A 57671-nucleotide genomic window follows, 5' to 3' on the forward strand; every position below is an offset into this window, starting at 1 on the left:
CATGCACGATTACCCAGGGCAGCGACTACTCGTGCCAGACGACCGGGTCGCCCTGGGCGCTGCGCAAGAACGCGGACGGTTCGGCCGACAACGTGTTCGTGAGCAACGCGGTCCCGGACCAGTTCGGCACGCTCGTGTATCCGGTCGCGGGGCAGGGCGCATCGCTCGTGATTGCGCCGAGTCAGGCGAAGGGCATCATGATCGTCGGCAAGCTGAACGGCGTACGCGTGCCGATCGTGATTCGTGTCGGCTACACGCACGTCGATCCGACCAACCTGCTCGCGTCGGTCGCGGATGCCGAGGTCGGGATCTCGATGCTGTCGTCGGCCAGCGCGATCGCGGCGAATTCGCTGAAGGGCGGCTACATCGGCGCGACCAGCGCATCGGCATGCGGCATCGTGACCTCCAACGGGCAGCCGAACGCGATCGCGCTGGCGCGGCCGAGCTTCGATCCGTCCATCCCGCACCCGGACCTTCCTGGTGCGTTCGTCAACGGCGTGTTCATGTCGGAAGCCGGAAGCTGCAACGACGGTACCGCCGTGTCGACGCTGGCCGCGAACTATACGTCCACGCTGTTCCAGGGCAATACCGCGGCGTTCATCGATCCGCAGACGTCGTCGGTCACCTCGCAGTTCGCGCTGGACTATGCGCAGGCCACGCCCGGCAAGATCAAGGTGACCGCCACGCAGGACTTCAACGCGAAGGGCGCGAACGGCAACGTGGCGATCTTCAGCAAGGGCGACACGGGCTGGCTCGTGACGGCCGGCAACGTCTACGCGATGGTCGTCAACAACAACAAGGTCAATCCGTTCTTCACGGTCGGCGCGTTCGTCCAGTAACCCCGCATTGAACACGTAGCACCGGCGGCGCACGCGTCGCCGCCGGCGAACCGAATTTCAAGAGGATTCCTATGAATGTGAAACAGTGGATGGCCGCGGCGTCGCTCGCGCCCGTGCTGGCCGCATGCGGCGGCGACGGCGACCCGCCGCCCGCGCCGGTGGTCCGGCTGTGCCCGCAGACGATCGACTACAACACGGTGTTCGTCGGCGGCTCCGGGTCGGGCGAGCTCGTGAAAGTACAGCTCGACACGACGAAGATGACGTACCGGATGACCTACCTCGCATCGCCGGTGCCGACCACCACGGGTACCGTGCAGCCGACGCGGGACACCGCACCGGCGAACGTGGTCGACGGCACGCTGGCCGACGAGACGGGGCTGCCGACGGTGAAGCTGAACCAGTGCACGTTCCGGATGCAGAACGCGAGCCTCGACCCGAGCCGGCCCGCGCGGCTGTTCCTCGGCGAAGGCGTGCTGGGCGGCGCGATCCCCGGCGCGACGATCCAGTTCGACGGCGTGATCGGCGTCGGCAAGATTCCGAAGACGACGTTCCCGTACTACCCGTTCATCAGCTTCTCGTCGCTGGAAACCGACCTGACGAAGATCGCCGGCACGTACAACCAGCTCGGCTATCACCAGGTGCCGTCGCAGAACTTCCAGCCGGTGGCGCTCGACCAGACGGTGACGATCGACGCGGACGGCAGCTATACGGAAACCGACAACTTCGGCAAGAAGAACGGCGGGCAGCCGCTTGCGTCGAGCGCGACCGTGAACCAGCCGTTCACGCTGCGCCCCGATGCGCCGGCGTTCCAGTCGTTGAACTACCAGCCGCAGATTCCGCCGACGCTCGCCGCGCTCGATCCGGCGAAGGCCGGCAAGGGGATCCTGATCGTCGGCAAGCTGCGCAACCAGCTCGTGCCGATCTTCATCCGCACCGGCGCCGCGAACGCGGACCTCACGCAGGGCCCGCCGAGCGCGGACGACGAATCGGGCATCTCGTTCCTGAGCCCGCGGACGGCGATCGCGCAGGGTTCGCAGGACGGCGAGTACACGGGCGTGGACAGCGCGTTCAACTACCGCGCGACCGCGCTCGTCGGTGCGCAGGCGACGCTGCTCGATCCGTTCAACGCGTCGCAGGCCGCGCTCACGCGCGCGCTGAACCTCGACTACACGCAGAAGGTGCCGGGCGTCGTGACGACCGTGCATGCGGACGCGGCGTCGGGGCCGGCGACCGGCAAGTTCGTGTTCACCGGCGGCGTGTTCGGGTTCCTCGACATGGCCGATACGCGCAACCCGTACTTCACGGTCGGCGCGTTCGTGCAGTGACCGCGTGTGGATGGAGACATGGCGGCGCCGCGCGCGACTACGCGGCGCCCCGACGGAACGAGGGGGAGACTTCATGAAGAAGCTGATTGTCGCGGGTGTCGTCGCAGGCGCGTCGACGCTCGCATCGGCCCAGCAGGCGGGCGACAACGTCGCGACGCTGGGCTGGCTGCACATCATGCCGCAGGATTCGACCAACGGGCTCACGACGAATCTCGCGAACATGCCGATCAACGGGCCGCTGCGTCTGCCCGGTTCGTTCACGTCGCCGGGCACGAGCCTGACGGTCAACAACGCCGATACGGTCGGCCTCACGCTCACGCACTTCTTCACCGACCACATCGCGGTGACGTCGGTGCTCGGCGTGCCGCCCGAGTTCACGCTGACGGGCCACGGCGTGATCAAGCCGCCGGGCCCGGCCGGCGCGCTCGGCAACGTCGACATGGACAAGTCGGCGAACCAGCCGGCCGTGAAGAATGCGCGGCAGTGGAGCCCGACGATCATCCTGCAGTACTACTTCAATTCGCCGACGGCGAGGTTCCGCCCGTTCGTCGGGATCGGCGTGGCCTACAGCTGGTTCAGCAACATCGAACTGAACGGCAACTTCGCGAAGGACATCAACGAGAACCTCGGCAGCGTGCTCGCGGCCGGCGCCGGCAAGCCGGGCGCGACGTCGGTGGAGGGCAAGGCGTCGTCGTCGTTCACGCCGGTCTACAACGTCGGCGCGAGCTACGCGATCGACAAGCACTGGGGACTCACGGCGACGCTGACGTACATGCCGCTGAAGACCTACTCGTCGCTCGTGATCAAGGCGGCCGACGGCTCGACGCTCGCGACCACGCGCACGCGGTTGAAGGCCGACCCGTTGATCACGTTCGTCGGGATTTCCTACAAGTTCTGAGCCGACCGGCGCGCATGACGCGTGCCGGCGGCTTCCTGTGACCAACCGGCCGGATCGTTCCGGCCGGAAGGTCGCGTTCCTGGCGGCGTGCCGCCATTTGTGAAGAGAGGGGGCAGTTCAAATGAGCATTCGCAAAATCGTATCGCTTGTTGCTGCAGTGGCTTTCACCGCGGTTTCGGCCGCGCCTGCTTTCGCCGTCACCGTGTCGCGCGCCGACGGCCAACCGATGAATCCGAACGGCGAGCCGTTCTCGGCGACGGGGCTCACGAACCTCAGCAAGGGATCGATTACCGCATCCTGCAATGCGACGTTCAACGGCACCATCACGTCGACCGGTATCGTCAACATCACCTCGACGACGTTCACGGGCGGCGCGACGTGCGGCCTGATCAGCGGCAGCGCGAGCAGCACGTCGCCGTGGACGGGGCAGGCCGACAGCACGACGCAACTGTCGATCAACAACGTGAAGGTGAACGTCACGCTGCTCGGCACGTGCGGGCCGAGCAAGGTCGTGATGGCGTGGAGCGATGCGAACTCGTCGCTGACGTTCAACAACGCCACGCTGACGCCGGACTGCACGGTGGGCGGCACGATCCTGACGTCGCCGAAGTTCCACGTGCAGTAAGCGGCGCGCGACCGAAGCGGGGACCCGCCGCGCGGGAGGGCCGTGCGTGAGGATCGGGCGGTTCGCACGCGGGTTGTCGCTTTCGCTTCCTCGATGTATTCGCGTCGTCGCGCTTATCCGCGTGACGACCGGTTGGCCGCCCGTGTCGAGATCCGGCACGGGCGGACCTGCAGGGCAGGCGTGACGCACCGCGCCTCCCGATTCGATTGAAACGAGACTATTCCAATTGGCCGGAACCATGCTTACCGATCCAGCAAAGTATGGCGATGCCCACGGCGCGACGCCCGACCGGCTGCGCACGGCCGCGTGGCTGCAGTACCTGATCGACCATCTCGACACGGCGGCCTGCGCGATGACCGCGAGCGACGCCGGCGACCCGCCCGTCGTCGCGTCGCACGCGCGACGTGCGGGAACTGGCGCGAGCCTCTCCCGCGAAGCGACCGCGGTCCTGCACCGGCTCGTCCCGTGGATCGCGACCGATGGCGGCGGCTGCGCATGCGACCCGGCCGATCCGCTCGGCGCGTGCTCGCACGTGCCTTCCGTCCGGCAACTCGCCGAAGCCGAACGTCGCTGCCCGGGCTCGCGTGCCGTATTCGACACCGCGCACGGCCTGATCGATGCCTGCGCATTCGACGATCCGGACGTCGGCTGGGCCGCGCTCGAACGGATTGCCGATGGCGTCGAATGCAGCGGCGAAGACGCGGGCGCACGCCTCGCGAGCGAACCCGACGGGCAGCGCGACACACCCAATGCGAAGAACCTGAGAGACAGGCTCGCCGCGGTCGTGGCAACGAGCACGGAAGCACCGACTCGTCCCGGCGCCGTCATCGACGCGATCGTGCTGCGCGCATGCGGCCCGCGCGACGACGCGGCGCGCATCGACGAGATGGCCGCATTCGCGATGTTTTCGGCAGAACTAGCCGCGGGCAACGGCGTTTCGGTTCAGGCGTACGGCGGCCGGCACAACCTCGTCGCGCGGGCGATCCGCACGCACCGCGCCGATCTTGCGTCGGTGGACGGGCTGTTCGCCGCGCTATCCGTGTGCCGGCTCGATCGACTGACAGGCGCCGGCAGTTTCTGGGCCTACTACCTGCTGGCGGGCGTCATGATCGCCGCGCCGGATACGGTGCGGGAAATCGGCCGCGGCTTCCATGGCGACACCTGGCCGGAATGGCTTGATCACGTCCTCGCGTGGCCGGCGGTCAGCCGCTTCGGGCCGAAGGAGGATGCGGCGTTCGAGCGCTTGCGCGATGCGATGAGCCTGACGTCGCGCAGGAACCCGATCGTGCGTGCGAAACGGATGCGGGGCGTTTCCGTACCCCGGGCAGGCGGCGCAAGCGGGAAGACGCAATGAAACGCGGCTCGGGGCGAGAACGCCGCGAGCCGCGGGGGAGGGTATCGCGGCGCCCGGTGCGGGCGCTGGATCGATCAGACGGTCTCGGGTTGCCGCACGGCCTTCGCGACATTGCGCGCCGGTGCGCCGTTCGCGACGAAGTACGGCACGTCGACCCGCGCGAGCGGCGTGCGGCCGCGGATCTTGTCGGCGATCTTCTCGGCGATCATGATCGTCGGGGCGTTCAGGTTGCCGGTCGTGATGATCGGCATGATCGACGCATCGACGACGCGCAGCCCGTCGAGCCCGTGCACGCGGCCTTCTTCATCGACCACCGCCATGTCGTCGTAACCCATCTTGCACGAGCACGACGGATGGAACGCGGTTTCCGCGCGGGCGCGCACGAATGCGTCGAGTTCCTTGTCGCTCTTGCAGTCGGCGCCCGGGTTCAGCTCGCGGCCGCGATAGCGGTCGAGCGCGGGCTGCCGCATGATCTCGCGCGTCGCGCGGATCGCATCGCGGAACTCGCGCCAGTCGAGCGCTTCGGCCATGTAGTTGAACAGGATGCTCGGGTGATCGTTCGGGTCGCGCGAGCGCAGCTTCACGCGGCCGCGGCTCGGCGAGCGCATCGAGCCGACGTGCGCCTGGAAGCCGTGCATCTCGATCGCGTTCGAGCCGTTGTAGTTGATCGCCACCGGCAGGAAGTGATACTGGATGTTCGGCCACGGGTCGTCGTCGCGCGTGCGGATGAAGCCGCCCGCCTCGAAGTGGTTGCTCGCGCCGAGGCCCGTGCCGTTCAGCATCCATTCGAGGCCGATCTTCGGCTGGTTCCACCACTTGAGCGCCGGGTACAGCGAGACCGGCTCCTTGCACTCGTACTGGATGTACATCTCCAGGTGGTCCTGCAGATTCTGGCCGACGCCGGGCAGATCGAGCACGACGGGAATGTCGAGTTCCTTCAGCCATGCGCCGGGGCCGACGCCCGAGCGCTGCAGCAGTTGCGGCGACGCGATCGCGCCGCTGCACACGAGCACTTCGCGGCGCGCATGCACGGTCGCGCGCTCGGTGCCGCGCAGGTACGTGACGCCCGACGCGCGCTTGCCGTCGAACAGGATGCGGTCGGCGAGCGCATGCGTGACGATCTCGAGGTTCGGCCGCATCTTCGCCTGGTCGAGGTAGCCGCGCGCGGTGCTCGCACGGCGGCCCTTCGGCGTGACGGTGCGGTCCATCGGCCCGAAGCCTTCCTGCTGATAGCCGTTCAGGTCGTCGGTGCGCGGATAGCCGGCCTGAACGCCCGCGTCGACCATCGCTTCGAACAGCGGGTTCACGCCCGGCTTGCTGGTCGTGACCGACACGGGGCCGCTGCCGCCGTGATAGTCGTTCGGGCCGACGTCGCGCGTCTCGGCTTTCTTGAAGTACGGCAGGCAGTCGAGATACGTCCAGTTCTCGAGGCCCTTGTGCGTCGACCAGTTGTCGTAGTCGAGCGCGTTGCCGCGGATGTAGCACATCCCGTTGATCAGCGACGAGCCGCCGAGCCCCTTGCCGCGGCCGCATTCCATCCGGCGGTTGTCCATGTGCGGCTCGGGATCGGTCTCGTATGCCCAGTTGTAGCGGCGGCCCTGCAGCGGGTAGGCGAGGGCGGCCGGCATCTGCGTGCGGAAGTCGAAGCGGTAGTCGGGGCCGCCCGCTTCGAGCAGCAGCACCGTGACGTTCGGATCTTCCGTCAGGCGCGTCGCGAGCACGTTGCCCGCGGAACCTGCGCCGCAGATGATGTAGTCGTATTCGCGTGTCGTCATGACGGCTCTCCTTGTATTAGAACACCGGGTTGTAGCGGCCGAGCTCGACCTGCACCGACTTGATTCGAGTGTAGTGCTCGAGCGTCGTGATGCCGTTCTCGCGTCCGACACCCGATTGCTTGTATCCGCCAACCGGCATCTCGGCCGGCGATTCGCCCCACGTGTTGATCCAGCAGATGCCCGCTTCGAGGCGATGGATCGTGCGGTGCGCGCGTGACAGGTTCTCGGTCACGACACCGGCCGCGAGGCCATAGTGCGTGTCGTTCGCACGGGCGATCACTTCGTCCTCCGATTCGAAATCGAGGATGCTCATCACCGGCCCGAAGATTTCCTCGCGCACGATCTTCATGTCGTCGCGGCAATCGCCGAACACGGTCGGGGCGACGTACTGGCCGTTCGCGAAGTGGCCGTCGGTCAGCCGCGTGCCGCCCGCGAGCAGCTTCGCGCCTTCGGCCTTGCCGCTTTCGATGAAGCCGAGCACCTTGTCGAGCTGCGCGGCCGACACGAGCGGGCCGAAGTTGGTGTCGGCGTCGGTCGGCTTGCCGACGCGGATGCGCTTCACGCGTTCGAGCACCTTCTGCGTGAACGCGTCCTTGATCGAGCGGTGCACGAACACGCGCGTGCCGTTCGTGCAGACCTGGCCCGAGCTGAAGAAGTTGGCGGTTACCGCGATGTCGGCCGCGCGGTCGAGGTCCGCATCGTCGAACACGATCAGCGGCGACTTGCCGCCGAGCTCCATCGTCACTTCCTTCAGCGACGATGCGCCGGCGAGCGACATCACCTTCTTGCCGGTTTCGACGCCGCCGGTGAACGACACCTTCGCGATGTCCGGATGGCCGGTGAGCAGCGCGCCGACCGAGCCGTCGCCCTGCACGACGTTGAACACGCCGGCCGGCACGCCGGCTTCCGTATAGATTTCCGCGAGCTTCAGCGCGGTCAGCGGCGTGACTTCGCTCGGCTTGAACACCATCGCGTTGCCGGCCGCGAGCGCGGGCGCCGTCTTCCAGCAGGCGATCTGGATCGGGTAGTTCCATGCGCCGATGCCCGCGCACACGCCGAGCGGTTCGCGGCGCGTGTACACGAACGACTCGGCGCGCAGCGGTACCTGCAGCCCTTCGATCGCGGTCGCGAGGCCCGCGTAGTACTCGATCACGTCGGCGCCGGTGACGATGTCGACCGCGAGCGTCTCGCCGATCGGCTTGCCGGTGTCGCGCGTTTCGATCGCCGCGAGCTCGTCGTTGCGCTCGCGCAGCAGGTCGACCGCGCGGCGCAGGATGCGCGAGCGCTGCATCGCGGTCATCGCCGCCCATTCGCGCTGGCCTTCCCGCGCGGACGCAACGGCGCGGTCGACGTCGGCCGCGCTCGCCTGCTGCACCTGCGCGAGCAACTCGCCGGTGGCCGGGTCGAAGGTGTCGAAAGTCTTGCCGCTGGTGGCGTCGACGTAACCGCCGCCGATGTAGAGGCGCTGCAAACCGTATACGGACATGAGGATCTCCTGGTAGGCGACTGCGTGGCGCGTCAGTTGGACGCGAGCAGCAGGTCGATGTAATCGTGGGCGAGCTTCAATGTGGCTCGGGTGTCGATCGGGCCGCCGGCAAGCGCGCCGCGCAGCCACAGGCCGTCGATCAGCGCGGCGAGGCCGCTGGCGGCTTCGCGCGCTTTCGTGCGCGGCAATGCCTTGGCGAATTCGGCGCACAGGTTCGAATGGAGGCGCCGCGTGTTGACGTGCTGCAGCCGCTTGAGCATCGGGTCGTGCATGCTCTGCGACCAGAACGCGAGCCATGTCTTCATCACAGGCGCGCTGACCTGCGTGTCGTCGAAGTTCGCGGCGACGACGGCACGCAACCGGGAACGCGGGTCCTTGCGTGCGGCGGCGCGGCGGCGCGTGGTGGCCGACCACAGGTCGCGCAGCACGTGCCGCATCGTCGCTTCGAGCAGGCCGTCCTTGTCGCCGAAGTAATGGCTGACGATGCCCGTCGAGATGTTCGCGCGTTGCGCGACCGATGCGAGCGTCGTGCCGGGCAGGCCCGCTTCGTCGATCGAGCGCAGCGTGGCATCGATCAACTGGGCGCGGCGTATCTCCCGCATTCCGACTTTCGGCATCGCGACTCCCCTTCGCCCGGACGGGCCGTTCATGGAAGTCGAGAGCTTAGCGGTTTTTTATTGATTGTTCAATCAACAAAAAATCGGGGCTGAACGGCGGGCCGTGTTCCAAACGGAACGACGCGTCACGCCCGGAGCCATGTGCGAGTGCGGAAAAACGCATTGAAAGAAGGTTAATTAAGTTTGAATCTGTTTAAAACGGGACGTGTAAAAATGATGCAATGCGGAGGACCGTTTCTGCGCTCGATTTCATTACAAGGCGAAAGAATGTCGAGGTCTGTAATATTATTCACGATGTGAAATTGACAAATCGGATTGCGAATGTTTGCGGTTTTGTGAAAGCCGTTTTAATTCGGCGATTTAAACTCAATAAGTAATTGAAAAGTAAGTACAAATGTCAATTTTTCTGCGCTATGGAGCGTTACGCGCAAACGATTGCGAATCGTCCTCGGATGGATTCCGCATACCATAGAAATCGATAAATCAATTTGAATTCCGCGTATTTCATGGTCGAGTAGAGGGATTTTTGGAATGACTTGAGTGGGCAATGTCGACCGTATTAGTATGGCGCCGCACCACGAGGAATGAATGGCGCCGCGCGCGATTGCCGCGGTGCGTCGGCAATCGCGCGCGTCGATATCGATCGCGCACGGACCCGGCGCCGGCCATTGTGCACCTGCAGCATGCCGCGACGTCGAGACGCCGCACTCACCGGAGAACGACGATGCCGACCGAAAAACACGTGGTCCCGCTGCCGAATGGTCTGAAGGTCTACGTCGAACGGAACGTGTTCGACCCGGCCTTCGACACGGCGATGCTCGTCAACGGCGCGCTCGCGACGACCGCGTCGTTCGGCCAGACCGTCCAGTATCTCGGCGAGCGGATGAACACGATCTGCTTCGATTTGCCGTATGCGGGGCAGTCGCGGCAGCACAACCCCGGCTGCTCCATCCTGACCAAGGACGACGAAGCCGCGATCCTTCAGTACCTGGTCGAGCGCTTCGCGCCGGCGTTCCTCGTGTCGGTGTCGTGGGGCGGCGTCGCGTCGCTGTTCGCGCTCGCGCGCGGCTGCCCGAGCGTGCGGCGCGCGGCGATCTGTTCGTTCTCGCCGTTCCTGAACGACGCGATGGTGGACTACGTGACGCGCGCCCGCGACCACATCGCGGCCGGCGAGAACCTGAAGGCCGCGCAGTTGCTGAACGACACCGTCGGCCGCTATCTGCCGCGCATCATGAAGCTGTACAACTACCGGTATCTCACGCGCCTGCCGCGCGACGAGCAGGACCAGGTCGCGTTCCACGTCGACCAGATCCTGTCGCTGCAGCCCGAGCGCTATTTCAGCGAGTTCGCGAACATCGGCTGCGAGCTGCTGTTCCTGAACGGCGAGCGCGACGAATACACGACGCCGGCCGACGTGCGGCAACTCGGCGCGCACGTGGCGCGCGCGCGGTTCGCGACGGTGCCGGACGCGGGCCACTTCCTCGACATCGAAGGCCGGGCGCAGCGCGAGTCCACCCGTACCGCGCTGCTCGATTTCTTCTGCGGCGAGGCATCTGCCGCGGCCGGCGTCGCACGTGCCGCCGCGCACGCGTGCGTGCCCGCGCCGATGCATGCGCTTTCGTCGTGACGCCATCCGTCGTGCAGCGGGCGCGTCCCGCGCATCCGAATTCCCATCCCAACGAGGCAGGCCAGCCGTGAATATCGTTCAGACCATCGCCATCGTCGTTCCGTGGGCCGCGTGGCTCGCGTACTGGATCGCCACGTCGCAGGGCGTCAAGACCACCGTGCGCAAGGAGGCGTCGCGCTCGCGCACGCTGCAGTCGATTCCGCTGATCGTCGGTGGCGCGTTGATCATCCTGCCCGATCCGTCGTGGCACGCGCTCGCGCCCGACTGGCAGCGCTTCGGGCTGCAGGCGCAGTGCGGGCTCGCGGTGCTGGTGGCCGGCCTGCTGTTTTCGGTATGGGCGCGGCTGCACCTCGGCACGAACTGGAGCGTGTCGGTCACGCTGAAGGAAAACCACGAACTCGTCCGTACGGGGCCGTATGCGCTCGTGCGTCACCCGATCTACACCGGCTGCCTGATCGCGCTGGTCGGCGCCGCGTTGATCGGCGGCGAATGGCGCGGCGCGATCGGCGTGCTGCTGGTGTTCGCGTCGCTCGCGTACAAGGTGCGCGTCGAGGAGAGCTGGCTGACCGGGCATTTCGGGCCGGCCTATACGCAGTACCGCCGCGAGGTCGCGGCGCTGATCCCCGGCTTCTACTGACCCCGCGAGGCGCGCGATGGCGAAGATGATCGTGACCGCGATCGGTTCGGCGGGCGACGTGCATCCGCTGCTCGGCATCGCGCGCACGCTCGCCGCGCGCGGCCACGAGGTCGTGTTCTGCACGCATGCGCCGTTCGAGGCGGCCGTGCGCCGCTGCGGCTTCGCGTTCGTGCCGGTCGGCACCGCGGCCGACTACGACGCGGCGATGGCGAACCCGGCGCTGTGGGATCCGCGGACGTCGTTCCGCACGCTGTGGCAGGTGATCGCGCCGACGCTGCGCCCGCATTACGACACGCTGCGCGCGCTGACCGATGCCGACACGGTGCTGGTCGGCACGCTGTGGGCGTTCTCCGCGCGCTTCATGCAGGAGCTGCACGGCACGCCGTACGTGTCGGTGCAGGTGTCGCCGTCGACGCTGCTGTCCGCGCATGCACCGCCGACCCACCCGCGCCTGACAATACCCGCGCGCTGGCCGTTGCCGGTGAAGTCGGCGCTGATGACGCTGATCGAGCGCCAGGTGCTGGACCGCGTGTGCGGCCCGGCGCTCGACGCGGTGCGCCGCGGGCTCGGGCTGGCGCCCGCGCGGCGCGTGCTCGGCCGCTGGCTGCATTCGACCGACGGCGTGCTGTGTCTGTTTCCCGGCTGGTTCGCGCCGCCGCAGCCCGACTGGCCGTCGAATCATCTGCAAAGCGGTTTTCCGCTGTTCAACGATATCGCGACACCCGACGACGATGTGGCACTCGATGCGTTTCTCGCGGCCGGCGAAGCCCCGGTCGTGTTCACGGCCGGTTCGACGCTCGTCGATCATGCGGCCTATGCGCGCGCGGTGGCGCAGGCGCTGCGCGCGACCGGCGCGCGCGGGATCCTGCTGACGCCGCACGATGCGGCGCAGGACGGCGACCGGCTGCTCGCGCGCCGCTTCGTGCCGATGCGCACGCTGCTGCCGCGTTGCCGCGCGCTCGTGCATCACGGCGGGATCGGCACGGCGGCGCTCGCGTGCGAAGCCGGCATCGTGCAGGTCGTCACGCCGTTCGCGCACGATCAGTTCGACAACGCGCAACGCGTCGTCGCGAACGGCTGCGGCGTGCGTGTCGACGGCCCGCTCGACGGCGCGCGGCTCGGCGCGGCGCTCGCGCGCGTGCTCGACGAACCCGCGTTCGCGGTGCATGCGGAGCGCACGCGTGCGCTGCTCGCGGCCGCGCCGGACGGCTGCGGCGCGGCCGCCGATTTCATCGAACGGTTCGTGCCGAAGCGCGGACGAGCGGCCGCGCGGGCCGATGTCGCGGTGGCCGGCGCATGAGCGCCGCGTCGCCGCTTCACGACGGGGCCGCCGCGCCGCCGGCGTTCGACGTGCCGCCCGCGCCGGCCGCGCAGCCGGTGCGCGGCATCCGGCTCGCGCTGCTGACGTTCGCGCTGTCGCTCGCGACGTTCATCGAAGTGCTCGACTCGACCGTGACGAACGTCGCGGTGCCGGCGATCTCCGGCAGTCTCGGCGTATCGAACAGCCAGGGCACGTGGGTGATCAGCTCGTATTCGGTCGCGGCCGCGATCGCCGTGCCGCTCACCGGCTGGCTCGCACGCCGCGTCGGCGAACTGCGGCTGTTCGTCGGCGCGGTGCTGCTGTTCACGCTGACGTCGCTGATGTGCGGGCTCGCGCGCGACCTGCACGTGCTCGTGATCTGCCGCGCGCTGCAGGGGCTGTGTTCGGGGCCGATGGTGCCGCTGTCGCAGACGATCCTGCTGCGCACCTTTCCTCCGGCCAAACGTACGATCGCGCTCGCGCTGTGGGCGATGACGGTGCTGCTCGCGCCGATCTTCGGGCCGGTGGTCGGCGGCTGGATCGTCGACAACTTTTCGTGGCCGTGGATCTTCCTGATCAACTTGCCGATCGGGTTGTTCTCGTTCGCTGTGTGCACCGCGATGCTGCGCCCCGACGCGCAGCGCGGCGCGGCCGGCCCGATCGACGTGCCGGGCATCGTGCTGCTCGTGATCGGCGTCGGCTCGCTGCAGGCGATGCTCGATCTCGGCCACGACCGCGGCTGGTTCGATTCGCCGCTGATCGTCACGCTCGCGGTGGTGGCGGCGCTCGCGATCGTGTCGCTGCTGATCTGGGAAGCGGGCGAAGCGCATCCGGTGGTCGACCTGAGCCTGTTTCGCGACCGCACGTTCTCGTTCTGCGTGCTGATCATCTCGCTCGGCATGATGAGCTTCTCCGTGGTCGGCGTGGTGTTTCCGCTGTGGATGCAGGCCGTGATGGGCTACAACGCGTTTCATGCGGGGCTCGCGACCGCGTCGCTCGGCGTGCTCGCGCTCGTGTTCTCGATCCTCGTCGGGCTGCATGCGCACCGTTTCGACGCTCGCGTGCTCGCGACGTTCGGCTTTCTCGTGTTCGCGGCCGTGCTCGCGTGGGACGCGCATTTCACGCTGAAGATGACGTTCGCGCAGATCGCAGCACCCGGGCTGATCCAGGGGATCGGGCTGCCGTGCTTCTTCATTCCGCTGACCGCCGCGACGCTGTCGCGCATTCCGGACGACCGGCTCGCCGCCGCGTCGAGCCTGTCGAATTTCCTGCGCACGCTGTCGGCCGCGTTCGGCACCGCGATGAGCGTGACGCTGTGGGACAACCGCGCGACCTATCACTACGACGTCGTGTCGCAATCGGTCACGCACGCGTCGGCGAACACGCAACGCTTCGTGCATGCGCTGAACGCGATGGGCGTGGACGGCGTGCGCGAGCTGACGACGCTGCATCACGTCGTGATGCAGCAGGCCTACATGATGGCGACCAACGACATGTTCTGGATGGCGAGCATGACGTGTCTCGCGCTCGCCGCGATGATGTGGCTGACGCGGCCGAAACGCGGCGCGGCCGCATCGTTCGGACATTGAGGAGAGACCATGACGACACTCGGCGCACTCGTGATCCTGTATCACCCCAGCGACGCACAGCTCGACGCGCTGCGCGCGTGGCGGCACGCGTGCGATGCGCTGCTCGTCGTCGACAACACGCCGCAGGCCGATGCACGGGTGCGCGACCTGTGCGCGCGTGAAGGGATCGCGCTGCTGCATCACGGCAATCGTGGCGGCATCGCGGGCGCGTACAACGCAGGGCTCGCGGTGCTGTTTCGCGACCGCGTCGATGCGGTCGCGCTGTTCGACCAGGATTCGTCGGTGCCGGCCGCGTATTTCCCGACGATGCGCGAGGTCTGCGCGGGGCTTGGCGAGCGCGCGTTCCTCGCCGGCCCGCGCATCTTCGACGAGAACGCGCGCAGCTTCCTGCCGGAACTCGCGACGAACGGCATCGGCCTGCGCCGCCTGCGCATCGAGCCGGGCGCGCCGATGCAGCGCTGCGCGTTCCTGATTTCGTCGGGCTGCGTCGTGTCGCGCGATGCGTTCGACGTGCTTGGCCGCTTCGACGAGACGCTGTTCATCGATCACGTCGATACCGAATACAGCTTCCGCGCGCTGTCGCGCAACGTGCCGCTCTATGTCGTGCCGTCGCTGGTGCTGTCGCACCGGATCGGCGCGAAACGGCGGCATGCGATCGGCCCTTTTGAAATGACGTCGATGAACCATTCGTGGCAACGGCGCTACTACAGCGCGCGCAATGCGGTGCAGCTCGGGATGCAGTACGGGCTGCGTTTTCCGGTGGCGCTCGTGCCGAACCTGCTGACCGCGTGGCAGGTCGTGCAGATCGCGCTCGTCGAGCGCGACAAGCGCGCGAAGCTGGCCGGCATCCTGTTCGGCGTCGCGGACGGCCTGTTCGGCCGGCTCGGCCCGCTCGAGCGCACGCGGCCGCGTCTGGCCGCGCGGGCGCAGCGCGTTCGGCAGGGGTGACGATGCGTCGGATGAAGCAAGCGGCGGGTTCGCCGCGTGGCGTGAAGGGCGGCGCGATGATCGCGGCCGCCGCGGCATTGCTCGCGTTGGGCGGATGCGTGCCGTCGGGCTTCCTGCCGTCGCTGTCGCTGCGCGCGCCGGCCGACGATGCGCTCGTGCATACCGCCGGCCCCGGCCCAAACGGCGCGTGGCCGGCGCCCGACTGGGTGAAGCAGCTACAGGATCCGCAGCTCGACGACCTGGTGGCCGAGGCGTCGCGGAACAGTCCCGATGTGCAGGTTGCACAGGCGCGGTTGCGCATCGCGCAGGCGCAGCTTCAGCAGTTCGATTCGCTGACCGGGCTGACGGGCACGGCCGGCGCGACGATCAGCCGCGCGCGGATGCCGAAGCCCGGCGACATCGCCGACGTGACGGCCGGCGGCTATCGCGTGCCGGTGCAGATTTTCGGCGATCCGAACGTGTCGCCGTCGTCGATCTTCGTCGGACTGAACTACCAGCTCGACCTGTGGGGCAAGAACCGCGCGGCGACGAAGAGCCTGATGTCGTTGCGCGACGCCGCCGGCGTCGAGGCCGAACAGGTGCGGCTCACGCTCGCCGTCGCGATCGTCACCGTGTATTGCCAGCTCGATCAGGCGTATGCGGTGCGCGACCTGTTGCAGCAGAAGCTGAAGATCAGCCAGCGCGTGACGGCCGTGCTGCGCGAGCGCACCGCGCGTGGCCTCGACAATGCGTACGACGCGAGCGATGCGGCGATCAAGCGCAGCCGCCTGCTCGAACAGATCGCGCTGAACGACGAGCAGATCAAGCTCGCGCAACTGCAACTCGGCGTGCTGTCGGGCCGCGGCCCGGAGCGCGGGCTCGCGCTGCAGCGGCCGCGCGTGGGCGCTGCAGCGGGCGGCGCGCTGCCCGCCCGGCTGCCGGCCGATCTGCTCGGCCGCCGGCCCGACATCGTCGCCGCGCGGCTGCGGGTCGAGGCTGCGTTCGCGAACGCCGATTCGACGCGCGCGCAGTTCTATCCGGATGTGAACCTCGTCGCGCTCGGCGGCGTGTTCGCGCTGACGCCCGCGTCGCTGTTCTCGCGCGATTCGCTTGCCGGCTCCGTCGGCCCCGCGATCTCGCTGCCGATCTTCGATCGCGGCCGGCTGAAGGCCAAGCTCGGCGCGGACGTCGCGCAGGCGGACGTCGCGATCGGGCTGTACAACAAGACCGTCGACGACGCGCTCGGGCAGGTCGCGCAACTCGTCACGTCGCTGCAGACGTCGCAGACGCTCGTCGCGCAGCAGCAGGACGCGGTCGCGGCCGCGCAGAAGATCGTGCAGATCGCGGCGGACCGGCATCGGCGCGGCGTGCTGATGCAGAAGGACGTCGATGTCGCGGATCTCACGCTGATCGACGAGCGCGCGCAGATGATCGCGTTGCTCGGCAAGCAGCGGACGCTGCGCGTCGGGTTGATCGGCGCGCTGGGCGGCGGGTTCGATGCGGGCGCAACGGTCGCGCAGGCGCAAGCGCCGGCCGTGCAGCGGGCGCGCAGCGGGGCGGCGGCCAGACGCGGCGCGCCGGCCGCCGTGGCCGCGAACCGGGTAGCGGTAGCCGGCCCGTCGAACGACTCGCCCGCACGGAGCGCCACGGTTTCACCAGCCGCCGCCACGACGAGGGCCGTGTCCACGCCTGAATCCGCACGACGCGACGACACCACGCGCCCGTCCACGGTCGGTGCGACCCACTCCGACGCGACGCCGCGTGGCACCCCCGTTCTCGCACGTACGGCCTCGGCGAGCCCGATGCCGGGCCCGGCGCCGATGCCCGCGATTCCCGTGTTCCAGCACGATCGTCTGATCGTCACGCAAAGCGACTGATGAACTGATGCACCACGACAACCTTCATTCCGCCGCGCCGCCGGCCGCGCTGAACGACCCGGCCCTCGACGCACGCCGCGCGACGCGCCGCAAGCGCTTCACCGTGTTCCTCGCGATCGTGCTGCTGGCCGCGATCGCGTGGGTCGCGTACTGGCTGTCGAGCGCCCGCTATGACGAAGACACCGACGACGCGTACGTCGCGGGCAGCATCGTGCAGGTCGCCGCGCAGATTCCGGGCACCGTGACCGACGTGCAGGTCGCCGATACGCAGGCCGTGCGCGCGGGGCAGACGCTCGTGAAGCTCGACGACACCGAGGCGTCTGTCGCGTTCGCGCAGGCGAAGGCGCAGCTCGCACAGGCGGTGCGGCAGGTCGCGAACGCGAAGATCTCGAACACGATGTACGTCGAGGCCGTGAATGCGCGCCGCGCCGACCTGTCGCTGGCGCAGCGCGCGCTGGCCGCGCGCTCGGGCGCATCGGTCGAAATCGTCGCGCCGGAAGAACTGGCGCGGGCCCGCGCGGCGGTGGCCGGCGCGCAGGCGAACCTCGCGGCCGCGCAGGCGCAGCTCGACGCGGCGCGCGCGCTCGGCAGCAAGCTTCCCGTCGACGAAAGCCCGGCCGTCGTGCAGGCCGCCGCGCAATTCAAGCTCGCGTACCGGAACCTGAAGCGCACGACGATCGTCGCGCCCGTCGATGGCACGATCGGGCAGCGCTCGGTGCAGGTCGGCCAGCAGGTCGGGCCCGGCGTCCCGCTGATGTCGATCGTGCAGCTCGACCGCCTGTGGGTCGAGGCGAATTTCAAGGAAGGGCAGATTCGCCACATGCGCGTCGGACAGCCGGTCGAGGTCGTGTCGGATCTCTACGGCTCGCGCATCGCCTATCGCGGCCGCGTGCAGGGCTTCTCGGCGGGCACGGGCAGCGCGTTCTCGATGCTGCCGTCGCAGAACGCGGCCGGCAACTGGATCAAGGTCGTGCAGCGCGTGCCGGTCGTGATCGCGCTCGATCCGCGCGACCTCGCCGCGCATCCGCTGCGCGTCGGGCTGTCGATGCGCGCGACGGTCGACACGCACGACCGCAACGGCCACGCGCTCGACAGCGAGCCGCCGACGCCGGCCGTCAGCACGCGCGTGCACGACGGCGTCGCGAGCGATGCGGAGGCCGCCGCCGCCGCGATCATCCGCGAGAATCAGCGCGGGTAGCGCCCGCCGTCGCGGCGGCAGCCGGCCGCGAGGGCTGGTCCGACCCCGGTGCGTTTCGCACCCGGAGCGTCCCCGTCGTTTCCCGCCCGACTTTCGTATTTCCGCCATCGATGTCGGCGCCGATCAAACGCGTGTCGCGTTTGAGACATCGGCGCCCCTGCCTCCCGGACTACTCTCGAACAGCACGTTGCGTGTGCGCCGCATGAGCCGGCGCGCCGCCGCGCCATCCAACGAGACATGGAGACAATACGATGAGCAGCAATCGAGGTGTCGTCTATCTTGGGCCGGGCAAGGTCGAAGTCCAGAAAATCGATTATCCGAAGATGGTCGACCCGACCGGCCGCGCGATCGGCCACGGCGTGATCCTGAAGGTGGTCAGCACGAACATCTGCGGCTCCGACCAGCACATGGTGCGCGGCCGCACGACCGCGCCGATCGGCCTCGTGCTCGGTCACGAGATCACCGGCGAAGTGGTCGAAGTGGGCCGCGACGTCGAGACGCTGAAGATCGGCGATCTCGTGTCGGTGCCGTTCAACGTCGCGTGCGGCCGCTGCGCGATGTGCAAGGACACGCATACGGGCGTGTGCCTGAACGTGAACCCGTCGCGTGCGGGCGGCGCGTACGGCTACGTCGATATGGGCGGCTGGATCGGCGGCCAGGCCGAATACGTGCTCGTGCCGTATGCCGATTTCAACCTGCTGAAATTCCCGGATCGCGATCAGGCGATGGCGAAGATCCGCGATCTGACCTGCCTGTCCGACATTCTGCCGACCGGTTATCACGGTGCGGTGAGCGCGGGCGTGAAGCCCGGTTCGACGGTCTATATCGCGGGCGCGGGCCCGGTCGGGATGGCGGCGGCCGCATCGGCGCGCCTGCTCGGCGCGGCCGTGACGATCGTCGGCGACATGAATGCGGAACGCCTCGCGCACGCACGGGCGATGGGGTTCGAGACGGTCGACCTGTCGAAGGACGCGTCGCTCGGCGAGCAGATCGAGCAGATCCTCGGCGTGCCCGAGATCGACTGCGCGGTCGATTGCGTCGGCTTCGAGGCGCACGGCCACGGTTCGTCGGGCCATTCGGAGGAAGCACCCGCGACGGTGCTGAACTCGCTGATGGAGATCACGCGCCCGGCCGGCGCGATCGGCATCCCGGGCCTGTACGTGACGGACGATCCGGGCGCGAAGGACAAGGCTGCGCAGCATGGCAGCCTGAGCATCCGCTTCGGCCTCGGCTGGGCGAAGTCGCATTCGTTCTTCACGGGCCAGACGCCGGTGCTCAAGTACAACCGCAACCTGATGCAGGCGATCCTGTTCGACCGGCTGCCGATCGCGAAGATCGTCAACGTCGAAGTGATTTCGCTCGACCAGGCGCCGGAAGGCTACAAGAAGTTCGACGGCGGCGCGCCGCGCAAATTCGTGATCGATCCGCACGGGTTGCTGGCGGCGTGATGCGCTGGCGTTCGACACGCGACGCGTGACGCGTGACGCGAGAACGGGCGGCTCCGGAAACGGGCCGCCCGTTTTTCGTTGCGGGAGCGAAGGGCTGGGCAACGCGGTGACCGGCGACCCGGATCGCGCGGCGTCGCGGCGATAGTCGTCGCCCGCTGACGAACCGTTCATTACCGTGCGGCCGGATCCGCGCGCACACATTCAGGTCACGAACGCCGTTGTATGAAGAGCGGCCGGGAAAAGCGAATCGTCGCGCGCGGGCCCGGGGCACGCTCAGTGGCCGCGATAGAGCTTCGCGATTTCGGCGTGGCTGGCCGCGGCGCGACGTGCACGCCCGGTGTGCGCGCTGACGCGGCGGATCGCGCGCGCGCGATGGGCGGTGTCGCGGTTGCCTTTCCAGTCGGCTCCGCGGATTGCGCCGGCGCGCGTCCGGTCAGGTACGCGCAACGACGGCGCGGCTTGCGCAACCGCCATCGGGCGAGCGGGTTTGACGGCGACCGGGGCACCCTGTTGCGGATCGGCCGCCACTTGCGTTGCATCAGGCGAATGGAACGGGTAGACGGGTGCGGGCAAGACCGGCAGGAACGGATCGTTCGACGCGGGCAACCCGGTTTCGGTCGCGACGGCGGCCGGCGCACCGGACCCGCGACAAACGGGATCGGCCTTGCAGGTCTGGTCGACCGTCACGTAGCCGCCGACGAGCAGTACGAGCGTGAGGATGCTCAGGATCGGCGCGCTCGACGCGCGCGGCCGCTGGAAAGCCGCGTTGCGCAGCGCGCGGGCGACGCGCGACGACCATGTGTGGAACGACCGCGGCGCATGCGCGGCGTGTGCGTCGGCCGGTCGGCGATCGATCGGCTCGAACGGCCCGTTCCATTGACCGCAGACGGGGCAGTGCTCCAGTGCGCGGAACGCGACGAAGCCGCATTCGCGGCAGCGGCAGCACGTCGCGTGCCGCGATTCGGCGCGCACATTCAGCACGGCACGCCACGCATCGCGCGCGCGGACGCTTCGATTGGGCAGGACGCGCATCGTCAGCAACCGATGAACGCTATCGTCGGGCTGCACATCGACGGTCGTTCGCATGCGGCGTTCATGAGATTCTCCATAACATCGGACGCTTGGAACCGTTCGTCCGCGGCTGCCTTCCGCTTCATTGTTTGTCGCTCGCGCGCGAAACGCAAGGCGCTTCTCGCGCGTCGCGTGCCGCTCGTTTCGTGCTAACCGCCGTGCCGCTGCCGCGCCGCGAGCGTGCCGAGCGTCTCCAGTGCGCGCTCGACGGCCGGCGTCCACGGTCGTCCGTAGTTGAGTCGTACATAGCGGCGAAAGCCGCCGGTCGCGGAGAAAAGCGGCCCGGGCGCGATGCTGACGCCGCTTTCCATCGCATCGCCGAACAGGTGCATCGCATCCACGTGCGGCGGCAACTCGATCCACAGGAAATACCCGCCGCGCGGCGCGAACACTTCGGTGTCCGCCGGAAAATACGCGCGCACGGCCGACAGCATCTGCGCTTGGTGCGCGGCGAGATTGCGTCGCAGCTTGCGCAGGAACCGGTCGTATGCGCCGTCGCGCAGGTAGCTCGAAATCGCCATCTGCGCCGGGACGTCGGCGGCCGGCGCGCTCGCGCCTTTGGCCTGCCGGATCTGCCCCACGAAGCGACCGGCCGCGACCCAGCCGATCCGGAAGCCGGGCGCGAGGCACTTCGAGAATGACCCGCAATGCAGGACGAGCCCGCTATCGTCGTACAGTTTCGCGGGGCGTGTGGGCGCCGTGCCGAACTGCAGCTCGCCATACACGTCGTCCTCGATCAGCGGCACGCCGCGCGACGCGAGCAGGTCGATCAGCGCGCGCTTGCGCTCGTCGGTCAGCGTCGCGCCGGTGGGATTGTGGAGCGACGTCATGAACCAGCACGCGCGCACCGGATGCGTATCGAGCGCCTCGGCGAGCGCGTCGAGGTCGAGACCCGTGCGCGGGTCGACCGGAATCTCGACGGCCTTCAGGTGCAGGCACTGGACGGCCTGCAACACCGCGTGGAATGCCGGCCGCTCGATCGCGACGATGTCGCCCGGACGTGTCAGCGCCTGCAGACTGAGCGTCAGCGCTTCGATCGCCCCCGTCGTGATGACGATTTCCTCCAGCGGCAGCGACGCACCCGCGTTCAGGTAGCGCAACGCGATCTGGCGGCGCAGCGGGTCGTAGCCGGGCGGCAGGCCCTCCAGCAGTTTCGTGCGATCCATGTGGCGGGCGGCCGACGCCACGTGACGCCACAGGCTGCTCATCGGGAACAGCGAATAGCTCGCGAATGCCGAGCCGAGCGGCACGATGTCGTCGCACTTGAGCGAATCGAGCAGGCGGGGCAGCGCGTCATCGTCGTCGGCTTGCACGGCGGCCGGCCTGCGCGGCGGATCGCGGCCGAACCGTACGTGCTTGTCCGCGAGATTCGCGACGAAATAACCGGAGCGCGCCCGCGCGACGATCAGGCCCTCGCTTTCGAGCGCGTAGTACGCACGAAACACCGTGGACGGGCTCACGCGATACGCGCGGCATGCCGCGCGCACGGTAGGGATGCGCGCGCCGGCCGCCAGGTCGCCGCGCCGGATGGCGTCGGCGATCGTCTTTGCCAGCACCGCATAGCGCTTCATGCGTGCCCTCCGGCCGTTGAACCTCGATGACAAAGAGTAGTACGGCAGCCGTCACGTGCAAGCGCGCCCCATATCGCTGATCCGCATGTTTTGTGAGCGCTCTGATCCTGTTCTTTCGTCTGACAAGCGGGCATCCTCTCGCAAGCTTTGTTCCCGCTGTCCGACCGATACGGAATTCACGCTGCCCGACCGCGAATCCGTGACGCCCGCGCGTGTCGCGCGAGTCATTTGTTGCGGCGTCCTTACCTTACCCGAAAGCATCCAGCGTGAAACTGAAGACCCCCGTCGCCGGCCTCGTGGCCGGCATCGCCCTCAACCTGTTCGGCGGCGTCGCAGCCGCAGCCTGCGTCAACAATCCCGCCGCCCAGCCGAACGCGACGTTCCCCGCCGCGCTCACCGGAAAGCTCGTCTATCACAGCTACGTCAAGTACGGCGACGGCACGAGCCAGCTTTTCCTCTACGACTTCTCGGCCCATACGCTGACGCAGCTCAGCAAGAGCGCGTGGGGCATCACCGATCCGATGAACGGCGTGTTCAGCCCTGACGGCAAGTGGCTCGCGTTCATGGGCATCAGCAACGGCGCATGGAACGTGTTCATGCTGCAGCTCGGCGCGGGCACGCCGCCCGTCAACATGACGCACAGCACGGGCGCCACGCGCAACGAGGATCCGAAGTTCAGCACGGACGGCAAGACGCTCGTGTTCAAGCAGAACGGCGACGTCAAGCAGGCGACGCTGTCGTACACGAGCGCGGGCCCGGTGTTCACGTCGGTGGTGAGCCTGACGAACGCACCGGCCGGCGCCGAGTACTCGATGCCGTTCCTCGCGCCGGACGCGAGCGCCGTGTACTACGCGACCGGCACCGGCGCGAACATGGGGCTGATGAAGCGCACGCTCGCGACCGGCGCGACCGCCGTGTTCGATCGTCCGGCGGGGCTGCAGACGTACTACCCGACCGTGCGTGCGGACGGCATGGTGTACTACGCACGCTGGAAGGACAGCGGCGGGGCCGACCAGATCTATGCGAAGACGGCCGACCCGGCCTCGACGCCGAGCGCGCTCGCGCTCAACGACTGCATGAGCAACAACTCGGATCCGGCGCCGGTCAGCGGTACGAACTACCTGTTCTTCTCGTCGACGACGGCGGGCGGCTATCAGCTGTACGTCGGCGACGTGACGACCGGGCAGCGCTGGAGCCTGTCGCAGTTCGGCGTGAATGCCGACGCGACGAAGGCGAAGCTCGGCGCGAACTACTACGGCGGCCCGGCCGTCGCACGCACGCTGCTGTCGCAGGGGCGGCCGGCCGCGGCGTCGGCGAGCTACAACGCGTCGCTCACGCCGGACAAGGCCTTCGACGGCAACACGACGAGCACCCGCTGGGATTCACCCGAAGGCGCCGGCGTCGATCCGCAATGGATCTCGGTCGATCTCGGCGCGACGAAGGCGATCAGCAGCATCGATCTGTACTGGGATGCGGGTGCGCTCGTCTACCAGATCCAGACGTCGAACGACAACGCGAGCTGGACGACGATCTACTCGACGAGCAACGGCGTGTCGTACGGGCATGTGACGCTGCCGAACCTGAAGGGGCAGGGCCGCTACGTGCGGATGCTTGGCACGAAGCGGGCGACGCAGTGGGGGTATTCGCTCGACGAAATGCAGGTGTGGGGATCGTAAGCACCGGGCGAAGCGAAAGAGAAAGCGGACCGCATGCCGTCGAACCGGTTCGCCGAGCCGGACGGCGGCCTGCGCAGCACATGCAGGTGCGGGGCCGCCAACGAGACGGTACGGCGTCGACACATCAGCCGGGCGGCGACTCGTCGGCCGCGTCCGACGCGGCCCGTCCGTTGTAAAGCGCGTCGAGCTGTCGGAAAAATCGCGCGTCGCCGAACCGCACGCGGGCCGCGCGGCGAGCGGAGGCGCCGATCGCTTCGCGCGCGCGCGGATCACCGGCAAGCCGTGCGAGCAGCGAGATGGCTTCGTCGGCAGTATCGAATAGTTCGCCCGTGCGGGCCGGATCGACGACGTCGACATTGCCGGCACAGCGCGTCGCGACGACTGGAAGACCGCATGCCATGGCCTCGATCACCGCGATTGGCATGCCTTCCCACGACGACGTCGACAGATAGATGTCGGCGCCGGCGAGCTGCGTCGCGACGGCGTCGTGCGCGAGCCAGCCGGTGACGCGCACGCCGGCCGCCGCGAGCCGAAGCCTGAGCGCCGGCTCACCGTCGCCGATCCACGTGAAATGGACGCGCGAGCCCCGCATGCGCTCCGCGATGTCGGCGAACAGGCCCGGATTTTTTTGTGGGCGGATGCCGCCGACCGTCACGATCTCGCACGCGTCGGTCGCGGCGCGGCGATGTAACGGTGCCGCCCGATAGTCGGTTGCGTTCTCCAGCAGTTCGACCGGCTGCATGAGGCACGACCGGATCGCGCGTTGCTCGCTGGCCGAGCACGCAACGTACAGGCAGCGCCTGACCGACGCGATGCGCTCGAGCATCACGAAAAGATGCCGCGTTGCCACCGACAGATCGCGGCGCATGAACGCGATGCAATGGGGGCTGTAAAGCAATCGCGTCTCGCCAAGCGCGCCCAGTGCGGCGATACGGCCGAGAAATCCCGCGCGGGACGAGTGCAGATGGACGACGTCCGGTTGCAGTCGGATGAGCATGCGGCGCAACGTCACGATCGACGTCAGGTCGCGCATGCTCGTCATTTGCACGCGGTGCAGCGCCACGCGCCGGTCGAACAGCGCGTCCAGTGCGGCGGGCGTCTCCGCGCGGCGCGAGTAGATGACATGCACGTCGTGCCCTTGCGAGGCGAAGCGGTTCGCGATCAGCCGGACGATCGATAGCGTGCCGGTCGCGCTCGACTCGACGATCTGGACGATTTTCATTCGAATTCCATCAGGAGATCGTGGTACAGATTGAACAGGCTCGATGTGAGGTACGCGTGGACGTTCCCCCGAAACAGCAACGGCTGGTTGTCGAGATTCTTTGCGAAGCCGTATGCACCATAGCCGAGCGCGCCGCACAGCACGAACGCCTTGTACGGTCCACGGCGGATCTGCGACACGATGAGCGACAGCGTCATCAGCGCGATCACGAAGAAATAGATATAGACGCGCTCATAGACCTTCGTCATGTGCCGGGTGGCGACGAGCGCGACCGCCGCAACCGTGAGTGCGAGCAGGTAACGCTGCGTGGTGTCGATCGTTCGACGATCCGCCGCCGCCGGCCGCGGGCGGTTGCATTGCCACAATGCCCAGCACAGCGCGTAGAGCATGCATGCGAAAAGCGTCACGTTGAGCGTGTTGCCGCTTTCCCACGACGTGTACAGGCCGACCTTGCCGGACAAATACGAATCCGCCTTGTCGGGCGAGACAAGCGCGCTCCAGTCGCGGCCCGACGCGACTATCGCGAGCACGCCCGCCGCCACCCCGACAGGTGCTGTCGGGCGCCCGACGCGGCACAGCAGCACGTATGGCACGGCGACCGCCAGCGCGGGAAGATGTGCGAGGCCGGCCAACGTCGCGTGGCAGGCGGCCTCCAACCGGCCACGCGACGATATCATCAGAAAAATGAACGGCAGCGCCATCGCCTGTCGAATCAGGTTCGCGTACGTACCGAAAAACGACGAAGCCGACAGGAACAGCAGCACGAAGAGCGGCAGCGCCCGATATCCGGCTTGCCACACGGCGATCAGAAGCAGCCCGAAGTAAACGTCGAACAGTACGAGAAATGCGCGGTCGTTGATGCCGAACAGCGTCGCCGCGGCATGAAGCGACGCGAACGACAGCAGCTCTGGCTGTTTGGCGAGGAACAGGTCGACGCCGAATGCGCGCATGTCGGCCATGAAGCCGAGATATTGCGGCTTGTCGTTGCCGAGCGTCGGTATCGGCAGCTTCAGCGCCACGAGCGGGCCGAGAACGACGAGCGCCGCGACGCACAGTACGGCGACCGCCGGCCGGGCCGGGTCCCGATCGCAGCCGACGAGCGTCAGAATCAGCAAGTAGCCGGCGAACGCCCAGAACGGCAACCACAGCACCGCGATACATGCGCCGGCCGTCCATGCGAGTACGACGGCGTTGAACGTCGACGCCGTACCATGCCTCATTGCCTGCTCCGGCGCGCGGCGGATGATTGGAGCCATTCGGCGACGCCGGACGCATCGATGACCGTGGGCCACGCCATATGCCGAAGACGCGCGGGGTCGTTCGGCTGAATCGAAGGGAGAGAGGCGGGCAGATCGTCGAATATCGCATTGCCTGCCATATGGCAGCGGATGCCGAGCAGCCGCGACAGCGTGGCGTGGGTCGCCGAACCGTTGCAGAGAATGCGCTTGCCGAGCGCCGCGTACTCGAGCAGTTTGGTCGGCGTCTGATAGCAGTGCGGGCGATGCGTCGGGAAATAGCACACCGCGTAGTCAGAGCGCGCGACCACACACAGCGCGTCGCGCTGGGGCAAGCGGCCGGCGAACGTAATGCCCGAAACGTTCGCGAACCGGGCGCGGATGCGCGGATCCGGTTCGCCGACGAGCACGAGCGTGTCCGCGGGCGAGCGGCGGTACTGTTGATACGCGCGCAGGACGTCGTCGAAGCGGCGCTCGACGCTCATCTCGCCGATATAGCAGAAGCGGCCGGCAGGTCCGGCGGGAATCGGTTCGTTCGCGAGCGCGAAGATCCAGTCCGGGACGCCCATCGGCAACAGACATGCCGGCGCGCCATCGCGAAACGCGAGCGTGTCGCGGAGTCGTTCGTTCTGAAAGATGCGCAGATCGGGCGTGGGCTGCCGATGGCGCTTGATCCAGTCCTTCACCGGCGCCAGCCGCCCGATCGACAACGATCGGTAATCGTGAATCACGAGGCGGGCGCGCAGCGCGCGCGGATAGAAGCCCATGATGCACCAGAGGATCCAGTCGCCCGGCGCGGCGAGCCGCGCGTGATCGTCGGGACATCCGGATGCGACCTCGAAGCCGCGTGCGGTGAAGTACATGGTGTACGCATCGATTTCCGGGTAGTGCGCACGGCCCGGATGCAGGATGTAGATTTTCATCGTGCCGATTCCCGATGCACGATCACGCGTGCGGGTACGCCGATCGCGACGCCGCCGTCCGGAACGTCACGAACGACCACCGCGCCGGCGCCGATTCTCGCGCCGCTGCCGATCCGGACATGGCCGAGCACAATGCTGTTCGCGCCGAATTCGACGTCGTCGCCGACGATCGGCACACCGCTCGTCGACCCGTCCGCGCGCAGCGTGTTGCCGATCGTGACGCCGTGCCTGAGCACACAGCGCTCGCCGATCACGCAGAATCCGTTGACGACGAGCCCCGTGCCGTGAAAGAGCGTGAGCCCGCGGCCGATGCGGGTCTTGACCGGGATCTCGACGCCCATCAGCCAGTCGCACAGCACGACGTAAAGCGCGATGAGTGGTGCACCGGCAATACGTGTCGCGGTGTTGCGGCATGCAAGATAATGCGCGACCCGGAAGAACAGGACGATGCAGCGCGTCTTGACGAAGCGATTCCGGCGGTACTCGTCGATCATGGTGCCGACGGTGGTGCGAAGCGTGGTCGACATGGCATCAATCCAGCGAAAGAATGCGGCGTGCGGCCTGTGCCGGAATGGCGCGGGCGCCGAAATAATCGACGCCGTCGATCAGGAACGCGTGGATGTAGCGCAGCAGCCGATCGCGATCGAACGATCGGTAGAAGCAGCGCCCGAGCGGCACGACGCGCTTGCCGTACAACATCGCTTCGAGTCCGACGGTCGAGTTGATCGTGACGACGAGGCGGGCGTGTTTCACGAGGTCGACGGTTTTCGAGGTCGCGACATAAAAACCGTGACGTCGTTTCAGGTCGAGCACGGCATCGACCAGGGCTGCATTGCGTTCGGCCGGATGCACCTTGACGATCAGCGCCGCATCCGCTTGGGCGGCGTAACGCAGCGCAATGTCGATTGCCTCCAGATTGTCCACTTCCGAATGCAGTTTCAGCTGCGTATCGTCCGACACCTGAAGCGGGAGGAACACGTAGCGCCGCGCGGCGAGCTCGTCGGCGTCCGGCGCGATGGTATGTCTGACGTCGACCGTTGCCGGGCGCGTGACGATCGCGTCCCGGGCGTTGCGCCCGACGCCGCGCGTGGCCAGTTTCATGCCGTAGTTCACCGTGGATTGGAGGATTGCGTGCAGTGAGGTGCCCGCTTGCGGCAGCGGGCGAGCCTTGTCACGCTCGTAGCGCGCGAGCCAGTCGCGATGCTGGTGTTCGTCCGGAAGCGGGAGATGGTCGAGTGCTGACGGGCAGCGTGCGATCGACGAACGGGCGTTGACGCCAAGCGTATCGGCGAACAGCTTGTCGGGCAAGTTCGAGATCTCCAGGAATTTCATCGGCACGCGGCGTTCGGCACAGACGTGGGCGATCGCCCGGCACACGAGCTGCTGACCATTCCACATCACGCATTGCGCGATACGTTCGGTCGCGAGCAGCGTGGCGATGGTTCTGACGATGCCGGCCGATTCGCGCCCCGCCCGTTCGGAAGAAACCCGGCCATTGAGTACTTCGATCGCGTCGTCGCAGCGCCAGTCCGAGTCGTCGGCGAGTGCGGCGGTCCGGCGATCCGAACGCAGGTAAACGGAACGGAAACCGGCTCGCAGAATCAGAAAATGCGCGAGCGGTTCGCTGGTGGCGAACGCGATCGGGAATTCGTCGCGCGCCGCCGCGGCAAGCCGGATCATGAAGCGATAGCGCTGCATCGAATCCACTACGAGCAGTCTCATTGTTGTCCTCCGTCAGGAATCGTTGCGTATCGGTGCGTCAGTGCGATGCCGAGCGCCATCATCGCGGTGCCGGAAAGGGCGAACAGGCTCAGGCTCGAGGCGAGCGACAACGCATGCCGGTGGGCGACCAGCAGCGTGCAGATCAACACGGCGCCGCACGAAAGCTGAAACAGAAAATCCGCGCGCTGTGCGCGAACGGCGAGAAATATTTGCGATAACGGCACGTAGACGATCTGCAGCGCGAATAGGGGAATGAGGCGGAACTGAAGATCCGCCGCGGGCAGCCATGCTTCTCCGATGCACAGCAGGACGAGCGGGCGGAACAGGGTGGCTGCGCCCAGCGCATAGAACAGCGCGATCGCGAACAGCACGCGTGCGTGGCGCGCGTAGGCCATGCGCAACGTGCGACCGGCATCGGCGCACGCGATCGCGGCAAGCGCGTCGCGGCGAAAGACCTGGCCGAGTGCGGCGCCGATCAATGAAACGGGAAAGAAACCGAACCGCCAGGCCGCGGCGAATTGGCCGGCTTCCTCCGCGGAAAACCACAGCGGAACCGTGATCGACAGTACATGGGTCAGCACGGCCGCGCACAGCGTAGCGGGCAGGATATAGGCGGGGAAGCGGCGATGCATGCGGAAGAATCCCGTGTCGATACGAAGCGGATAACCGCAGCGCCGGCCATGCCGGAAAATCGCCGCCAGCATGACGAATGCGACCGGAATGCCCGTCAGCACGTAGAGGTCGAACGGATCGGGCCGTGTATCAAGGCCAGCTTTCGGCAGTGCGAACAACGCGACGACAGCCAGCGCATTGACGGCGATCTTCGCCGCGGCTATCCACGCATAACCGCGCAGGCTGCCGAGATATCCGTTCGCCGCGAGCTGCAGGTTGACTGTCAGTGCGAACGCGATCAGCGCCGCGGATGCGGGATATCCGGCAACGTACGACATCGCGAACCAGCAGCCCGCGACGCAGGCGGCGAATGCGACGAGGGTCACGAGCGCTTCGAACGAGCGCCGCGGATCGTGGCTCAGGCATGCAAGATCGTAGCGTAGCGTCAGCAACGTACCGGCGAGCGTGCCGGTTGCCAGCTGGAAGTTGAATACTCCGAGGACGTCCGGGCCATAATTGCGCGCGACGTACGTGAGGTACGCGAAAAACGCGGCCTGTGCGACGACCGTGCCTGCGATGGAAGTCGCCGATTCCCGGAACTGCGATCCGGTTGCCGTGGTGGCGGCCGATACCACGGCGCCGATGCGGGAAGGGGCGCGAGATGTCATGACTTCGATTCGCGGTATCGGGCGCGTCCGGCGCGAACGTGCGGGGCGGGCGTGACGTCGGGCCGCTTGTGCGGCATGCGCGGGTGGACGCCGTTCAGGACGATGCCGCCGATGTTCGCCCCGCTCGACGTCAATCGGTCGACCGCGTCTTCCAGTTGATTCAGCGTCGTGCGCCCGGCGTGCGCGACGAGCAGCGTGGTATCCGCGACGCTGGCGAGTGCCGCGGCATCCGGTGCGGTGAGCGCCGGGCCGCACGCGATCAGCACGGCGTCGTAGTCGCGTGCGAATGCCGCGATGCGCTGCCAGACCGGCCGGCTCGTCAACCGGTCGGCCGCATGACCGCCGGTCGTGCCTGCCGTCAGCAAGTCGATGCCGTTCACGACGTCGCGAATCACGAGATCCGCCGGCATGCGGCCATCGGCGGCGATCTCCGACAGTCCGGGCGCACGGCCATGACCGCACGCGCGGCTCAGGCCGCCGCTGCGCATGTCGCCGTCGAGCACCAGCACACGGGCCGCCGCCGCCGCGTAGATCCGTGCGAGACGCATGACGACGAAGCGCGCGCCGGCGCGTTCGGCGGCGTCGGTCACGGCGACGATGCGATGCCCCGGCCCAGGGCGGAGATGCTCGAGCATCACGCGCAACGCGCGCAGGCTGTCGATCGCCGGATCGTCGTCGCGCCCGATCGCACGGCATGCCGGTGCATGTCCGGCGGCGCCCGCGAACGCTGGCGCGCACGCACTGAACGGCACGCTGACCAGCACGCGGACACCGACGCGATGCTCGATCGCCCGCGGGTCGGTCACACCGCGGCGCAGCAGCGCGCCGGCGATCGTGCCCACGCAGCCCGCGACGAGGCCAAACAGCGTCGATGCGATGACGATCAGCTTCTTTCTCGGACCGATCGGCTCCTCGGGTACGTCCGCGACATCGACGAGGCGTACGTTGCCGATTTTGCCCGCGCGCACCAGCTGGAGCTGCTGAATATTGTTCAGCAGCGCGGTGTAGAGGTCGGTATTGACCTTGACGTCGAGCATGCGGCGCAGCACCTGCTGCTGAAGATCGGGCAGGCGCCGGATTTTTTCCTCGGCCCGCCTTCGATCGCGATCGAGAACCGAGAGTTGGCGATCGATGGCGAGCACGTCAGCATGACCGGGCGCGTAGCGCGACAACAGCGTTTCGCGGCGTTGCCGGAGCTCGATCAGGCGCGACGCGTCGTCGGCCGCATGGATCAGCGCGATCCTCGCTTCCTCGGCGAGATCGACGCTTCCCTGCTGGTTGCGCAGCGCGGTAAGGCGCGCTTCGGATTCGGTCAGTTGTGCTTTCAGGAACGGCTCCTGCCGCTCGAGGAACGACAGCGAGCGGGCCGCCTCGAGCGCCCGTTGCTCGGTGTTCAGCGCGACATACTGGCGACCGATCTCGTTCAATACTCGCGTGACGAGCACCGGATCGGTGCCGCGCAGCGTCGCGAAGATGACATCCGATTGCTTGACCTTTTCCCAGGCGTTCAAATCGGCGCGCAGCCGTTCGATGGTGCGGGTGCGCGAATGGCGCGCCAGCATGAAGCGGGCACCGGCGCGCGCATCGAGCGAGGCGACGTGCAGCACGATCTCGCCGCCCTGAACCGGAAATCGTTCAGGTCGCCCGATCCGCCCGTGGACGGGTGCGGGCAGCCCGGGTCCGGCGACCCGATAGCGGTCCGCGCCGAGCCGCGTCAGGGTGAAGCGCTGGTCGAGATACGCGTGCGGTATGTCGAACCCGGCGACGTCGATGCGTTCCTGCGCCCATGTGTAGCCGCCGTAACCGAACATGCCCGGCTCGGACAGGCCGGCAGTCTGTCGCGCGATCCATTCGCCGACGAGCGGGAAGCGTTCCGGCCGCGCGTCGATGAACAGGTTCAGCGCATCCACCGTGCGGGACAGGACGAGGCGGGAGGCCAGAATCTGGGTTTCGGCCGCCGCGGTCGATTTGACGTCGAACAGTGTGTAGATTTCGCCCAGCAGGCCGCGCGCGGCCCCCGCCTCGCTGCTGTCGACGATCTGGACGAGAATTTCCGCCTGATAGACCGACGGTGCGGCGACGATGTAGGCCGCGCCGGCCAATAGCGACGCGCATAGCGTGGCCGCGATCGTCCGTCTGTGGTCGAACAGCATTTCGAGTGTCGCGACGAATCGCGTGCCATCGGAAAAGCGCTCCCGGGCGCCACGGCCGTCGCGCGTTTCGGTCATCGTCGCGCTCCCGGTTGGGCGACCGGCCGGCGCGTCGTGCGATACGAATCGGGTAAGCGCTTCATTTGGTTGCGATCGCTGCCGTCAATCCTGCGTTGATCGCTGGCATCAACAGGCTCAGCACGCGATTGATCCGGACGAGGCCGCCGCCGTCGACGTAGACGATGTCCTGCGGTTCGAGCTCGAACTGATTCGCGAGTACCAGTGCGACCGGCGACGTCGCGTCGAGTCGATAGATGTCCGGCGTCGTGCGCGACGAGCCGCGGATGACGTACAACTGCGCGGCATCCGCGGTCGACTGGTTCATGCTGCCGGCCTGAGCGAGCGCATCGCTGAGCGTGAGCCGGCCGTTGCGGGACGGCACGGCCCGCCCCGGCTTGTTGACCTCGCCCAATACAAATACCGCGGCATCGTCGCGCGACGCAATGCGCAGCCGATCGCCGTCCTGCATCGCGATGCGAGCCGGATCGAGGTCGGGGCGCGCCGCGCCGGACAAATCGAGCCGCACCTCATTGCCGCCGCGGACGATGAAGATGCGGCTCTGATCGGCCTGCGCGGAAAAGCCGCCGGCGCGGCCGATCGCATCGTGCAGCGTCGTGCGCGTATCGTTCAGCGCATACGAGCCGGGCTCGCGAACTTCGCCTTCGACATAGATGCGCTTTGACCGGAACGACGCGACGCGCACCGTGACTTGCGGATTGCGGAACCATTGCGCGAGCCGTCCGGCGAGCAGCGCGCGAATGTCGCCGACCGTTCGTCCCGCCACGTGCAGTGTGCCGGCATAAGGAAACTGCAGCGTGCCGTCGGGGTCGACGACGAAGCCGCCGGGCGCGTCGGCGGGGCGTGCCGGCGCCGACGAGTGGGGGCCGAATGCCTGCGCGAGTTCCGGATGATCCCATACGACGATTTGCAGCACGTCGCCGTCGCCGACCCGGTAGCCGGCGTCCGAGTCGGCCAGCAGGCGCGCGGCGTCCGACGCGGCGCGCCGGCTGTCGCGCCGCGTGGCGCGAATCAGTTCCGCGCCGATGTCATGAACGGCAACGGGAACCGGCATGGGCGCGTTCGCCGGCACGTGATCGCGCGATGTGGCCGAAGTGTCCGGGGCGGCGGCGTTCGCCGCGATCGTCGGCGGCAACTGCATGCGCATGCCCGGCGCGGCGATACATCCCGCCAGCACCGCGCTCGCGACCGACAGCGCGATCGAGCGGTACGGCAGTCGGTTCTTGCTTGCGGGCGACGCCATCAATATGCACCCGTGCCGCGAACGACCACACCTACGGTCTTGAACAGAATGTGCAGATCGCCGCCCATCGACCACGTGCGCACGTAGCGCACGTCGAGCGCGACGCGCGATGCGTAGCCGATGTCGTTGCGACCGCTGATTTGCCACAGGCCCGTCATGCCCGGCCGCACGGCGAGGTAGTACGCAATGTCCGAACCGTAGCGCGACAGCTCCGCGCTGACGACCGGGCGCGGGCCGACGAGGCTCATGTCGCCGCGTATGACGTTGATGAGTTGCGGCAGCTCGTCGAGACTCGTGCGTCGCGGAATGCGTCCGGCCGTCGTGATGCGGGTGTCGCGTTTCAGCTTGAATTCGCGCGCCCATTCGGCGCGTGCCTGCGGATCGGTTTCCAGCAGCCTTTTAAGGTGCCGCTCCGCATCCGGCCTCATCGTGCGAAATTTCAGGCACCGGAAGGGGCGCCCGCGAAGCCCGATCCGCACGTGAGCGTACAGACACGGGCCGCCATCGAGCCGGACCGCAATCGCAATGACGGCAAGCACGGGCGAGAGCAATACGACGAGGACGGTCGCGGCGATCAGGTCGAATACGCGTTTTGCGATGCCGCCCACGTGCGACGCGCGCTGGACGCGCGCCGCGTTCGTCGCGATGGCGCGGCCGCGATTCGTCGGCGATGTGATCGGCGTGCGGTGCTGACCGGTGTCGAAGCCGGCGAGCGCGAGCGCACGTATGGTAAGCAGGCCGATACAGGTGGCCAGTGTCCAGCACGCGAACCACGCCGACGGCAGCGTACGTTCGTGATTCAGCGCGAGCAGCAGCGCGACGCAGCAGCCTTGCACGACGCCCCATGCGACGACGGTGCTGCTTAGCAGTCGCGCGGCGGACCGTCGCCGATCGTGCGTGTAAAGTCCGAACGCGGGAAAGACCGACAGCGAGAATGCGGCCGCGAGCGCGACTGGCATGCCGTCGACCCACGCGTCGGTTTCCGCGTCGATGCCGACGGCGACGGGCGCGACGGCGCCGGAAACGATCATCGACAGATCGACGATGCGTGGCATGACGGAAGGGCGAGAACGGATCGGGTCCATCGGTTGTGCTCCTGCAGAAAGCGCGCTCCGATCACCGGGTGACCGCGACCCTGTCTGCTGCGTGAAGCGACGTCGAGCATGGCGGGTCGCGGCAATCGCGTTGGAGATCGATACGGCGCGGGCCGGCGCCGGCAAACGGCGCCGGGCATTCGCGAATCGGCCGGACAGCGATCGATCGCGATCGACGCGGAACCGGACCGATCGGCGTTTCGGCGCTTACCGGACGGCGGAATCGACGGGCGCGCGCGTCGTGTGCCGATACTCGGTTGGTGACATCTCGAGGTACTGGCGAAAGATCCTTGCCATCTGGTTTCCGCGGCTGAAGCCGGTGCGCCGGGCGATCTTGTCTGCCGGAAGGTCGCTATGCGTGAGCATCTGGCAGGCTTCGTCGAGGCGGACGCGTCGGACGAATTCCGACGGCACGACGCCAATTTCCTGCTTGAAGCGCCGCACGAAATTCCGCTCGCTCATCCGGGCGACCGCCGCGGCCTCGGCGATCGAGATGCGCCTGGTGTGGTTTTCTCGCAGCCAGCTCGCGGACCGATGGATCCGGCGGCTGACGTTCGCATCGCGCGTTGCCGCGCTGCCGCGGTCCATGATCGTGGGCAGTGTGCCGATGCACGCGTCGCGTTTTCCGCTGTCGGCATCGCGGGCGGCCGGCGCGTTGCCTGCCGCATGGAAAGCCGGGCCGGTTGCGGGCGCGACGTCGCATGTATTGTCGGCGGCGTCGGGCGAACCGAGCAGGGTGACGGGCGGACGCGGCCGGCCCGGCATGCAGGCGTCGTCCACGGGTTCGAACGCGACGATGCACGTGAGGTGCTTGGCCTGAGTCGACAGCCGTTGTGTCCATACCGGTATGCCGGACGATGAGCGTACCGGGCCGCCCGTCGTCGAGAGCATCACGAATTCATATTCCGTCGGCCGGCTGGCCGACGCAGGGTCCTCGGCGTCGAGCCGCAACAGTGTCAGACAGAACCCCTCGACCTGTGTCAGCGAAAAGCCTTCGCGCAAAAACGCACCAACCCCGGCGCGCTGTCCGGTCATGTCCGCCTCGCTTGGACTGCCGTCCGGAACGTAGTGATGGCCGGCAACGACATCGTCGATCATGTCGCCATTCCTCTCTAGTTAGAATTCGAGCCGATCATATTCGGCGTGCATGGAAACGCAATGGCTGCTTATCGTTTTGTCGGTTTCGGGTACGAAGATGGCGGATTTCGTTTTGTAACGGGCGTATTTTTGTTTGCGATCCTATATAACTTAATCGTCGCATATACTTAATAGGTGAATTATCTCGAAATTGACGCGAGCCAATTTTCATTTCATGAGCGGGGTCGCGTTGAAATGCCGGATAAAGTCATTGCGGGATGAATAGGGGGCATGGCGGAATTTGTCGCGTGCACGGCTGCTCGTCGTTGGCCGACGGGCCGTGTGCCAGAAATTCGGGCGTCGGGCAATGATCCGGCTCGCATTTGCGTCAATCTGGTAATCGAGAGAGCCGGCGAACGATTCGACAGCAGCACGGCATTCGCTCGCCACGTATTTTTCTCCGGGCGGGCCGAACGATGAGTGGACGGGCGTTCGGCCCGGTTGCGCCAATCTTGTGGCCGTTAACGGTGGATGACTTTAATTTTGGCGGAAACCCAATATCGATTTCGAACTTGTCTCATATTGTCCGATGGATCGAATCGGTAATCTTCATGTGGCGTGGAATTATCGTCGGTGCGTCGCTTGATTGGCGGCGTGAATTTGGGCCACTACGGGGATAGTCGAACGATCATGAACCAGCATCCATGTCGTCGGGCACGCCGCGCCGTGTGCGTGACCATCGTCGCGGCAACGTCGTTTTTCGTTTCGTCCATTCCGGCCGCCGCGCCGCGCGGGCCGCTCCCGGGCGGATGCGAGCCCGCGCTCCGCCAGTACGGCGATCCCGCCGAACTGCAGCGCGGACAACGGCGCGCGTTTCTGACGAGCCCGGTGCAGTCAACGGGTTTCTGGGCGCCGCGAGATGCCGCGTTGACAATTCAGGTTACGTATTGCGGGCCGCCACCCGAACGGCCGCCGGAAGTCTGGATCGAGTCGGTCGCGAGCCACGATCACCCGGCCGTCACGAGACAGCGGTACGTGCTTCGTACCGGGCTGAATACCGTTACCGTCGAGCGCGGCGGCGTGATTTACTTCGTCGCGCGCAGTTGGCCCGGCGCGGGCCACGTCGCGGTCCGGCTGGTTGGCGGCGGGCGTCCGATCGCCCGATTCGTGCTCGGACGGGATCGGGTGATCGACTGGCCGGCGATACTGAACCGCGCGTCGGGCGAAGCCTACGCGGAACTCGTGGGAAGGAGCATGATCGTGACGATGCCGTTCGCGCTGGTGCGGGATCATGTCGCCGATCCGGAGCGCTTGCTCAACCGCTGGGATCAGATCGTTTCGCTCGCGGAGCAGCAATACGGTCTGTTACGCGGCAACGTGTACCCGGGAAGCGCTACGCCGTTTCGTCATCACTTCGTCACGCTGCCGGACGCGGCGACAGGCAACGCGTCGGCGGTGGATTACTGGCTCGGCGTGCGTACGCGCGATGCACGGGCCGCGTTGAACGTCGACGAGCTGGTGCGCGATGGCTGGACACCATGGTTGCAACTGGGCGTCCATTACCGGATGCCGGCAATGTCGTGGAGCGGCCAGCAGGACGCGGCGAGCCTGCTGACGCCGCTGTATGTGCAGCGCGCGCTCGGCCAGCCGTCGAAGCTCGTGGTCGAACGCGTGTGGGACAAGGTGCGCGCGCATCTGGACGGTTCGCAGGGCGATTACGATGCGCTGCGCGATCCGCTCGTGCGCGCGGCGATGCTGTGGCAACTCGATCTTGCGTTCGGGCAGGATTTTCACGCGCGGCTGGCGCAGCGTTACCGGTTGTTCGCCGCGGCTGAATTGCCGGTGAGCGACCAGCAGAAGCGTCGGACGTTCGTCGTCGAAGCGAGCCGCGTGGCGGGACGCGACCTGTTGCCGTTCTTCGACAAATGGCGTTTGCGCGTCGATGCGAAGACACGCGCGGACGTCGCGGCGTTGCAGCTCGCTTTCCTCGACAAGCCCGTCTGGGACAACCGGGACGATGCCGTGTCGCACACCTACACGCTTGCCGAACAGGCGCCGGCGGGACGCATCGTGATGCCGCGGGCCGTGATCGGCGGCCGCGGTTTTACCGTCGATGCGGAAGTCTCCAACGCGAACGGCCGTCCGCTTCAATATAAGTGGGATATTCCGCCCGGCTTTCGCGCATCGGCGGCGGCGGGCCCGCGCGTCATGCTGACCGCGCCCGTCGATGCGCTGCCCGGCGCGCTCGCGCCGATTCGCGTGACCGTCACCGACGGCCGTGCCGCGACGACGCTGGGCGGCTCGATCCAGATCATCGGCGACGGCGGTCCGCTGTATGACGCGATGATGATCGGTGCATTCGGCAATGGCGTGCTACGGCAGTGGAGCGGCAATCGGCGCGGCACGGCAGGCGACCTGTACGTGTATTCGAATCCGTACCGGGTCACGCGCGACTACTTTCGGTTGATTGCTCCGGAATACGGCTATTTCCCGATCGATGCGACGAGCAACGCAGCGTGGCGCTACCTCGGCAGCTATAACGGAGAATCGTATTCGCCGTCGCGTGCGTTCGATCTGACGGTGCTCGCGAAGCAGCGCAAGGCGGCAATGCGCACATGGAGCGACTCGCGAGCCGGCGTGATCGGCGACATATACGGCTACGACAATCCGTATCGCAGTACCCGCGATTACTTCAGGCTCCTGAATGCCCGTTTCGGCTATTTCCCGGTCGACTGGACGAGCAACGCGGACTGGCAATATCTTGGCAGCTACGACGGCAGCCGGTATCGCCGGTAGATCGGGCGGGCAGGCGCAGCACGCGTTCGTATTGCGCGGGGCTCGTTCACGCAGGAGCGTGAAGCGGGCCCGCGTGCGACGCCAGCCGCGGCGAGCTTGCCGACTGCCCCTGCGCGAGCGGCGCCACCTGCTTGCGGCGCTCACGCGTCGGCGCGACGCCGAACGCGTCACGGTAGCTCTTGCTGAAGTGGCATGCCGACTGGAAGCCGCACGCCATCGTGATGTGCATGATCGACATGTCGGTCTGCAGCAGCAACTCGCGCGCCCGGCGCAGCCGCAGCGTCAGGTAATAGTGCGTCGGCGTCATCCCGAGGTGCTCGCGGAAGAGGCGCTGCAACTGCCGCTGCGACATGTTCGCGAGCCGCGCGAGCTCCTCGCGCGACAGCGGTTCCTCGATGTTGTTCTCCATCAGCGAGATCACTTCGAACAGCGACTTGTTCGCCGAGCCCAGGCGCGCGACGAGCGGCATGCGCTGTTGTGCGCTCGTATCGCGCACGTGTTCGACGATGAACTGCTCGGCGATCTGCGTGACGCGTGCGGTGCCCACGCGCGCGGCGATCAGGTTCAGCATCATGTCGAGCGGCGCGACGCCGCCCGTGCACGTGATGCGGTCGCGGTCGATCACGAACAGTTCCTTCAGGAAGCGCGTGTCCGGAAACTCTTCCTTCAGCGCCGACATGTTCTCCCAGTGGATCGCGCACGCGTAGCCCGCGAGCAGCCCCGATTTCGCGAGCGCATAGGTGCCCGTGCACAGGCTGCCGAGCGGGATGCCCGAGCGCGCGAAGCGGCGCAGTGTCGACAGATGGGCGGGCGTGGTCGCGCGCTGCACGTCGACGCCGCCGCACACGAACACGATGTCGGGTTGTCCCACGCACTCGGCCGGGCCCGTATCGACCGTCAGGCCGTTGCTCGCCGTGACCGGGCCGCCGTCCGGGCTGATCACCGACCAGCGATAGAGCGGCTGGCCGCTCAGGTAGTTCGCCATCCGAAGCACCTCGATCGCATTGGTGAACGCGATCATCGTGAAGTTCGGTAAAGGCATGAACGCGAAGTGGGACAGCGACGCTGTGCGGTCGGGCGACATGGGGAGCGTTCCTTGAATCTCTAATAGCTTTTGGCCCGGGGCACGAATCGGGCTGCGGTATTGTGTGAGCGAGTGCAACAAGCGTGCCATACGGCTAAACCCTAGCCCCATACGTCGTCTGGGCATCGGCGCGTTGCTGCACTGCACCGTATCCGGGAGACGGCGCACTCGAACGTGCGGCAAACGCACTGCCGGTGTGCGTGTCCATAGGTGAACGTCCAATGCCGTTTCGGGCGGCCGTACCGAAAAGCACGACCGGTCACTTGTATAAAACGGACGCGCATGGCGGAAAAGGCAAAGAACGCGTCTAAATTCATCAATCCGCCGAAAATCCGAACGACAAGAATAGAGCCGTCGGCAGCCTTGCACTGGACGAGCGGGAAACCCAGGCACGGCGGGCCCTGAGCTTCGGTTGCAGCCCTTTATTCTTCGTCACGGACGCACTATGTCGAACACCCAGCCTTTCTTCTCGCAGCCCCTTGCCGAGCGCGACGCGCCGGTGCGCAGCGCCATCCTGAAGGAACTCGAGCGTCAGCAGTCGCAGGTCGAGCTGATCGCGTCGGAAAACATCGTGTCGCGCGCCGTGCTCGAGGCGCAGGGCTCGGTACTGACCAACAAGTACGCGGAAGGCTATCCCGGCAAGCGCTACTACGGCGGCTGCGAATTCGCCGATGAGGTCGAGGCGCTCGCGATCGAACGCGTGAAGCAGATCTTCAACGCCGGCTACGCGAACGTGCAGCCGCACTCGGGCGCGCAGGCGAACGGCTCGGTGATGCTCGCGCTGGCCAAGCCGGGCGACACGGTGCTCGGCATGTCGCTGGATGCCGGCGGCCACCTGACGCACGGCGCGAAGCCGGCACTGTCGGGCAAGTGGTTCAACGCGGTTCAGTACGGCGTGAACCGCGACACGCTGCGCATCGACTACGATCAGGTCGAGGCGCTTGCCCACGAGCACAAGCCGAACCTCATCATCGCCGGCTTCTCGGCGTACCCGCGCGCGCTCGACTTCGCACGCTTTCGGGCGATCGCCGACAGCGTCGGCGCGAAGCTGATGGTCGACATGGCGCACATCGCGGGCGTGATCGCCGCGGGTCGCCACGCGAACCCGGTCGAGCACGCGCACGTCGTCACGTCGACCACGCACAAGACGCTGCGCGGCCCGCGCGGCGGCTTCGTGCTGACCAACGACGAGGAGATCGCGAAGAAGATCAACTCGGCCGTGTTCCCCGGCCTGCAGGGCGGCCCGCTGATGCACGTGATCGCCGGCAAGGCCGTCGCGTTCGGCGAAGTGCTGCATGCGGATTTCAAGACCTACATCGACAACGTGCTCGCGAACGCGCAGGCGCTCGGCGAAGTGCTGAAGGCCGGCGGCGTCGATCTCGTCACGGGCGGCACCGACAACCATCTGCTGCTGGTGGACCTGCGCCCGAAGGGCCTGAAGGGTGCGCCGGTCGAGCAGGCGCTGGAACGCGCGGGCATCACCTGCAACAAGAACGGCATCCCGTTCGACACCGAGAAGCCGACCGTCACGTCGGGCATTCGCCTCGGCACGCCGGCCGGCACGACGCGCGGTTTCGGCGTCGCGGAGTTCCGCGAGATCGGCCGCCTGATCCTCGAAGTGTTCGACGCGCTGCGGGCGAACCCGGAGGGTGACCCGGCAACCGAGCAGCGCGTGCGCCGCGAGATCTTCGCGCTCTGCGAGCGCTTCCCGATCTACTGATCGACCCCACAAGAACAGTCACACGAGCGAGAGCAGATATGAGCACGCTGCATCAGGACAGCATCATCATCGACGGACTGAACATCTCGAAGTTCGAGAAGCCGGTGTTCGAGGACATGCGCAAGGGTGGTATCACGGCCGCAAACTGCACGGTGTCGGTGTGGGAGAACTTCACCAAGACCGTCGACAACATCGGCGTGATGAAGAAGAAGATCCGCGACAACGGCGAGCTGCTGACGCTCGTACGCACGACGGACGACATCTTCCGCGCGAAGAAGGAAGGCAAGACCGGGATCATCCTCGGCTTCCAGAACGCGCATGCGTTCGAGGACAACCTCGGCTACATCGAGGCGTTCGCCGACATGGGCGTGCGCGTCGTGCAGCTTTGCTACAACACGCAGAACCTCGTCGGCACCGGCTGCTACGAGCGCGACGGCGGGCTGTCGGATTTCGGCCGCGAAGTGATCACCGAGATGAACCGCGTCGGCATCATGGTCGACCTGTCGCATGTGGGCGGCAATACGTCGTCGGAAGCGATCGCGTTCTCGAAGAAGCCGGTGTGCTACTCGCACTGCCTGCCGTCGGGCCTGAAGGAGCATCCGCGCAACAAGAGCGACGCGCAACTGAAGGAGATCGCCGATGCGGGCGGCTTCGTCGGCGTGACGATGTTCGCGCCGTTCCTGAAGCGCGGCATCGAAGCGAACATCGACGACTACATCGAGGCGATCGACTACGTCGTGAACCTGATCGGCGAGGACGCGGTCGGCATCGGCACGGACTTCACGCAGGATTTCGCGAAGGAATTCTTCGACATGCTCACGCATGACAAGGGCCGCTATCGCCAGCTGACGAACTTCGGCAAGGTGATCAACCCGGACGGCATCCGCACGATCGGCGAATTCCCGAACCTGACCGCCGCGATGGAACGTCACGGCTGGAAGGAGTCGCGCATCCGCAAGATCATGGGCGAGAACTGGGTACGCGTGTTCAAGGACGTGTGGGGCGCGTAAGCGCCCGCCGAGCCGAACCGCTCCCTTCGTTTCAACATAAAAAAATCGGGACGTGCCAGCGCTTGCCGCGCGGGCACGCGGACGATGTCGCGCCTGCGCGCCGAGCCGCGCGGCCACTTTCCTCACGGAGTCACCACGATGCAACCGCAACTGCCGATCAACGTCGATCCCGATACCGGCGTCTGGACCACCGACGCGCTGCCGATGCTGTACGTGCCGCGCCACTTCTTCACGAACAACCACGTCGCCGTCGAGGAAGCGCTCGGCGTCGAAGCGTATGCCGAGATCCTCTACAAGGCCGGCTACAAGTCGGCTTACCACTGGTGCGACAAGGAAGCCAAGCAGCACGGCATCACCGGCATGGCCGTGTTCGAGCATTACCTGAAGCGCCTGTCGCAACGCGGCTGGGGGCTGTTCTCGATCATCGAGGCAGAACCGGCGAGCGCACGCGCGAAGATCGAGCTGCGCCACTCGTCGTTCGTGCTCCAGCAGCCGGGCAAGGAAGGCAAGCTCTGCTACATGTTCGCGGGCTGGTTCGCGGGCGCGATGGACTGGGTCAACGACACGACGCCGGAAGGCAAGCATGCGCCGCGCGCGCAATCGAAGGAAGTGCAGTGCGCGGCCGAGCATCACGACCACTGCGTCTTCGAAGTGTCGCCGATCGCGCACTGATGCATTGATTCACTGAAGCAGAACAACACCCGCAACACGAGACATTCGAACGCCAGAGGTCGCCAGCGATGCGTTATCCCCACCTGTTCAAACCCATGCAGCTGAACCAGCTGACGCTGCGCAACCGGATCGTCAGCACCGCGCACGCGGAGGTGTATGCCGAGCCGGGCGGCCTGCCGGGCGACCGCTATATCCGCTACTACGAAGAAAAGGCGAAGGGTGGTGTCGGTCTGGCCATCTGCGGCGGCTCGAGCCCGGTGTCGATCGACAGCCCGCAAGGCTGGTGGAAATCGGTGAACCTGTCGACCGACAAGATCATCGATCCGCTCACGCGCCTGGCCGACACGATGCACAAGCACGGCGCGAAGATCATGATCCAGGCGACGCACATGGGCCGCCGCTCGTCGTTCCACGGCGAGCACTGGCCGCACCTGATGTCGCCGTCGGGCGTGCGCGAACCCGTGCACCGCGGCAACGCGAAGATCATCGAGATCGAGGAAATCCGCCGCATCATCGGCGATTTCGCGGCGGCCGCGAAGCGCGTGAAGGCGGCCGGCATGGACGGCATCGAAATCTCCGCCGCGCACCAGCACCTGATCGACCAGTTCTGGAGCAAGCGTTCGAACCATCGCACCGACGAATGGGGCGGCAGCCTCGAAAACCGCCTGCGCTTCGGTATCGAAGTGCTGACGGCCGTGCGCGAGGCGGTCGGCAAGGATTTCTGCGTCGGCCTGCGCATGTGCGGCGACGAATTTCACGAGGACGGTCTCGATCACGAAGCGCTGAAGGAAATCGCGCAGGCGATGTCCGAGACGGGCCTGATCGACTACCTGAGCGTGGTCGGGTCGGGCGGCGATACGCACAACACCATCGCCAACTGCATGCCGCCGATGGCGCTGCCGCCGGAGCCGTTCGTGCATCTCGCGGCCGGCATCAAGTCGGTCGTGAAGATTCCGGTGATGCACGCGCAGAGCATTCGCGACGCGGGGCAGGCCGAGCGCCTGCTCGCGAACGGCATGATCGACCTGGTCGGCATGACGCGCGCGCAGATCGCCGATCCGCACATGGTGATCAAGATCCGCGACGGCCGCGAGGACGAAATCAAGCAGTGCGTCGGCGCGAACTATTGCATCGACCGCCAGTACAACGGGCTCGACGTGCTGTGCATCCAGAACGCGGCGACGTCGCGCGAAGCGACGATGCCGCACATCATCGAGAAGTCGCGCGGCCCGAAGCGCAAGGTCGTGGTGGTCGGCGCGGGCCCGGCGGGCCTCGAGGCCGCGCGTGTCGCGAAGCTGCGCGGCCATGACGTCGTGCTGTTCGAGAAGAACGCGGAAGTGGGCGGCCAGGTGATGATCGCCGCGAAGGCGCCGCAGCGCGAGCAGATGTCGGGGATCATCCGCTGGTTCGACATGGAAACGAAGCGCCTGGGCGTCGACCGGCGTCTCGGCGTGGCCGCCGACGAGAAGATGATCATGGCCGAGAAGCCGGACATCGTCGTGCTTGCCACCGGCGGTTCGAGCTTCACGTGGCAGGTGCCGGCGTGGGGCGTGGCCGAAGGCCTCGCCGTCAGCTCGTGGGACATCCTGACCGGCAAGGTCGAGCCGAAGCAGAACGTGCTGCTGTTCGACGGCGTGAGCACGCATGCGGGCGCCGGCGTGGCCGACTTCATGGCGAGCCGCGGCTCGAAGGTCGAGGTGGTGACGCCGGACGTGAAGGTCGCTGACGATTGCGGCGGCACGACGTTCCCGATCTTCTATCGCCGCCTGTACGCGTTCGGCGTGATCCCGACGCCGAACACGATGCTCGATCGCGTCTATGAAGAGAACGGCAAGATGATCGCCGTGCTGCGCAACGAGTACACCGAGGAACTTGAAGAGCGCGCGGTCGACCAGGTGGTGATCGAGAACGGCTCGTCGCCGAACGACGAGCTGTACTGGAAGCTCAAGCCGGAATCGGTGAACCGCGGCCAGATCGATCCGCACACGCTGTTCGCGGCCGAGCCGCAGCCGTGCCTGTCGGAAGAACTCGGCAACGGCCGTTTCCTGCTGTTCCGTGTCGGCGACTGCATCTCGATGCACAACGTCCACGGTGCGATCTACGACTCGCTGCGTCTCGTGAAGGATTTCTAAAAGATGAATCCGTCCTTCCTCATTACCGCCTTGTTGTGGCTGTCGGTGGCGGGGCTCGCGTTCGCGGTCGCGAAGCGCTCGTCCTACTGGCGTCTGGGCCGCGCCACCGCGCCCGGCGCGTTTGGCGTCGCGAACCTGTTCGCGATTCCGAAGCGTTATTTCGTCGACCTGCACCACGTGGTCGCCCGCGATCCGTACATCGCGAAGACCCACGTCGCGACCGCCGGCGGCGCGATCGGCGCGCTCGCGCTGGTGTTCGTCAACTACGGCCTCGCGATCTACTCGCCGTGGCTCGACAAGCTGATCTTCCTCGCGGCGCTCGCGATGCTGGTCGGCGCGGTGTTCGTGTGGCGTCGCCGCACGGCGAAGAACGTGCCGGCGCGCCTGTCGCGCGGCCCGTGGAATACGCTGCCCTGGCTGCTCGGTTCGTTCGCGCTCGGCCTCGTGCTGTTCATGCTGGTGCCGACCGGCGCGATGTCGGGTGCGTTCGCGGTGCTCTGCGCGCTGCTGATCGGCATCGGGGCGTTCACGATGACGGTCGGCGCGGCGAAAGGCGGCCCGATGAAGCATGCGATCGCCGGCCTGCTGCACCTCGCGTTCCACCCGCGCCAGGAGCGTTTCGCGGCCACCCGCGAATCGTTCACCGGCAACGGCACGGCCACGCCGCCGACCGCGCTGAAGCTGCCGGACATCGACCATCAGGAGTACGGCGTCGCGAAGCCGGTCGAATTCCGCTGGAACCAGTTGCTGAGCTTCGACGCATGCGTGCAGTGCGGCAAGTGCGAAGCCGCATGCCCCGCGTTCGCGTCGGGCCAGCCGCTGAACCCGAAGAAGCTGATCCAGGATCTCGTCGTCGGGATGGCCGGCGGTACCGATGCGGCGTACGCGGGCAGCCCCACGCCGGGCCTGCCTGTCGGCCAGCATCGCGGCGAGCCGAACGGCCCGATCGTGTCGGGCCTGATCGAGGAACAGACGCTGTGGTCGTGCACCACCTGCCGCGCGTGCGTGCAGGAATGCCCGATGCTGATCGAACACGTCGACGCGATCGTCGACATGCGCCGCAACCGCACGCTCGTGCACGGCACGGTCCCGGGCAAGGGCCAGGAAGTACTCGCGAACCTGCGCGAGACGGGCACGATGGGCGGCTACGACACGGCCGCACGCTACGACTGGTCGGTCGACCTGAGCGCACCCGTCGCGCAGCCCGGCAAGCCGGTCGACGTGCTGTTCGTCGCGGGCGAAGGCGCGTTCGACATGCGCTACCAGCGCACGCTGCGTGCGTTCGTGAAGGTGCTGAACAAGGCGGGCGTCGACTATGCGGTGCTCGGCCCGACCGAGACCGACACGGGCGACGTCGCGCGCCGGCTCGGCGACGAAGCGACGTTCCAGCAGATGGCGAAGCGCCTGATCGGCACGCTCGGCACGCTGTCGTACAAGCAGATCGTGACGGCCGACCCGCACGTGATGCACAGCCTGCGCAACGAATACCGTGCGCTCGGGCTGCGCGTGACGGTCAAGCATCACACGACGTATCTGGCCGAACTGGCCGACAGCGGCAAGATCGCGCCGAAGGCGGTCGAGGCGCTGCAGGAGAAGCGCACCACGTATCACGACCCGTGCTACCTCGGCCGCTACAACGGCGAGACGGAAGCACCGCGCAAGCTGCTGAAGACGATCGGCATCCAGGTCGTCGAGATGGAGCGCAACGGCATGCGCGGCCGCTGCTGCGGCGGTGGCGGCGGCGCGCCGCTCACCGACATCCCCGGCAAGCAGCGCATCCCGGACATCCGCATCGCCGACGCACGCACGATCGGCGCGGACGTGGTCGCGGTTGCGTGCCCGAACTGCACGGCCATGCTCGAAGGCGTCGTGGGCCCGCGCCCCGACGTGCTCGACGTCGCCGAACTCGTCGCCGCCTCGCTGGAGTGAATCGATGAATACGACCAAACGAATCGATCCGCGCCGGCCGTTCATCATCACGGCCGCCGGCCTGAAGCGCATCACGCTCGGCGAGGAAGGCAGCGCCGATGCGAACGCCGCGCAGTGGTCCGCGCACGGTCATGGCGCCGCGGCGGCGAAGCCGCGCCGCGCGCTGCAGGATCCGAAGCACGTGATGCTGGTGGTCGCCCATGCCGAACGCGGCGCGCTCGACGACCATTCGCGGCAGGCGATCGCCGCCGCGGCCGTGCTCGCCGATGCGCAGACCGAAGTCGCGCTGCTCGCGTTCGGCGAACTCAAGGACGACGTGGCCGAACTGGGTGTCGACAAGCTGCTCGAGCTGACCGGCTTCGATCGCCGCGCGTTCGACCCCGAAAGCGAACTGCAAGCATTGCAGGCCTGTGTGGCCGCGCTCGCCCCGAAGCATGTGTTCGTGCCCGACAACGCGACCGGCGACGGCGATCTCGGCCGCCGTTACGCGGCGGCGGTCGGCGCGAGCGTCGCGACCCACGTCGTCGAGATCGACGCGAAGCACGTGGGCGCGTACGCGCAGGCCGGGCGCGCGTTCGCGACCCGTGCGCTGCCCGACGTGATCCTGCTCGCGCAGAACGCGGTGGAGGCGAAGCTGCCGTTCGTCGGTGCCGGCGAACGCGTGGCTGCCGATTTCATCCGCCCGGCGCATGACGCCGCGCAGCCGTACCGCGATCTCGGCCTCGACGAAATCGATGCGGCCCAGGTCGCGCTCGAGGAAGCCGACTTCATCGTGTCGGCCGGCAATGGCGTGTCCGACATCGCTGCGTTCGAGCGGCTGGCCGGCGTGTTCGGCGCGGCGATCGGCGCGAGCCGCGTCGCGGTCGACAACGGCCACTTCACGCGCGACAAGCAGGTCGGTGCGACCGGCAAGACGGTCGAGGCGAGCGTGTACATCGCGTTCGGCATCTCGGGCGCGGTGCAGCATTTGCAGGGGATCAAGGATTGCCGCCACGTGATCGCGGTGAACCTCGACGGCAGTGCGCCGATCGCCAAGCGCGCGAACCTGACGGTGGTCGGCGACGCGCAGGCGACGATCGCCGCGCTGATCGAGCAGGTCCAGGCCGCGCGGGCCGCGCGCGGCGAATCGCCGGCCGCGGTCGGTACCCGTGAACCCGAAGGAGTCGCCGCATGAATGCCCCTCGCCCCTTGCAACGCATCGCGGTGCTCGTGTCCGTCGGCCGGCATCCGGTCAGCGGCGTCGCGCGCTACAGCCGCAACGATGCGGCCGCGCTCGAAACCGGCCGCCAGCTCGCGGAAAAACATCGCGCGACGCTCGACGTGATCCACGCGGGCGACCCCGCCAACGCCGCGCTCGCCGAGTATCTGGCGCTCGGCGCGCGGGAGGTCGAAGTGCTGGCCTGCCGCGACGGCGACGATGCCGTGCACGCGCTCGCCGCGCGCATCGAAGGCTACGACCTCGTGCTGACCGGCACGCGCGCCGAGGGCGCGTACGACACCGGGATGCTGCCGTATCGCGTCGCCGCGGCGCTCGGCTATCCGCTCGTCGGCTCGGCCGTCGACGTGACGGTCGATGGCGGTCGCGTGGCAGTCCGGCAATTTTTGCCGAAAGGACTGCGGCGGCGTGTCGACGCGGCGCTGCCGGCCGTCGTGGCCGTCCATCCGCTTGCCGGTGTCGAGCCGCGCTATGCCTATGCGCGGCTGCGCGCCGGCGCGATCCGGCCGGCGCTCGCGGCGAGCGGCGCGGACGCCGACGCCACCGCGTGGACGGTCGGCCCGGTCGAGCGTAAACCCGTAAAACTGGTCGCCGCCGAGAAGCGCTCCGGGCATGCCCGGATGCTGTCCGCGACGACGACCGAAAGCCGTGGCGGCAACGTCGTAAATGAAGGGAGTTCGGTCGAAAAAGCACAAGTGATCCTTGCGTATTTGCGCGAGCATCAGCTCATCGACTACTGATTTTGATGCCTGTCGGCAAGAACCCAGGGATGCAAGGAATCCGGAGCAAACGATGAAAGTATCGGCAGACATTCGTGCATTGATCGAACGCCGCAAGGCAGGCTACAGCCTCGAAGCGCCGTTCTACACGAGCGAGGACATTTTCGCGCTCGACATGGAGGCGATTTTCCGCCAGCACTGGATCCAGGTGGCGATCGAACCGGACATTCCCGAGCCGGGCGATTACGTGACCGTGCAGTTGGGCAACGATTCGATCCTGATCGTGCGCGACGACGACATGGCGATCCGCGCGTTCCACAACGTGTGCCGTCACCGCGGCGCGCGCCTGTGCAACGAAGATAAAGGCTCGGTCGGCAACATCGTGTGCCCGTACCACAGCTGGACCTACAACCTGACGGGCCAACTGATGTTCGCCGAGCACATGGGCGAGAAGTTCGACCGTTGCAAGCACAGCCTGAAGTCGGTGCACGTCGAGAACCTCGCGGGCCTGATCTTCATCTGCCTCGCCGACGAGCCACCCGTCGATTTCGCGCAGATGCGCGCCGAGATGGAACCGTACCTGCTGCCGCACGATCTGCCGAACACGAAGATCGCCGCGCAGATCGACATCATCGAGGAAGGCAACTGGAAGCTCACGATGGAGAACAACCGCGAGTGCTATCACTGCGTCGCGAACCATCCGGAGCTGACGATCTCGCTGTACGAATACGGCTTCGGCTACCAGCGTTCCGACGCGAACGCCGAAGGCATGGACGCTTTCGCCGAGACCTGCGTGCGCCGCGGCAAGGAGTGGGCGGAGATGGGCCTGCCGTCCGCCGAAATCGAAAAGCTGCTCGACGTGACGGGTTTCCGCACGCAGCGCCTGCCGCTCGACCGCCACGGCGAATCGCAGACGCTCGACGCGAAGGTCGCGTCGAAGAAGCTGCTCGGCGGCTTCGACAAGGCCGACCTCGGCGGGCTGTCGTTCTGGACGCAGCCGAACTCGTGGCACCACTTCATGAGCGATCACATCGTGACGTTCTCGGTGATCCCGCTGTCGGCCGGCAAGACGCTCGTGCGCACGAAGTGGCTCGTGCACAAGGACGCGAAGGAAGGCATCGACTACGACGTGAAGAACCTCACGGCCGTGTGGAACGCGACCAACGACCAGGATCGCGCGCTCGTCGAATTCTCGCAGCGCGGCGCGACCAGCAGCGCGTACGAGCCGGGCCCGTATTCGCCGTACACGGAAGGTCTCGTCGAAAAATTCTCGGCCTGGTACATCGGCCGGCTCGCCGAACAAACCGGCGCGTAGTCGTCAGCGGAACAGCAAGCGGAGCAACTGATGAAACGACCCTCACGTTCACTTCGTTCACTGCCCCCCGCGGGGGCGGTCAGCCTCCTTGGGGCGGCCCTGCGGAGGCTGACATGATGCGAGATGCGGCCAATTTCGAGCCGGCGGACAGCCGGGTGACGCGCCCGGCGTTCTGGAACGCGCTGCCCGAGCGCTGGACGAGCGACGTCGAGGAAACGCTGGTGTGCTGCCACGTGCGGCAGGAAACGCACGACGTGAAGAGTTTCTTCTTCCGTTCGCCGCAGGGCCGCACGTTTTCGTTCGAGCCCGGGCAGTTCCTCACGCTCGAGCTCGACATCGACGGCGAAACGATCAACCGCTGCTACACGATCTCGTCGTCGCCGGCGCGGCCGCACACGGTGTCGATCACGGTGAAGCGCGTGCCGGGCGGCAAGGTGTCGAACTGGCTGCACGACAACCTGCAGCCGGGCGTGTCGGTGCGCGTGCTCGGCCCGGCCGGCGAATTCACGTGTGCAAGGCATCCGGCACGCAAGTACCTGTTCCTGTCGGCCGGCTCGGGCATCACGCCGCTGATGTCGATGAGCCGTGCACACCATGATCTCGCGGAAGATCGCGACATCCTGTTCGTGCACAGCGCACGCACGCCGGACGACATCATCTTCGCGCGCGAGCTCGACCTGATCGCGTCGAACCACACGAATTTCCGCACGTCGTTCGTCGTCGAGCGCGTCGGCGCACGCACCAACTGGCCGGGCGTCACCGGCTTCCTGACGCTGCCGCTGCTGAAGCTGATCGCGCCGGATTTCATGGAACGCGAAATCTTCACGTGCGGCCCCGCACCGTACATGAAGGCGGTGCGCGACCTGCTCGACGAAGCCGGCTTCGATCGCAAGCAGTATCACGAGGAAAGCTTCTCGTTCGAGACGCTCGCGCAGACCGCGAGCGACGAGCTGCTGGCCGATCTCGCGCCGCCGGCCGAAGGCGGCGACGCCGGCACGAAGCAGTACACGGTCAGCTTCGCGAAGAGCAATCGCGAGATTTCGTGCGGCTCGGAGCAGCACGTGCTCGACGCGGCGCGCCAGTCGGGCGTGCGGCTGCCGGCATCGTGCACGCAGGGCATGTGCGGTACGTGCAAGGTGAAGCTCGTGTCGGGGCAGGTCGAGATGAAACACAACGGCGGCATCCGCCAGCGCGAGATCGATCAGGGGATGGTGCTGCTGTGCTGCAGCAAGCCGCTGTCGGATCTCGTGATCGACAAGTAGTCGAAGGCGCCATCGGCTGTCCGGGCGCGTCGCGTCCGGACAAGCATCTGTCGGAAAACAACGATACCGCGGATTTGTGGTTGAAGAACCTAGAGAGACAACGCGCACGGTGCGCAGACCAAGGAGATCGACCATGAAATTGTTCGGAAAACTGTTTTGGGCCGGCGCACTGTCGGCGATGGCGGCACTGAGCGCATCGGCGCTCGCCGATACGAAGCCGACGCTGAAAATCGGTTATGTCGAAGGCTGGGACGACAGCGTCGCGACGTCGAACGTCGCTGCCCGCGTGATCGAGAAGAAGCTCGGCTACGAGGTGAAGCTCGTGCCGGTCGCCGCCGGGATCATGTGGCAGGGCGTCGCGCGCGGCGATCTCGATGCGACGTTGTCCGCATGGCTGCCGGTCACGCACGGCTCCTACTGGAGCGAATACAAGAGCAAGGTCGTCGACCTCGGCGCGAACTTTCCCGACGCGAAGATCGGCCTGATCGTCCCGGATTACGTGAAGGCGAAGAGCATCGACGATCTGAACGCCGAGAAGAGCAGCTTCGGCGGCCGCATCGTCGGCATCGATGCCGGTGCGGGCGTGATGCGCAAGACCGACGAAGCGATCAAGAACTACGGGCTGAGCTACACGCTGATGCCGAGCTCGGGCAGCGCGATGACGGCCGAGTTGTCGCGCTCGGTCGGCGCGAACAAGCCGGTGATCGTGACCGGCTGGGCGCCGCACTGGATGTTCGCGAAGTGGAAGCTGCGCTTCCTCGAGGATCCGAAGAAGGTGTTCGGCGGCGCCGAGCACGTCGACAGCGTCGTGAATCCGGGCCTCGAAACCAAGGCGAAGCCGGTCGTCGCGTTCCTGAAGAAATTCCAGTGGAAGCCGGGTGAAATCGACAGCGTGATGCTGGCGATCCAGAACGGCTCGAAGCCGGAAGCGGCCGCGGATGCGTGGATCGCGGCGCATGCCGACCGCGTGAATGCGTGGACGGAAGGCGCGCAGTAAGTCTCCCGACATACGTCGTACGAATCATCATAACAACACGCCGGGAATGGCATGCAGGAATCCGAAACAATGAGGATGAAATGCAGCCATATCCCGGAATTCTTTTTCGGATTCTGCAAAAAAGCGCGTAAGTTGTTACACTAGCGCCCTTGTGCGGAGTCATCCCGCTTTGTATCGGAGCAGCGTAAACGTTGAAGCGCTTACGCTGATCGAGAGGAGGAATTGGATGAGTCAAGCAGGACTGCGTGCTAATCGCACCAGTGATGTCGAGGCAACCATCTCACATGATTCGACGGGCCACACGCTGCATCGTGGCCTGACGTGGAAAGACGCTTTTTGGGTAACGAGCGGCGTGCCGGCAGGCGTGCTGTTCACGATCGGCGGCGTATGCGCGACGATCGGCCAGCCCGCGTGGGCGATCTGGATCGCCGCGATCACGATGGGGCTGGTTCAAAGCGCGACTTATGCGGAAATATCCGGGCTATTTCCGCATAAATCGGGCGGCGCGTCGGTGTATGGCGCGATCGGCTGGGTCCGTTACAGCAAGCTGATTGCCCCGGTGTCCGTGTGGTGCAACTGGCTCGCGTGGTCGCCGATGCTCGCGCTCGGCTGCGGCCTCGCGGCAAGCTATGCGCTCACGAGTCTCTTTCCCGCCAATGCGGCGGTGCTGCACTGGCAGTTCAAGGCTGCGGATCTCGGGTTCATCAAGCCCGGTCTGTCTTTGCGAATCAACGCGACGTTCATCATCGCGACGATTCTGCTTCTCATCACGTTCAAACTTCAGCACAGCGGTGCGTCGAAGGCCGCGCGTACGCAGCGCATTCTCGGCATCGCGTCGCTCACGCCGCTCTTGATCGTCGGCATCGTGCCGTTCGTCACCGGCGACGTGCCGATGTCGAACCTGCTCCCGCTGCTGCCGCTCGGTCACGACGCGCAGGGCAACCTTACGGCCGCGACCTTCGGCTCATGGAACGGGCAGGGCGTGACGATGGCGCTCGGCGCGATGTTCATGGCCGGCTGGGCGTCGTACGGTTTCGAGACGGCCGTCTGCTACACGCGTGAGTTCCGCGATCCGCGGCGCGATACCGCGAAGGCGATCTTCTGGTCGGGCGCGCTGTGTCTCGTCGTGATGACGCTCGTGCCGATGGCGTTCCAGGGCGCGCTCGGCACCCAGGCGATGCTTGATCCGGCGATCGGCGACGGCACCGGCGTCGCAGCCGCGATGGCGAAGATCGTCGGCGGCGGCGCGTGGGTCGCGAATGCGGTCGTCGTGATGCTGATGCTGTCGATCCTGCTGATCGTGATGACGTCGATGATGGGCTCGTCGCGCACGCTGTACCAGGCGTCGGTCGACGGCTGGCTGCCGAAGTACCTGTCGCACGTGAACGAGCACGGCTCGCCCACGCGCGCGATGTGGACCGACCTCGGCTTCAACCTCGTGTTGCTGATGATGTCGGACTACATGACGGTGCTGTCGATCTCGAACGTCTGCTACATGCTGTTCGTATTCCTGAATCTTCAGTCGGGCTGGATACACCGGATGGATCGCGGCAACTGGGATCGGCCGTTCCGCTGCCCGACGTGGCTGCTCGTCGCGGGCTCGATCTGCGGGTATGCGAACCTCGTCTATGTTGGCGCGGGCGCGAACCTGCAGGGCGAGGGCACGTTGCGTAACGGGCTGATCGCGATGCTGCTGATCGTGCCGGTGTTCCTGTATCGCCACTACTGGCAGGACCGCGGCCGATTCCCCGCGCAGATGCAGCGCGACATGGAGCTCGAAGTGCCGAAGCGCGCGCCGTGGCTGAGCCTGATGCCGTATGCGGCGTTGATCGGCGCGGCGCTGACGATCTGGTTGTCGTACTACTTTGCTTGGGTGAAGTGAGCGCCTGAGACTCGCTCGCCCGGAGCGCACGCACACGGTTTCGGCGCGGCGTCGCGATGTCGCGCGACCTGAATGAAGAACGCCCGGCTGGCCGCAAGGCCGGTCGGGCGTTTTTTTCATGCCGCGTGCGCGTGGTCAGCCGGCCGGCTCTTCGTCGCTCGCGCGCATGTCGTCGTCGAGCGTGCGCATGAAACGCGTCGGCACCATCACGACCGGATGTGGCGCGCTGCTCTCGGCGTCATTGGTATCGAGCAGTGCGAATGCTTCGGCAATCAGCCGCTGCACGTCCTGCCGCAGCATCGTGACGTCGAACGGCAGGCGCGCGGCGAACGGATCCCAGTCGAAGCAGCCGACGGCCGTGCGCTGCCAGATATCCCACGGCAACTCCGACGCGAAACGGACGAGCCCTTCGAACGACGTGATCGAGTTCGTCAGCATGCCGGCAGGCAGCCGGCCGAGCGTCTCGTAGCGTCGCGCGAGCGCCTCGCGCGCGGCGGCGGGCGCGTAGCCGCAACGCTCGATCGCGTCGTGCGGCGGCGGCGGCAGGCCGCGCGCGGCGAACGCGTCGTGAAAGCCCGCGATGCGCATCTCCGTCGCGTATTCGCCGGCGATGCCGCCGAGCAGCATCAGTTCGTTTGCCGAATTGCCGCGCGCGATCATCTTGTCGATCAGCACGTCGGTCAGCGCCCGCGCGCCCGCGCGGTTGTCCGACACGACCGACGGCGCGCCTTCTCCCGGCAGGTCGACGTTGATCGACGGTATGCCGGCCGCGTCGCACAGCGCGTTGAGCGGAGCCGGATTGCGTACGCCAGCGATGAACAGCAACTCGACGCGCTGCGCGAGCAGCGTCTGTGTAACGTTCAGTTCGACGTCCCGGTCGCGCTGCGTGCCGACGACGATCGGGCACAGGCCGCGCCGGCGCGCCTCGTCCTCGAAGGTTTCCGCGAGCCCCGCGAAGAATCGGTTGCGGTAGTGCGGGATGACCATACCCGCCAGCCCCGAACGCGACAGGCGCAGGCCGCGCGCGCTCAGATTGACGTTGTAGCCGAGCGTCTTGGCGCTGTCGAGAACGCGGGCGGCCGTCTCCTCGCTGATCCGGTAGCGCGCCCAGTTACCGTTCAGCACCATGCTGACCGTGGACGTGGATGCGCCGGTCGCCTTCGCGATGTCGTAGATCGTGGACTTGCGTCCGGTAGTCGTGCGGGCCATCTGCGTCGTTGCTCCCCTCGAGTGCGTTCTGGTCCTGATGATGCCGACGGTATGCGTTTCGGGACGCGATTCCCTATCAGGGTTTTCCCATGCTTCCCGTCGGAGCTAAATGGATTCAGCATACATGAAACAGTTTGCTGAATGGATTTAGCAACTGACCGCCATGTCGCGGCTCGAGAGCCCGGCGACGGTCGCCTTCGGATGGAGGAGACATGTCTGTGAACTTCTTGCGCACGGTATGCGCGGGCGTGGCTGCGTTCGCGCTCGCAACCGGTATCGCGTCGGCGTCGCCCGACAAGCCGGTGATCGGCGTCGTCGTGAAGATCGGCGGCATTCCATGGTTCAACGCGATGGATGCGGGCATCCGGAAGCGCGCCGAGCAACTCGGCGTGAAGGCGTTCATGGTCGGGCCGACCAGCGCGGATCCGGCGCTGCAGGTGCGCGCGATCGAGGACCTGATCGCGCAGAAGGTCGACGTGATCGGCGTGGTGCCGAACGATGCCGAGGTGCTCGAGCCGGTGCTGCAACGCGCGCGGGCCGCTGGCATCAAGGTCATCACGCACGAATCGCCGAAGCAAAAGAATACGGACTGGAATTTCGAGCTGGCGTCCGCGAAGGGGTTCGGCGAAGCGTATGCGAAGAATCTCGCCGCCGCGGTAGGCGGCAAGGGCGAATACGCGGTGTTCGTCGGCTCGTTGACGGTACCGCTGCACAACGCATGGGCCGATGCCGCGATCGCTTACCTGAAGGCCAACTATCCGGGCATGAAGCTCGTGGGCGACCGCTACGGCGTGGCCGAGGATGTGGACGCTTCGCGCAAGACCGCGCTCGACCTGATGCGCGCGCATCCGGACCTGAAGGCGATCCTCGCGTTCGGCAGTCAGGGGCCGATCGGCGCCGCGCGCGCGGTTGCCGAGCGGCAGGCGAAGGGCAAGGTGATCGTGCTCGGGCCGTTTTCCCCGGGGCAAGGCAGGCGCCTCGTGCACGACGGCGTGCTGAGCGGCGGCTACATGTGGAATCCGGCGCAGGCCGGCGAGGTGTTCGTCACGCTCGGCACGATGCTCGCGAAGGGGCAGCCGGTCAAGGACGGCACGACGATTCCGGGGCTCGGCGTCGTGCATCCGGACGGCCACAACCTGATCGTGAACCAACTCGTCGAGCTGAACGCGAAGACCGTCGACGATCTCGCGAAGCAGGGGCTGTGAGCGACGCACCCCGGCGCGACGCGTCATGTGACGCGGTCGTTCCACTCGCCCGATGTTCGATTGCAGGCCGTAACGGAGCATAGCGATGATGTCTGCCCATTCCCGCGAAGCCGCGGCGTCCGGCCGGTCGGTCAGGCCATCGGCCGCGTGCGCGGCCGGCGCGCCGCTGCTCGAGCTCGACAACGTGTCGAAGACGTTCGGCGGCGTGCAGGCGCTGCAGCAGGTGCGTTTCGACGTGATGCCGGGCGAAGTGCTGTGCTTGGCCGGCGAGAACGGCTGTGGCAAGAGCACGCTGATCAAGATCGTGAGTGGTGTCCATCGTCCGGAACCCGGCGCGGTGATCCGCTTCGACGGCAAACCGGCAGTCGATCTCGATCCCATGCGGGCGCGCGCGCTCGGCATCCAGGTGATCTGGCAGGACCTCGCGCTGTTTCCCGAGATGACGGTCGCCGAGAACATCGCGTTCGAGCAGAACCTCGGCGCGCGTCCGCGGCTGGTTCACTACGGGCGGATGAAGACGGCCGCGCGGCAGATTCTCGCGCGGCTCGGCGTCGAGCTCAATCTCGACAGGCCGGTGCGCACGCTCACGATCGCGCAGCGGCAGGTCGTCGCGATCGCACGCGCGCTCGTGGCGCAGGCGCGCCTCGTGTTCATGGACG

At 66.9% G+C, this 57671-nt stretch carries 45 protein-coding genes (2 of these 45 running past the window's edge); 28 read left to right on the forward strand and 17 right to left on the reverse strand.

What is annotated here, in order from left to right; translation table 11 throughout:
* The 5 genes from WS64_RS28360 to WS64_RS28380 form a co-directional block, all read left to right on the forward strand.
* Positions 1-839 carry the 3' portion of a DUF2957 domain-containing protein gene (locus WS64_RS28360; protein ID WP_060968410.1) on the forward strand. Its footprint begins 772 nt before the window's first position, so 839 of the gene's 1611 nt are visible here — the last part of the coding sequence; its start codon lies off the left edge, out of view; it ends in the stop codon at positions 837-839.
* A 71-nt stretch (positions 840-910) separates the two neighbouring features.
* On the forward strand, positions 911-2164 hold the full coding sequence (locus WS64_RS28365) for a DUF2957 domain-containing protein (protein ID WP_059642349.1): 1254 nt from the start codon (positions 911-913) through the stop codon (positions 2162-2164).
* Between the two features lie 73 nt (positions 2165-2237).
* Entirely contained in the window at positions 2238-3062 is an 825-nt protein-coding gene (locus WS64_RS28370; protein ID WP_059583231.1) for an OmpW/AlkL family protein, read from the forward strand.
* A 121-nt stretch (positions 3063-3183) separates the two neighbouring features.
* The gene (locus tag WS64_RS28375; RefSeq protein ID WP_059642351.1) at positions 3184-3687 is read left to right on the forward strand and encodes a hypothetical protein; all 504 of its coding nucleotides are present in this window, start codon (positions 3184-3186) and stop codon (positions 3685-3687) included.
* Between the two features lie 238 nt (positions 3688-3925).
* Entirely contained in the window at positions 3926-5041 is a 1116-nt protein-coding gene (locus WS64_RS28380; protein ID WP_060968411.1) for a hypothetical protein, read from the forward strand.
* A gap of 74 nt (positions 5042-5115) precedes the next feature.
* On the opposite strand, the gene betA is transcribed toward WS64_RS28380, so the two are convergent.
* The 3 genes from betA to betI are packed head-to-tail and all read right to left on the reverse strand — an operon-like array spanning position 5116 to position 8919.
* Positions 5116-6816, reverse strand: a complete 1701-nt coding sequence (betA, locus tag WS64_RS28385; RefSeq protein WP_059583226.1) for a choline dehydrogenase — start codon at positions 6814-6816, stop codon at positions 5116-5118.
* Positions 6817-6832: 16 nt separating this feature from the next.
* Positions 6833-8302, reverse strand: coding sequence for a betaine-aldehyde dehydrogenase (betB, locus tag WS64_RS28390; RefSeq protein WP_059583225.1), 1470 nt, complete (start codon positions 8300-8302; stop codon positions 6833-6835).
* Positions 8303-8334: 32 nt separating this feature from the next.
* Complete coding sequence (betI, locus tag WS64_RS28395) at positions 8335-8919, reverse strand: transcriptional regulator BetI (protein ID WP_060968412.1); 585 nt, start codon at positions 8917-8919, stop codon at positions 8335-8337.
* A 724-nt stretch (positions 8920-9643) separates the two neighbouring features.
* Between betI and WS64_RS28400 the strand changes: the two genes are divergently transcribed.
* From WS64_RS28400 to fdhA, 8 genes are all read left to right on the forward strand, one after another.
* Positions 9644-10546, forward strand: coding sequence for an alpha/beta fold hydrolase (locus tag WS64_RS28400; protein ID WP_060968413.1), 903 nt, complete (start codon positions 9644-9646; stop codon positions 10544-10546).
* Between the two features lie 67 nt (positions 10547-10613).
* The gene (locus WS64_RS28405; RefSeq protein WP_060968414.1) at positions 10614-11183 is read left to right on the forward strand and encodes a methyltransferase family protein; all 570 of its coding nucleotides are present in this window, start codon (positions 10614-10616) and stop codon (positions 11181-11183) included.
* A 16-nt stretch (positions 11184-11199) separates the two neighbouring features.
* Positions 11200-12483, forward strand: coding sequence for a glycosyltransferase (locus WS64_RS28410; protein WP_060968415.1), 1284 nt, complete (start codon positions 11200-11202; stop codon positions 12481-12483).
* A complete protein-coding gene (locus WS64_RS28415) occupies positions 12480-14072 on the forward strand; it encodes a DHA2 family efflux MFS transporter permease subunit (RefSeq protein ID WP_060968416.1) in 1593 nt (530 codons plus the stop codon). Before WS64_RS28410 ends, WS64_RS28415 begins: the two co-directional genes overlap by 4 nt.
* A gap of 9 nt (positions 14073-14081) precedes the next feature.
* The gene (locus WS64_RS28420; protein ID WP_060968417.1) at positions 14082-15020 is read left to right on the forward strand and encodes a glycosyltransferase family 2 protein; all 939 of its coding nucleotides are present in this window, start codon (positions 14082-14084) and stop codon (positions 15018-15020) included.
* An 11-nt stretch (positions 15021-15031) separates the two neighbouring features.
* Positions 15032-16876 (forward strand): efflux transporter outer membrane subunit, encoded by a 1845-nt coding sequence (locus WS64_RS28425; protein WP_060968617.1) that lies wholly within the window; start codon positions 15032-15034, stop codon positions 16874-16876.
* 7 nt (positions 16877-16883) lie between these two features.
* Complete coding sequence (locus WS64_RS28430) at positions 16884-18074, forward strand: HlyD family secretion protein (RefSeq protein WP_060968418.1); 1191 nt, start codon at positions 16884-16886, stop codon at positions 18072-18074.
* 251 nt (positions 18075-18325) lie between these two features.
* Positions 18326-19522, forward strand: a complete 1197-nt coding sequence (fdhA, locus tag WS64_RS28435; protein ID WP_044844368.1) for a formaldehyde dehydrogenase, glutathione-independent — start codon at positions 18326-18328, stop codon at positions 19520-19522.
* A 273-nt stretch (positions 19523-19795) separates the two neighbouring features.
* On the opposite strand, the gene WS64_RS28440 is transcribed toward fdhA, so the two are convergent.
* Both WS64_RS28440 and WS64_RS28445 read right to left on the reverse strand, forming a co-directional pair.
* Entirely contained in the window at positions 19796-20554 is a 759-nt protein-coding gene (locus WS64_RS28440; RefSeq protein WP_060968618.1) for a hypothetical protein, read from the reverse strand.
* A 188-nt stretch (positions 20555-20742) separates the two neighbouring features.
* On the reverse strand, positions 20743-22164 hold the full coding sequence (locus WS64_RS28445) for an aminotransferase-like domain-containing protein (protein ID WP_060968419.1): 1422 nt from the start codon (positions 22162-22164) through the stop codon (positions 20743-20745).
* A gap of 266 nt (positions 22165-22430) precedes the next feature.
* Here WS64_RS28445 and WS64_RS28450 point away from each other — a divergent pair, with 266 nt between their 5' ends.
* Positions 22431-23840, forward strand: coding sequence for a galactose-binding domain-containing protein (locus WS64_RS28450; protein WP_060968420.1), 1410 nt, complete (start codon positions 22431-22433; stop codon positions 23838-23840).
* Between the two features lie 124 nt (positions 23841-23964).
* Here the strand turns inward: WS64_RS28450 and WS64_RS28455 are convergent, their stop codons facing one another.
* The 10 genes from WS64_RS28455 to WS64_RS28500 all read right to left on the reverse strand — a co-directional run bounded on the left by WS64_RS28455 (position 23965) and on the right by WS64_RS28500 (position 35885).
* Positions 23965-25062 carry a glycosyltransferase gene (locus WS64_RS28455; RefSeq protein ID WP_060968421.1) on the reverse strand — a complete coding sequence of 366 codons (1098 nt, stop codon included), beginning with the start codon at positions 25060-25062 and terminating at the stop codon, positions 23965-23967.
* Positions 25059-26282: an EpsG family protein gene (locus WS64_RS28460; RefSeq protein ID WP_060968422.1), complete on the reverse strand. Its 1224-nt coding sequence runs from the start codon at positions 26280-26282 to the stop codon at positions 25059-25061. The genes WS64_RS28455 and WS64_RS28460 overlap by 4 nt, the downstream gene beginning before the upstream one ends.
* Positions 26279-27220, reverse strand: coding sequence for a glycosyltransferase family protein (locus WS64_RS28465; RefSeq protein WP_060968423.1), 942 nt, complete (start codon positions 27218-27220; stop codon positions 26279-26281). The genes WS64_RS28460 and WS64_RS28465 overlap by 4 nt, the downstream gene beginning before the upstream one ends.
* Positions 27217-27747: a serine O-acetyltransferase gene (locus WS64_RS28470; RefSeq protein WP_060968424.1), complete on the reverse strand. Its 531-nt coding sequence runs from the start codon at positions 27745-27747 to the stop codon at positions 27217-27219. Before WS64_RS28470 ends, WS64_RS28465 begins: the two co-directional genes overlap by 4 nt.
* Before the next feature lie 4 nt (positions 27748-27751).
* Positions 27752-28942 carry a capsular polysaccharide export protein, LipB/KpsS family gene (locus WS64_RS28475; protein ID WP_060968425.1) on the reverse strand — a complete coding sequence of 397 codons (1191 nt, stop codon included), beginning with the start codon at positions 28940-28942 and terminating at the stop codon, positions 27752-27754.
* The gene (locus WS64_RS28480; protein WP_155720492.1) at positions 28939-29892 is read right to left on the reverse strand and encodes an oligosaccharide flippase family protein; all 954 of its coding nucleotides are present in this window, start codon (positions 29890-29892) and stop codon (positions 28939-28941) included. The genes WS64_RS28475 and WS64_RS28480 overlap by 4 nt, the downstream gene beginning before the upstream one ends.
* A 326-nt stretch (positions 29893-30218) precedes the next feature.
* Complete coding sequence (locus tag WS64_RS28485; RefSeq protein ID WP_060968427.1) at positions 30219-32450, reverse strand: GNVR domain-containing protein; 2232 nt, start codon at positions 32448-32450, stop codon at positions 30219-30221.
* A gap of 61 nt (positions 32451-32511) precedes the next feature.
* Positions 32512-33693 (reverse strand): polysaccharide biosynthesis/export family protein, encoded by a 1182-nt coding sequence (locus WS64_RS28490; protein WP_244166681.1) that lies wholly within the window; start codon positions 33691-33693, stop codon positions 32512-32514.
* Complete coding sequence (locus tag WS64_RS28495; RefSeq protein ID WP_244166668.1) at positions 33693-34748, reverse strand: sugar transferase; 1056 nt, start codon at positions 34746-34748, stop codon at positions 33693-33695. The genes WS64_RS28490 and WS64_RS28495 overlap by 1 nt, the downstream gene beginning before the upstream one ends.
* A gap of 246 nt (positions 34749-34994) precedes the next feature.
* Positions 34995-35885 (reverse strand): helix-turn-helix domain-containing protein, encoded by an 891-nt coding sequence (locus WS64_RS28500; RefSeq protein WP_060968428.1) that lies wholly within the window; start codon positions 35883-35885, stop codon positions 34995-34997.
* A gap of 906 nt (positions 35886-36791) precedes the next feature.
* Between WS64_RS28500 and WS64_RS28505 the strand changes: the two genes are divergently transcribed.
* Entirely contained in the window at positions 36792-38660 is a 1869-nt protein-coding gene (locus tag WS64_RS28505) for a M60 family metallopeptidase (RefSeq protein ID WP_167351647.1), read from the forward strand.
* Positions 38661-38706: 46 nt separating this feature from the next.
* Here the strand turns inward: WS64_RS28505 and WS64_RS28510 are convergent, their stop codons facing one another.
* Entirely contained in the window at positions 38707-39834 is a 1128-nt protein-coding gene (locus tag WS64_RS28510) for a GlxA family transcriptional regulator (protein WP_081103948.1), read from the reverse strand.
* A 355-nt stretch (positions 39835-40189) separates the two neighbouring features.
* Here WS64_RS28510 and WS64_RS28515 point away from each other — a divergent pair, with 355 nt between their 5' ends.
* The 11 genes from WS64_RS28515 to WS64_RS28565 all read left to right on the forward strand — a co-directional run bounded on the left by WS64_RS28515 (position 40190) and on the right by WS64_RS28565 (position 54598).
* A complete protein-coding gene (locus tag WS64_RS28515) occupies positions 40190-41464 on the forward strand; it encodes a serine hydroxymethyltransferase (protein WP_059583205.1) in 1275 nt (424 codons plus the stop codon).
* A gap of 38 nt (positions 41465-41502) precedes the next feature.
* A complete protein-coding gene (locus WS64_RS28520; protein WP_034186088.1) occupies positions 41503-42474 on the forward strand; it encodes a dipeptidase in 972 nt (323 codons plus the stop codon).
* A gap of 138 nt (positions 42475-42612) precedes the next feature.
* Positions 42613-43146: a DUF5943 domain-containing protein gene (locus WS64_RS28525; RefSeq protein ID WP_060968431.1), complete on the forward strand. Its 534-nt coding sequence runs from the start codon at positions 42613-42615 to the stop codon at positions 43144-43146.
* Positions 43147-43214: 68 nt separating this feature from the next.
* Complete coding sequence (locus WS64_RS28530) at positions 43215-45278, forward strand: NADH:flavin oxidoreductase (protein ID WP_006488987.1); 2064 nt, start codon at positions 43215-43217, stop codon at positions 45276-45278.
* Between the two features lie 3 nt (positions 45279-45281).
* Positions 45282-47207 carry a (Fe-S)-binding protein gene (locus tag WS64_RS28535; RefSeq protein WP_060968432.1) on the forward strand — a complete coding sequence of 642 codons (1926 nt, stop codon included), beginning with the start codon at positions 45282-45284 and terminating at the stop codon, positions 47205-47207.
* 4 nt (positions 47208-47211) lie between these two features.
* Complete coding sequence (locus WS64_RS28540) at positions 47212-48381, forward strand: electron transfer flavoprotein subunit alpha/FixB family protein (protein ID WP_060968433.1); 1170 nt, start codon at positions 47212-47214, stop codon at positions 48379-48381.
* Positions 48378-49163, forward strand: coding sequence for an electron transfer flavoprotein subunit beta/FixA family protein (locus WS64_RS28545; protein ID WP_059583197.1), 786 nt, complete (start codon positions 48378-48380; stop codon positions 49161-49163). Before WS64_RS28540 ends, WS64_RS28545 begins: the two co-directional genes overlap by 4 nt.
* Positions 49164-49215: 52 nt before the next feature.
* On the forward strand, positions 49216-50457 hold the full coding sequence (locus WS64_RS28550) for an aromatic ring-hydroxylating oxygenase subunit alpha (RefSeq protein WP_059583196.1): 1242 nt from the start codon (positions 49216-49218) through the stop codon (positions 50455-50457).
* Between the two features lie 113 nt (positions 50458-50570).
* A complete protein-coding gene (locus WS64_RS28555; RefSeq protein ID WP_060968434.1) occupies positions 50571-51719 on the forward strand; it encodes an FAD-binding oxidoreductase in 1149 nt (382 codons plus the stop codon).
* Between the two features lie 133 nt (positions 51720-51852).
* Complete coding sequence (locus WS64_RS28560) at positions 51853-52716, forward strand: glycine betaine ABC transporter substrate-binding protein (protein WP_059642386.1); 864 nt, start codon at positions 51853-51855, stop codon at positions 52714-52716.
* Between the two features lie 226 nt (positions 52717-52942).
* Positions 52943-54598 (forward strand): APC family permease, encoded by a 1656-nt coding sequence (locus WS64_RS28565; protein WP_060968435.1) that lies wholly within the window; start codon positions 52943-52945, stop codon positions 54596-54598.
* 135 nt (positions 54599-54733) lie between these two features.
* Here the strand turns inward: WS64_RS28565 and WS64_RS28570 are convergent, their stop codons facing one another.
* Positions 54734-55807: a LacI family DNA-binding transcriptional regulator gene (locus tag WS64_RS28570; RefSeq protein ID WP_059584365.1), complete on the reverse strand. Its 1074-nt coding sequence runs from the start codon at positions 55805-55807 to the stop codon at positions 54734-54736.
* A 212-nt stretch (positions 55808-56019) separates the two neighbouring features.
* Here WS64_RS28570 and WS64_RS28575 point away from each other — a divergent pair, with 212 nt between their 5' ends.
* Together WS64_RS28575 and WS64_RS28580 are read left to right on the forward strand one after the other, a co-directional pair.
* Entirely contained in the window at positions 56020-57012 is a 993-nt protein-coding gene (locus WS64_RS28575) for a substrate-binding domain-containing protein (protein WP_059643225.1), read from the forward strand.
* An 85-nt stretch (positions 57013-57097) separates the two neighbouring features.
* A protein-coding gene (locus WS64_RS28580; RefSeq protein WP_060968436.1) for a sugar ABC transporter ATP-binding protein crosses the window boundary here: on the forward strand, positions 57098-57671 show its beginning. The gene runs 986 nt beyond the window's last position; only the first 574 of its 1560 coding nucleotides appear in the window; its start codon is at positions 57098-57100; its stop codon lies off the right edge, out of view.

The organism is Burkholderia anthina (genome assembly GCF_001547525.1).
GTDB classification, from domain to species: Bacteria; Pseudomonadota; Gammaproteobacteria; order Burkholderiales; family Burkholderiaceae; genus Burkholderia; species Burkholderia semiarida.

Excerpts from the sequence above, each read along its gene's own strand:
- WS64_RS28570 (WP_059584365.1), bottom strand. The coding sequence starts at position 55,807 with ATGGCCCGCACGACTACCGGACGCAAGTCCACGATCTACGACATCGCG.
- WS64_RS28470 (WP_060968424.1), bottom strand. The coding sequence starts at position 27,747 with ATGTCGACCACGCTTCGCACCACCGTCGGCACCATGATCGACGAGTAC.
- WS64_RS28460 (WP_060968422.1), bottom strand. The coding sequence starts at position 26,282 with ATGAGGCATGGTACGGCGTCGACGTTCAACGCCGTCGTACTCGCATGG.
- WS64_RS28500 (WP_060968428.1), bottom strand. The coding sequence starts at position 35,885 with ATGATCGACGATGTCGTTGCCGGCCATCACTACGTTCCGGACGGCAGT.
- WS64_RS28555 (WP_060968434.1), top strand. The coding sequence starts at position 50,571 with ATGATGCGAGATGCGGCCAATTTCGAGCCGGCGGACAGCCGGGTGACG.
- WS64_RS28465 (WP_060968423.1), bottom strand. The coding sequence starts at position 27,220 with ATGAAAATCTACATCCTGCATCCGGGCCGTGCGCACTACCCGGAAATC.
- WS64_RS28530 (WP_006488987.1), top strand. The coding sequence starts at position 43,215 with ATGCGTTATCCCCACCTGTTCAAACCCATGCAGCTGAACCAGCTGACG.
- WS64_RS28525 (WP_060968431.1), top strand. The coding sequence starts at position 42,613 with ATGCAACCGCAACTGCCGATCAACGTCGATCCCGATACCGGCGTCTGG.
- WS64_RS28565 (WP_060968435.1), top strand. The coding sequence starts at position 52,943 with ATGAGTCAAGCAGGACTGCGTGCTAATCGCACCAGTGATGTCGAGGCA.
- WS64_RS28495 (WP_244166668.1), bottom strand. The coding sequence starts at position 34,748 with ATGCCACGCATCGTCGATCTGTCGATGATCGTTTCCGGCGCCGTCGCG.
- WS64_RS28410 (WP_060968415.1), top strand. The coding sequence starts at position 11,200 with ATGGCGAAGATGATCGTGACCGCGATCGGTTCGGCGGGCGACGTGCAT.
- WS64_RS28490 (WP_244166681.1), bottom strand. The coding sequence starts at position 33,693 with ATGGCGTCGCCCGCAAGCAAGAACCGACTGCCGTACCGCTCGATCGCG.
- WS64_RS28370 (WP_059583231.1), top strand. The coding sequence starts at position 2,238 with ATGAAGAAGCTGATTGTCGCGGGTGTCGTCGCAGGCGCGTCGACGCTC.
- WS64_RS28425 (WP_060968617.1), top strand. The coding sequence starts at position 15,032 with ATGAAGCAAGCGGCGGGTTCGCCGCGTGGCGTGAAGGGCGGCGCGATG.
- WS64_RS28575 (WP_059643225.1), top strand. The coding sequence starts at position 56,020 with ATGTCTGTGAACTTCTTGCGCACGGTATGCGCGGGCGTGGCTGCGTTC.
- WS64_RS28540 (WP_060968433.1), top strand. The coding sequence starts at position 47,212 with ATGAATACGACCAAACGAATCGATCCGCGCCGGCCGTTCATCATCACG.
- WS64_RS28515 (WP_059583205.1), top strand. The coding sequence starts at position 40,190 with ATGTCGAACACCCAGCCTTTCTTCTCGCAGCCCCTTGCCGAGCGCGAC.
- WS64_RS28380 (WP_060968411.1), top strand. The coding sequence starts at position 3,926 with ATGCTTACCGATCCAGCAAAGTATGGCGATGCCCACGGCGCGACGCCC.
- WS64_RS28430 (WP_060968418.1), top strand. The coding sequence starts at position 16,884 with ATGCACCACGACAACCTTCATTCCGCCGCGCCGCCGGCCGCGCTGAAC.
- WS64_RS28400 (WP_060968413.1), top strand. The coding sequence starts at position 9,644 with ATGCCGACCGAAAAACACGTGGTCCCGCTGCCGAATGGTCTGAAGGTC.
- WS64_RS28535 (WP_060968432.1), top strand. The coding sequence starts at position 45,282 with ATGAATCCGTCCTTCCTCATTACCGCCTTGTTGTGGCTGTCGGTGGCG.
- WS64_RS28415 (WP_060968416.1), top strand. The coding sequence starts at position 12,480 with ATGAGCGCCGCGTCGCCGCTTCACGACGGGGCCGCCGCGCCGCCGGCG.
- betB (WP_059583225.1), bottom strand. The coding sequence starts at position 8,302 with ATGTCCGTATACGGTTTGCAGCGCCTCTACATCGGCGGCGGTTACGTC.
- WS64_RS28475 (WP_060968425.1), bottom strand. The coding sequence starts at position 28,942 with ATGAGACTGCTCGTAGTGGATTCGATGCAGCGCTATCGCTTCATGATC.
- WS64_RS28440 (WP_060968618.1), bottom strand. The coding sequence starts at position 20,554 with ATGCGCGTCCTGCCCAATCGAAGCGTCCGCGCGCGCGATGCGTGGCGT.
- WS64_RS28455 (WP_060968421.1), bottom strand. The coding sequence starts at position 25,062 with ATGAAAATCGTCCAGATCGTCGAGTCGAGCGCGACCGGCACGCTATCG.
- WS64_RS28365 (WP_059642349.1), top strand. The coding sequence starts at position 911 with ATGAATGTGAAACAGTGGATGGCCGCGGCGTCGCTCGCGCCCGTGCTG.
- fdhA (WP_044844368.1), top strand. The coding sequence starts at position 18,326 with ATGAGCAGCAATCGAGGTGTCGTCTATCTTGGGCCGGGCAAGGTCGAA.
- WS64_RS28420 (WP_060968417.1), top strand. The coding sequence starts at position 14,082 with ATGACGACACTCGGCGCACTCGTGATCCTGTATCACCCCAGCGACGCA.
- WS64_RS28520 (WP_034186088.1), top strand. The coding sequence starts at position 41,503 with ATGAGCACGCTGCATCAGGACAGCATCATCATCGACGGACTGAACATC.
- WS64_RS28445 (WP_060968419.1), bottom strand. The coding sequence starts at position 22,164 with ATGAAGCGCTATGCGGTGCTGGCAAAGACGATCGCCGACGCCATCCGG.
- WS64_RS28550 (WP_059583196.1), top strand. The coding sequence starts at position 49,216 with ATGAAAGTATCGGCAGACATTCGTGCATTGATCGAACGCCGCAAGGCA.
- WS64_RS28545 (WP_059583197.1), top strand. The coding sequence starts at position 48,378 with ATGAATGCCCCTCGCCCCTTGCAACGCATCGCGGTGCTCGTGTCCGTC.
- betI (WP_060968412.1), bottom strand. The coding sequence starts at position 8,919 with ATGCCGAAAGTCGGAATGCGGGAGATACGCCGCGCCCAGTTGATCGAT.
- WS64_RS28510 (WP_081103948.1), bottom strand. The coding sequence starts at position 39,834 with ATGGCACGCTTGTTGCACTCGCTCACACAATACCGCAGCCCGATTCGT.
- WS64_RS28480 (WP_155720492.1), bottom strand. The coding sequence starts at position 29,892 with ATGTCGTACGTTGCCGGATATCCCGCATCCGCGGCGCTGATCGCGTTC.
- WS64_RS28560 (WP_059642386.1), top strand. The coding sequence starts at position 51,853 with ATGAAATTGTTCGGAAAACTGTTTTGGGCCGGCGCACTGTCGGCGATG.
- WS64_RS28485 (WP_060968427.1), bottom strand. The coding sequence starts at position 32,450 with ATGACCGAAACGCGCGACGGCCGTGGCGCCCGGGAGCGCTTTTCCGAT.
- WS64_RS28375 (WP_059642351.1), top strand. The coding sequence starts at position 3,184 with ATGAGCATTCGCAAAATCGTATCGCTTGTTGCTGCAGTGGCTTTCACC.
- betA (WP_059583226.1), bottom strand. The coding sequence starts at position 6,816 with ATGACGACACGCGAATACGACTACATCATCTGCGGCGCAGGTTCCGCG.